The organism is Muricoccus vinaceus (assembly GCF_042433125.1).
GTDB lineage: Bacteria > Pseudomonadota > Alphaproteobacteria > Acetobacterales > Acetobacteraceae > Roseomonas > Roseomonas vinacea.
Genome location: NZ_JBHLVZ010000023.1, coordinates 54,769 through 103,857, shown reverse-complemented (window position 1 = coordinate 103,857; position 49,089 = coordinate 54,769). Strand labels below are relative to the sequence as shown.

The window sequence follows — 49,089 nt, the reverse complement described above, 5'->3', positions numbered from 1 at the left end:
TTTCACCCGCGGCTCTCGCCGCATAGGCTTCACTCAGGTGTCTCAGAAACTGCGGGCGGTACAAGGCCGCCCACTGAGCGCAAGCGATCCCAGGCCTCATGGTCCAGTTGCCGCTCCGCATCCGGCGTCGGCCGGGACAGAAGACGGTGGTGGACGCCGGAGGGGTTGGGGGGAGCCGCGCCGACCGGCCCATCCCTATCCACGCTGAGCCTGCACTTGTGAAGGCATTGGCGCGGGCGTTCCGATGCCAGAAGATGCTGGATGAGGCGGAGTACGCTTCGATCACGAAAATGGCTAAAGCTGAGCGCCCGGACTGCGGCTGCATGAGGTGGCTGCTGCCACTCACACTGCTGGCACGGATCTGTTCGAAGTGCTCCTCAATGGGATTGGCAGGCTCTATCCTACCCTGCCAGGCCTGATGGAACCGCTCCCTTCAGCGTGGCTGAAGCCGTGGCTGGCCGCCCGCCATTCGGCCGAATGATGCTTGATCGAGACACGGAGGTAGCTTGGCACCCCTTTCCCGCACCTTCTTTGCGCGTCCTGCAGCCGATGTCGCGAAGGACCTGATCGGGGCCACCCTGTTGGTCGACGATGTCGGAGGATTGATCGTCGAAACCGAAGCGTACGATCAGAAGGACCCAGCGTCCCATAGCTACGTTGGGCGGACGGCCCGGAATGCCTCGATGTTTGGTCCGCCTGGTCACGCCTACATCTACCGATCCTACGGGTTGCACTGGTGCATCAATTTCGTTTGCGGGGCCGAGCCCCTTGGCAGCGCGGTGCTCATCAGGGCACTGGAACCAGCCACCGGGATCGAGGTCATGAGGCAGCGGAGGGGGAACGTCCTGCCGCGGCTACTCTGTAGTGGCCCCGGGCGCCTTAGCCAGGCTCTGGGTGTGACGGGCACCTTGGATGGTCAACCTTTGGACCGGGCACCCTTCTCCGTCCTTTCCCGCACGGCCGAGACGCCAGTGGTCAGGGGGCCGCGCATCGGGATCACGCGGGGGATAGAGGCGCCGTGGCGCTTTGGCCTGGCCGGATCAGCTTACTTGAGTCGGCGCTTTCAGTAGCAGCCCCGGCCATGCTTCATGGACGAGGCGCAGCCAGCCCCGGCTCGTGGGCGAGCGGTGTCCGAGGTGCATCGGCGCTCGCCCGCGCGCTGATGCGGCACCCTTCATCAATCGGCAGTGATCCGCGCGGTGCGTATGACCCCTGTCCACTTGGTGATCTCGCTGCGGAGGTGAGTGGCAACGTTCTCTGGCCCGGCGGTGAAAGGCTCAAGGCCAAGTTCGGAAAATCGGCCGCTAAGGTGCGGAAGCGCTTCCTGCGCCGCGGTGTCCAGTCGCTCGACGACCGAGCGAGGGGTGGCGGCCGGCACGAAGAGTGCTGTCCATACTCCCATCTCAAAGGTGGGCACCGTCTCGGCGACGGCAGGTATGGCGGGCAAGCTCGGGAGGCGCCGTGCCGACGTGACACCCAAAGGCACGAGGCGGCCCTCCCGCGCGTGAGGGAGAGAGGATGGTAAGGTGTCGAACATCAGGTCGACCTGTCCCGCGAGCAGAGCGGTTGCGGCCGGGGCCGTGCTGCGGAACGGCACGTGCAGAAGATCCACGCCGGCGAGCGACTTGAACAGCTCGCCAGCGAGATGGCTGGAGGTGCCGTTGCCGCCTGAGCCATAGGTCAGCACACCGGGCTGCGCCTTGGCCCGCGTGATCAAGGTGGCGACGTCCGGTATGCCCTTGGATGGGTGGGCGACCAGGAGGTTCGGACTGGTGGCGACACCGGAAACCGGTGCGAAGTCAGCCACCGGATCGTAGGTCAGGCTGCGATAAAGGCCGACATTCATGGCGTGGGTGCTGATCGTCCCCATCAGAACCGTATAGCCGTCCGGGGCGCTACGGGCGGCCGCTTCTGTTCCGATGATCCCGGCGGCACCAGCGCGGTTGTCGACTGTCACCGGCTGGCCGAGAGTGATGGAGAGGCGCTCCGCTAAGAGGCGAGCCGCGATGTCGGTGAACCCGCCAGGGGCGAACGCTACGATCATTCGGATCGGGCGCGCGGGCCATGACTGTGCCCACGCCCAATTCGGCAGAGGCGCCAGAAGCCCTGCTCCGGCGGTCACCGACAGCGCCCGACGTCTGATCACCATGGCAGCATTCCTCCCCACGCCGCCTCCGCGGCGCGGCAAGAGGACGCCATGGGGCGCGCCTCAGGGCAAGAGCTGAAGGGTGCATGCGTCGGCCTGCTGAGCCGCTCGGAGGAATTGCTCGTCACGAGTGGGAGCAGATGGCGCGCCCGCGGACCCAGCAGGTGATGGTTCCCGGCGCCGGGGCCGGCCGCCGGCTCTGGTGAGGTGACCTGCTCGGCCCAGATCAGGCAAGCGCCCGCAACGATGCTCTGAGTCCTTCAACGTCGAGTTCCGGCAAACCCGCCTCAAGATCGGCGTGTGTCCGCTTCCAGATCGGAAGAGCGTCCAGCAGCAGAGCATGTCCGGCTTCCGTCAGCCCCAACCGGCGGCTACGCCGGTCAGCGGGGTGGGCCTCCACTCGCAGCAAGCCGCGCCGTTCGAGTGGCTTCAGCGCGGCGGTGAGCGTGGTGCGATCCATAGCCAGCAACCGCGCCACAGGACCCATGGTGGGCGGCTCCGGTCGGTTCAGTGCCATGAGCAGGGAAAATTGCTGGTTGGTCAGCCCCGCCGGCCGCAACGCCTCATCAAAGCGCCGTGCCAGGGCACGCGCGGCGCGCTGCGCCTGCAGGCACAGGCAGGTATCGCGCACCTCCAGGGTCGTTTCGAAAGGAACGGTTTTTGACACCGGCCAGATGTGTTGATATAAACCTTTTATGTCAAGAGCAGGAGCGGTTCCGGCCAAGCCGGCAAGACGAAGGCCCTCGCCTAACCGGGAAGCACGCTCCATGGCCGCGCTGCCACGCACCACCCCCTTCGCCGGGGTGCCCGACTTTGCCCAGGATTCGTGCGGGACCTGCGCCCGCACTGCTTTCGAGGAGGTCGGCCAGCCCTACGAAGTGGACCTCATCCGCGACAGCAAGACCGCCGGGCACCGCCGCCTGCAGCCTTTCGGATAGGCGCCGACCCGCCGGGAGGAGGAGGTCTAAATGTTCGAGTCCGGAGCGATCATCCTGCGCACCGCCGCGCGCGGCGGTGAACTGATCCCAGCCGATCCCCGCGCACGCATCAAGGCGAGCCACTGGCTGGTCTCCGCCCTCGACACGGTGGAGCCGGCGGTTGTGGAATGCACCATCAACAAGATGTCCGAGGCCAGCCGGTCCTGGTTTGCCGAACGTCGCCCGGTCGTCCTCGGCTCCATCGAGGAGCGGCCGGCGGAGCGCCAGGCGCGGCTCCGCGACCGGCCATGGCTCGAAGGCAAGGCCGTCACCGTCGGGAACCTGATGATGATTTCGGTGCTGGGCGGCCTGCGCGGCACCGGCCTGCTGGATCGCTTTCCCACCCCAGCCGCCTGTGTCGCGCGTGGGGAGGGGCGGTCGGCCTACCGCAAGGCCATGGCCGACCACCTCACCGCCTTCGAACAGCCCGCTGCGGCCTGACCCCTACAGTCCCCACAAAGCGAGGAGCACAACGGTGGTGAATCCCCACGGCACGCCGGTCTGGTACGAGTACCTCGCCCAGGATATCGACCGGGCAGAGCGTTTCTTCACCGGCGTGATCGGCTGGCAGGTGACGAACAGCGGCACGCCGGGGATCGACTACCGCATCCTCTCGGCGCCCGACGGCGCTGCAATCGGTGGCCTGATAACGTTCTCGCAGGGCGCGCCGACCCGACCCGGCTGGCTCGCCTACTTCGGCGTGGACGACGTGGACGCCAGCGTGGCTGCGGTCCAGGCCGCCGGCGGCGCCGTCCACATGTCGCCGATGACACTGGATGGCATTGGCCGGATGGCTTTGGTGGGCGATCCGCAGGGCGCCCCCTTCTACCTCATGCGCGGGGCCAGCGAGGCGCGCTCGACGAGCTTTCAGGGGCCGGCCAGTGCCTCGCCCGGCCACATGGTGTGGAACGAGCTCCTCGCCTCGGATCAGGATGCCGCGATGGGTTTCTACGGCCCGCTCTTCGGCTGGCGCCACGAGGGTGCGATGCCAATGGGCGCGCTCGGCGACTACAAGTTCATCCATGCCGGCCCTGCCGGCCTCGGCGCCTCCATGAACACCCCGGCCGGCGAGACGCCCGGCTGGCGCTTCTATGTTTTCGTCACTGAGGTCGACAGCGCAATCGATCGCCTTACCGCAGCCGGCGGGTGCGTGCTCCAAGGGCCCGATCGGATCCCTGGTGGCGACTACGCCGTGGTGGCGGAGGACCCGTTCGGTGCTCGCTTCGGGTTCGTCGGAGCGCGGCACGAGGGAGCTGCGGCATGACGCACATCACCCCCTGCCTCTGGTTCGACGGCGCGGCCGAGGAAGCCGCACGTTTCTACGCCGCGATCTTCCCGGACTCATCGGTCGACGCCATCACCCGAGCACCCTCCGACTATCCAGCCGGTCGGCAAGGCGACGTCCTCACCGTCGAGTTCACCGTGTTGGGCACCCGCTTCCTCGGTCTCAACGGCGGACCCGTCTATCCCTTCACCGAAGCGGTGTCCTTCCAGGTCCACACGGCCGACCAGGCGGAAACCGATCGCTACTGGGACGCGATCGTCGGCAATGGTGGCAGCGAGAGCCAGTGCGGCTGGTGCAAGGACCGCTGGGGCCTCTCCTGGCAGATCGTGCCGCGCCAACTCACCGAGGCGCTGGCCAATCCCGATCCTGCCGCCGCCAAGCGGGCGTTCGAGGCCATGATGACCATGGTCAAGATCGACGTAGCACGCATCGAGGCCGCGCTCGTAACCGGACCGACATCATCCCCCGGCCTTTCGCCGCCATAACAACAGCCGGCGATGGGTCGAGGGCTGGCTAGCCTCGTGCGAGACCTGAGGATGCAGTTCATCAAGGGTTGAAAGGTACAAGGCCTGGCCTGTGGTAGGGCTCGTGGCCTGGATGACAGCCGGTGGCGTGGGGTTCTCGACTTCACCTACTTGCTGAACCGCAGCCGGCTGAAAGCCTCACTCCGGCGGGCAGACAGCGACACGGTGGGTGATGTTTGGAAGCGTCACCGACACAAACGAGGACCTGTCGCGCCATGGAGCCGCTGCGGGATCCGAAGTGGTCACGGCGGGAGACCAGCCACGCAGGCGGAACCGCGCCCGCATTCAACGCGCCGGCCTACGCGCCGGCATACGTGTCGAGCACCAAGCGAATGGCGCTACGATTTGCCTGAGGTCCCTCATTCGGTAGAAAGCGGGCATGGACAACAGCATGTCGGCCAAGCCCTACAGCAAGCTCAAAGGTGACCCTTACCGAGCTTATGAGGAACTGCCGGAGAAGGTGCGCCGAGCCCTGCAGGAAGCTTTGGTAGACTGGTGTCCCCTGCGCGCCCGCGAATGGCATCTTCATCTGCTGCGCCGGGAGCGGCTGCGGCCAGCACAGGCAGCCTCCTTCCTCGTCGAGGCAATTCGTGGAGAGGATCACGCCGAAGTGGCGGCTTTCGCAAGGAGCTGGCCAGATGGTGTCCAAGCCTACCCTCACCTGGCCGCCGACGCGACGCTCCAGCGTTATGCTGGGACGGACGGCATCCCCGCAGCCAAGCCCGTTCTTGTCGCCCCGACGCAAACGCAGTCCAAGGCGTGGGCTAAGCAACCGGCAAGCCGCGGCTCCTGGCGAGGGAGGCGGGGCAGCAGCTAGTCGATCCTCATGCGCCTTCGCAGTGGCGCAGCAATGCATGGACACGCCTCGCACCTTCCGGACTCATCGATCCAGAAGAGGACGGTGGTTGCGAGGCAGATGGCGGACATGAAGGTGTGGGCGCATCGATCGTAGCGCATGGCGATGCGGCGCCAGCGCTTGAGGCGGCCGAACATGTTCTCGATGCGGTGGTGCTGCCGACAGGAGGACCTTGTCGTAGGGAATTGGGATCTTCCGGCTCTTGCTTGAGGGTGTGCAGGGCGCGATGCCGCGCTCGGCAAGCGCGTGACGGACGCGGCTGCTGTCATATCCTTTGTGGCCCGGCAGTTCCTTGGCCTGCGGCAGGTTGGGCAACATCAGGGCTGCGCCCCGGGGTCACTTATTTGCCCTTCCGAGAGGAGCAGGACCACGGGGCGCCCCTGACCCTCGCACACGGCGTGCAGCTTGGAGTTCAGGCCACCCTTGCTGCGCCCGAGACAGCGGGAGCATCCCCTTTTGATGAGACTGGCCGCCGTGCGGTGCGCTTCGAGGTGGGGGGCGTCGATCATCAGGCGCTCGGGCTCACCTGCTCGGTCCGCGAGTCCGGCAAAGATGCGGTTGAGCACGGCAAGGCGATTCCATCGCACGGGAGCGGTTGTACAGGGTCTGTGCGGCCCGCACTCGGCAGGCGCGTCGCGCCAGCACAGGCCATTGCGGGATGAGATGAGGAATGTCGCTGACCACCCGCTGGTCATCCACTTGCGGCGCCCCGTGCGAAAGCGGGAAGTCGGGCGCGATCTGCCGAATTTGCGCCCTCGTGAGCCAGAACAGGTCAGCCATGGCAGCACCTCTGGCCGCCATGGAATCAGCCATCCAGATCAGGCTCTAATCCTTATCAACCGGGTCTGAACCTGGGTGCCCTGATGATGACCATGACGCGCCGAGAGTTAACGAAGGAGTTCAGGCGAGAGGTGACAGGCCTGCTGCGCCTTCGATACTGGATCCGAACTGTGGGCAAGGTCGGTAAGCTGGATCAGCTACTTCAACGCCGGATGTCCCCGTTGCATTCAATGATCTCGGATTGAATTGGAGTTTTGGTAACAACCTGAGCGTGTCGCATGGCCTTCAAATAAACGTCCCGAAGCAGGCTTCGAGCTTTCGGACAGCAAAACACCGGTGTCGGAAAACTTTCCACAAGAATCTCTGGTGGCTAACCAACCAATGCTAGTTCCTTGAAAGCGCAAAAAAAGCATCGGCGGCCTGATTTTTGCTATTTCACCTTGTGGAACAATCGGCCTATAGCCGGTGTAACGCCTACTGAAGGACCTTTACCATGCGCAAGCTGCTCCTGGCCGCCACGGCCATCGCCACTGTGGCGCTCACATCCCAGGTTCAAGCCGCGCCTGTGACCGTCGACCCCGGCGTGCTCAGCTCACAAGGCGACATCAATGCCGTCTTCGTATTCCGGGATGCGGCTGATGCGAGCCAGCTCGTCCGGCAGGGCTCCTCGGGCGTGCTGTTCAACAACCAGGTCGATGCCATCGGCTCGACTGTTTCCGCCGGCAGCGGCAATGGGGTGGTCACCTTCACGCTGAACAACCTGACGACGGGAACTTCTTTCTCCACCGGCGTCGCTGACACGGGCCCTGGCGGCGATAGCTTCTACCATGCTGTCTATTCCAGTGACTTCTCGACCTTCGGCGTCGGAGCGCTTTCGGCGGTGGCCGCCGCCGCAGTCGCGAACCTGTCCGGCGCTGTGACCTTTGTTGGCTTCGAGGATCTGCGCGACGGCGACTACGACTACAACGACCTCATTTTCGCCTTCTCCCCCGTCGTCGCGACCCAGACCCCGGTACCTGAGCCGGCCTCCCTGGCGCTGTTCGGCATGGGCCTGCTTGGGATGAGCCTGGCCCGCCGGCGCAAGTCCGCTTCCTCCGGGCGCTGAGCCAAACCCGAGCCCTGGAGGCCGTGCGCCAGGGCTGTGGTGAGGAATGATCGTCCAAAGCTAGAAAGGCCGGGCGCTTGCGCACCGGCCTTTTTTGCTTCCGTCCACGTCGGTGGAACGCAGCCTTCAGTGGCGAAGCCGATGATATTGCCCGCATGCCTCATGCGTCGTCAGGCCGTCTTCGGCATCCTGCGTCGCTCATCGGCAATAACGCTTTGCGCTTGCTGCAACGTCCGGCCTGTGCGGTAAGCGGCGTTGTTGGCAACAAAGGCGACGTCCTCGTCACAGTCCAGGGCGTGCTGAGGTGGTCCCTTATCGTCAGACAGTCTGGCGGCTGGGTAGGCCCTGGTTTCCCTCAGACCGCCAATCCCTCCATCTCGCTCGCCCCACATGTCTCGTCGGACGTCCGCCCGGCCAGGATGGAATGGGGACGTTCGGCGTTGTGGTGGCCGATCCAGCTGCTGAGCTTGGCCCGCAACTCCAAGCCGGGCCCCAAGGCATGCAGGCAGGCGCACGCGTATCTCGTATCTCAGCCGCGCCAGAGCCCCTCGATGAACATGTTATCCCTGCAGCCGCCATGGTGTTCGACACCCGCCAGGACAGCATCGCCCGTGTCGCCCAGTCCACCACAGCGACCAAGTACGGGAAGCCCTGCGCACGGGTGTGTAGGTCAGATCGACCCACCAGACTTGGTTTGGCCGATCGGTAACCAGATCCCGCAGCGGGTAGGCAAGGCGGGATACGGCACTGCAGCCCGCAGCCGCTGACAGATCGATGCCAGTCCTAATCCTGGCCAACAGCCGTCGAACTCGCTTGCGGCCGACCACGTGATCCTCGCGCCGAAGATGGCACACCATCCGCAAGAACCCGTACCAGGGCGTCTCCAGGAACCACAGATCGATCGGCCGGATCACTCCCAGGCCCCAGCGGCGTTTCGCGTGCGGGCCGGTGAAGAAGCCGGAGCGGCTGCTCAAGATCAACTCGCACTGCCGCACGATCGACAGCGGAAGGTGATCGGGCTCGATCATCTGCCTTCATCGTCCGGGGCTCATGCTCGACGTGTCTTGGCCAGGAAAACCCGCTCCACCACCCTCTGCCCGGTCTTGCGTGCAGCTTCTCGACCTCCGCCTCACTCGACCTCGCGTCCTCCTTGGTCGCTGATTTGCCCGGGAACACCCCGGCCACAGCCTACACTGCCTGGCGCTTCCGCCCGCGCACCATCCTCGGGTGGATGCCGTGCTTGGGTCGCAGTCGCGCCGTCATCCAGCTCGCCACGCATCGCTTCCAACGCCACCTTCGCCTTGAACTTCGCTGAAGACCGCGTCCGCTTCCCCGTCGTCGGATCCGCCCTTCTCAGAGTGGATCGAGCTGATCCACCTATCCGATGTCCGGGCACCGCCTCAGCCAGTCCTGCCCACAGGTGACCGAAGGGCGGCTCAGGCTGTTTACGCGTGGCTTCCAATGGCGTCCGGCACCGGCCGGAGCACCGCATCGATGGCTTGCATCAACAAAGGCGGGCTGGCCAGGACGGGGATCGAGAGCTTGTTCCCCAACTCCGGCTGCAGATGCGCAAGTGAGGCCTGGGCGAGCACCAGAACATCGGAATGACCGGCGAGCTCCGCCGCGGCATCGCGAACGATCGCGTCGTGCTGTGCCCGGTTTCCTGCCATGAGGGCGGCATAAGCCTCGGACCTCACCGCTGGCGTGATGGCCACGGCGCGTCCCTGCCCGGCTGCATGGGCGCGCAGCAGGGCGCTGCTGGGTTCCACGGTGCTGGACGCGGTGCAGATCAGGCCAATGCGCGCCCCGCGGCGAACGGCCTCGGCCGCCATCGGGTCGTCGATCTTGAGCACGGGCTGCTGCACCAGGCGCCGGGCGATGTCGACCGCGGGCGAGGTGGACGAACAGGTCACCACGATCAGGTCCGCCCCGGCCTCGGCCGCCAGCACGATCTGGGAAACCACCCGACGGTGCACGAGGGCTTGTGGGGCACCCCTCAGCAGGTCTTGCAGCAAGCTCTCATTCAGGATGTGGAAGGCATCCACCTCAGGGTGCGAAGTCCGCATCCGGTCGCGGAAGTGTTCCACGAGGAAGCCCACCGTGTGAACGAAGCCGATGCGTTTTGCCACGCCGTCCTCCTGTATGGATGATTTTTTCCATTCTTTCATATTTGGAAAATATGCGCCATAACCGCAGGACAGAACGGGGGGGAAGATGCAGATTTCCGCAGGCAAGCTCTGGTCGATGCGCCGGCTGTCGAATTCCCAGGGCTTCTTCACCATGATCGCGGTGGACCAGCGCCCCGGCGTGGAGCAACTCGTCGCCGAGCGCCATGGCTCGCCGGATTGGGAGGAGATCGGCAAGATCAAGCGCCTACTGATCGAGGAGCTTTCGCCCTTCGCCTCCGCCATGCTGCTCGATCCGCAATATGCCTTCCCTTACGCTCATCTCGCGGTGGATCCGGCGCGCGGGCTGCTGATCACGCTGGAGCAATTCGCCTGCGAGGAGGGGCCGGGAGGGCGCAGGACGTTGATCTACCCGGGGTGGTCCGTATCCAAGATCAAGCGCCTTGGCGCGGACGGCGTGAAGCTGATGCTCTGGTACCGGCCTGACGCGGCGCCGGACGTGCTGGCGCACCAGTACGCGCTGGTGGAGCAGGTCGGGCGCGAATGCCGGGAGCACGACATCGCCTTCCTGCTGGAACCCCTGGTCTACCCGCTCGGCGGCAGCGCCGCCGGCGACTCCTACCATGAGGATGCGGGCAAGCGACCGGAGATGGTGCTCGCCACCGTGGAGGAGTTCCGCAAGGAGCGCTACGGCATCGACATCTTCAAGCTTGAGACCCCCGTCGCCGCCAAGGTCATCGTCGATCCCGACGACGGCAGCGCGGAGGCGGCGCAAACGCAGGACTGGTTCAACCGGATTGATGCCATGCTGGACCGGCCTTGGGTCATGCTCTCGGCCGGCGCGGCGATGGAGCCCTTCCGCCGCATTCTGACCTACGCCTTCCGGGCAGGGGCCAGCGGCTATCTGGCGGGTCGCGCGATCTGGTGGCCCGCCGCGCTGGAATACCCGGACTGGGACAGCTTCCGCACCCGCGTGCGCGATCACGGGCTGCCCTATGTGTCGCTGGTCCAGTCCCTCCTGGCGCAGCATGGCCGGCCCTGGATGTCCAAGCCGGCGTTCTCCGGGGGGCTCCTCATGAAAGATGGCGGGCCTGGCTTCCTGCAGAACTACCAGGGCTGAGCCAGCAGGGCTTCCACCTCCGGGCGGGAAGGGACGCCCGCCCGCCCGCCCGGCCGGGCGCATTTCAGCGTGGCGGCCGCCACGGCGAAGCGGGCAGCCTGCGCGATGCCCGCACCCTCGGCCAGTGCCAGCGCATAGGCGCCGTGAAAGACGTCGCCGGCTCCCAGCGTGTCCACGACGGCCACGCGTGGCGGGGTGAGGTGGCGCACCGCATCGCCCTCCAGCCACAGGTAGCCCTGCGGCCCGATGGTGACGCCCAGGGTGGTCCGGGGCAGGCGTGAGCGCAGGGCACGCAGGCCCGCCTCCGGCTCCGGCTGGCCCGAATGGTGGCGCAGCGCCGGCTCCGAGAAGACCACGTGCCCGGCATGGTCGATCAGCGCCGAGGCTTCGGGCAGGGGGCCGAGATCGGCGTCCAGCACCGCGGGGATGCCGTGCTCCCCCGCGATCGCCAGCGCCCGCGCCGCGCCCAGCGGCCAGCCCATGTCCACCAGGATCGCGCCGCAACCTGCTAGAGCATCAGCGCCGATCCAGGCTGGCTCCACCTGCAGGCCGTGGCCGGGGAAGTTCAGGATCAGCCGCTCCCCCGCCGGGTCCACCGCCACGGCGGACCAGGCGGATTGGGCGCCCTCCAACTCCGCCACGCCGGCGGCATCCACGCCGTAGCGCAGCAACTCCGCACGGATCAGCCGCCCCGTGTCGTCCGCGCCGACGCGGCCGAACAGCCTCGCGGTGCCGGACAACCCGACGATCGCGACGGCCGCGGTTGCCGCGGGGCCGCCACCCGCCTCGGCAACGGCACTGGCATAGAGCTTCGTCGCCTCCGCCGGGAGGAACGGCACGGACAGGATTCGGTCATGCACCGTCATTCCGACGCAGGCGACGGAAGCCATGCGGATCAGGCATCCGCCAAGGGCAGAAGGTCCACGCCGGTGTAGCGCTTGAAGGCTTCGGCCAGCCGCCCGTCCGACTTGGCCTTGTCGATGAAGCCGTTCACGGCGCGCAGCAGGTCGTCGCTGCCGTGGCGCATGCCGATGCCGATCATCTGCGTGCCGAGCGAAAGCTTCTTCTCGTAGTTGCGGCCGGGCTGGAGGCGGTTGGTCTGCGCGGGAATGAGAAAGCCCGTCGCGGTCGCCTCCACCTGGCGGGACATCAGCGCCTGGATGGTGCTGGCGTCGTTGTCGTAGCGCATCATGACGGCGCCGGGCGCGCGCTCCACCACGATCGGATCCTGGATCGCGCCGCGCACAACCGAGACGCGCTTGCCACGGAGATCCTCGAAACTGCGGATCGCCGTGTCGCGCGGGGCCATGATGATGCTCTCCTGGGCACAATAGGGCTTGGAGAACAGGATCTGCTCGGCGCGTTGGGGCGTGATGGTCAGGGTGGCCATCACCAGATCGGCCTTGCCGGCGAGAATAAAGGGAATCCGGTTCTGGCTGGTGACGGGCACCAGTTCCATCGGCACGCCCAGATCCTGGGCCAGCATGCGCCCCACCGCGATGTCGTAGCCGTCCGGCTGCATGGCCGTGTCGAGCATGCCCCAGGGCGGGTTGTTGGTATCCATCGCGATCAGGAGCTTGCCGCGCCGGCGGATCGCCTCGGTGGTCACGACGCCTGACTGGGCTCGTGCGCCACGCGCGGCGAAGGGCAGCGCCGGCGCGAGGGCGAGGAGGCTGCGGCGGTTGATCATGGTGTTCTCCCTTGGATGTTCTTATTCGCGGACGCTGATGGCCCGCACGAACTGCATGAACTCCGGCGTGCGCGGCCGCGCGAAGATCTCGGCGGGCGGGCCCTGCTCATGGACCCGGCCCGCATGCATGAAGATGACGCGGCTGGCGGCGCGCCGCGCGAAGCTCATCTCATGCGTGACCAGCAGCATGGTCATGCGGCGCGCGGCGAGGTCCTGCACCACCTCCAGCACTTCCCCCACCATTTCGGGATCGAGGGCGGAGGTGATTTCGTCGCAGAGCAGAACCTTCGGCTCAAGCCCGAGTGCCCGTGCGATGGCCACACGCTGCTGCTGGCCGCCGGAAAGGGCCGAGGGATAAGCGTCGGCGCGGGGTGCGAGGCCGACGCGGTCGAGCAGGGTCTGGGCCATGGCCTGCGCCTCCGCCTTGCCACGTCCGAGCACGACGGTCTGGGGCAGCGCCACGTTCTCCCGCGCGGTGAGGTGCGGGAAGAGGTTGAAGCTCTGGAACACCATGCCGACGTCCTGGCGCAGAGCGCGCAGGGCCTTCGGCGCGCGGCTGACGGCGTGGCCGGCAACCGTGATGCTGCCGCCGTCGATCGTCTCAAGCCCGTTGATGCAGCGGAGCAGGGTGCTCTTGCCCGAGCCGCTGCGGCCGATGATCGCGACCACCTCCCCGGCCGCGATGTCCAGCGAAACGCCGTCGAGAACGGTCTGGCTGCCGTAGCGCTTATGCAGCGACTGGACTTGGACGATCGACATGCAGCCTCTTCTCCAGCCGTCGGCTGAGCAGGGTCAGGGGGAAGCAAAGGATGAAGTAGATGGCGGCCGCGACGAGATAAACGCTGATCGGCTGAAAGGTCAGGTTGTTCACGAACTGCGAGGCCTGGGTCAGCTCCTGGAACCCGATGATCGAGGCGAGCGAGGTGTTCTTCACCACCTGCACCATAAAGCCCACGGTGGGCGGGATGGCGATGCGCATGGACTGCGGCACGATGACGTGGCGGAACTGCTCGACGCGTGTGAAGCCGAGCGCGGCGGAGGCCTGCCACTGGCCCTGCGGCACCGCCTCGATGGCACCGCGCCAGATCTCCCCGAAATAGGCTCCGGCATAGCAGGAGAGCGCGACGGTGACGGCGAAATAGGCGTTCTGGCCATAGCCGGTCAGCGCCAGGCCGAAAAACACGAGGAACAGCAGCATCAGCAGCGGCGTGCACTGGAACAGCAGGATCCATGCGCGGGCGAAGTCGTTCGCCAGGCGGTTGCCGGACACCCGCATGAAGGCCAGCACCAGCCCCAGGGCGCCGCCGCCGAGGTACGCGATGAGCGACAGCGCCACGGTCCAGCGCGCGGCCCCGAGCATGAAGAGGAACTCGGGTGTCCCGAAGCTTCGCATCACACCTTTCCCCGACGGGAGAACCACGCCTGGTCGAGCCAGGCGAAAAGGAGCTTCAGCGCGAAGGCGATGGCAAGGTAGATCAGCGTGACGATGATGTAGACCTCGAAGGGCCGGAAGGTCTCGGTTTCCAGCACATGCCCGATCGCCGTCAGCTCCTCCGCGGAAACGGTGGAGACAACGCTCGATCCCAGCATGACCAGGACGAACTGGCTGCCGAGCGCCGGCGCCGCGACACGCAGCGCGGGGAACAGGACGATGTGGCGGATGATGTCGGTGGTGGAGAAGGCGAGTGCCCGCGCGGCCTCGATCTGCCCCCGCGGAATGGCCATGATTCCCGAGCGGATGATCTCGGTGGTATAGGCCGCGCAGTTCACGGACATGCCGATCAGCGCGGCCTCCACCGGGTCGAGTGCGATGCCGGCCGAGGGAAGGCCGAAATAGATGAGAAAGAGCTGGATCAGGAAAGGCGTGTTGCGGATGCACTCCACATAGGTGCCGATCGCCAGCCCTGCCCATCGCCCGCCGAACACGCGCAGCACGGCGAAGAGCGTGCCGAAGGCGAGGCCGGCCAGCATGGCGGCGACCGAGAGCTGGACCGTCAGCCACGCGCCTTTCACGAGCAGGTCGAGGCTCGCGAGGACAGCACCGAACTGGAACGTGTAAGCCATTCTTTCCGGGTTTCCTTCCCGCCGGCACGCTAGCCGGATGAAGAAGAAGTTTCAACTTTCCATTCCTGGAAAATTAGTTCCAAATCTCCCGACCGGGGTGACAGGATGACAGTGGACGCGGGACAGAGAGGCCTGCTGGACGAGCTGCAGCGGCGGCATGCGGGGCTCAGCCCACGGCTGCGGCAGGCGGCGCGCCATATTCTCGACCACCCCAACCAGGCCGCGCTGAGCACCGTGACGGAGCTGAGCACGGCCGCGGGCGTGCAGCCCTCCGCGCTGATCCGGCTCGCCCAGGCCATCGGTTTCTCCGGCTTCTCCGAGATGCAGAAGGTGCTGCAATCCGCCCTGGCCGCCGCCTCGCCGAGCTACGGGGAGCGGGTGCACCAGCTTCGCGCGGCGGGAGCGGAAACGGGCGCGATGGGGCTGCTGCGGCAGGCCGGCGCGCTCAACCAGCTTTCCCTCCAGAACCTGCTGGACACGGTGGACCCAGCCGCGCTGGACCGGGCCATCGCGCTCCTGGTGAAAGCGCCCTTGGTGCATGTGGTCGGGCAGCGGCGGTCGCATCCCGTGGCAGGCTACATCGCCTATGGGCTGACCCGATCGGGCAAGGTGGCGCGCTTGATGGCCGGCGCAGCGGGCATGCTGCGGGACGAGGCGGAGACGATGCGGCCGGGTGACGCGCTGGTCGTCATCAGCCTGCATCCCTATTCGGCCGATGCCGTGGAAACGGCGGCCTGGGCCGCGTCGCACGGCGTGTCCGTGGTGGCGCTCTCCGATGGTCCCTTGAGCCCCCTGCTCGCTTCCGCCTCGGTGGCGCTCGACGTCAGGGACGCGGAACTCTTCGGGTTCCGCGCCCTGGTGGCGCAGATGTGCCTGGCGCAGGTCCTGGTGCTCGGCGTCCTGCAGGCGGGTCAGCCGGGGCAGGGGTGACGCTTCTCCCGTATCGGCCCTGGGTGCCAGCCCTGGCACCGGCTTGCGAGAGGTTGCGGTTCCGCCCCAAGCTGGCCGCCTGGGCCGGCACGGTCCGGGAGGAAACAAGGATTGAGGAACGGGACCGGAACCGGCCGCCGCGCCGTGCTGGCGCTTGGAGCCGCAGCACTCCCCGCAGGCCGCGGCCGGGTCCAGCCGTCCCCCGCCTGGAAGCCCCCGAGGCCGGTCCGCCTGGTGGTCGGCTTCCCACCCGGCGGCTTCACGGACATCCTGGCCCGCGTCCTTGCACCGCTGCTGGGGGCGCGGCTGGATCAGTCCGTCGTGGTGGAGAACCGGGGCGGGGCCGCCGGCATCATCGGCGCCGAGGCGGTGGCGCGGGCCGCGCCGGACGGCACCACGCTCCTGATGGGACATTCCACGGCCAACGCGATCGTGGCGAACCTTGCCCAGCGCCTCTCCTACGATCCGCGCACCGCCTTCGCGCCCATCACCCTCATCGCCGCCCAGCCCCACGCGCTGCTGGTCAACGCGGCGGCACCCCATGGGGACATCGGTGCCTTCCTGGCCGCCGCCAGGCAGGCGCCGGGGCGGATGACCTACGCTTCCTCCGGCGTCGCCTCGGTGCAGCACGTGGCCGGGGAGATGCTGCGCGCGGCAACCGGCATCGACGTCGTGCACGTCCCCTATCGCGGCACCGGCCCTGCCCTGGCGGACCTTGCCGGCGGGCAGGTGGATTTCGTGATCGACGGTCTGGCCGGCGCGGCGCCGCTGATGGGGGCGGGGCGCATCCGCGCCCTTGCGGTCAGCACCGCCCGGCGCGTGCCGCGCCTGCCCGACCTGCCCACCCTGGCCGAGGCCGGCGCGCCGGGCTTCGAGATCCGGTCCTGGTTCGGCCTCTTCGCACCGGCCGGGCTGTCCGAGGCGGCGGTGGAGAGCCTCCACGCCGCGGCCACGGGCGCCCTGGCACGGCCCGAGATGCAGCGGGTGCTGGAGGACGCCTCGGCCGAGGCGGGCGGCATGCCGCCACCCGCCTTCGCCGACTTCGTCCGGGGGGAAATCGCCCGCTACCGCGACGTGGCCGCCCGCATGCGCATCGCCGTGGAATAAGGGTTTGGCCATGGACGTGACCCGCCGCCGCCTGCTGGCCCTGCCCCTCGCGGCACCGGCCTTGATTCCGGGGCCGGGGCAGGCCCAGGCATCCTGGGCGCCGGTCCGTCCGGTCCGCATGATCGTGCCCTTCGCGGCCGGTGGGCCGACGGATATCATCGCCCGGCTGCTGCAAGAACCCTTGGCGGTGGGGCTGGGCCAGCCGGTCGTCGTCGAGAACCGGCCGGGGGCGGGCGGCAACATCGGCATCCAGGCCGTGGCGCGCGCGGCACCGGACGGGCACACGCTGCTGTTCTGCTCCTCCGCCTTCGCGGCGAACCCGGCGCTGCAGCCGGCGGACCGGCCAGCCATCTACGACCCGCTGCGGGACTTCGCTCCCATCACCGTCGCCGTCACCTCGCCCAACGCCATCGTCGCGCATCCCGGCGCCGGCATCGCAGGCCTTGCGGCCATGGTGGCGCGTGCGCGGGCAGAGCCCGGGCGGCTCGACTATTCCAGCCCGGGCAGCGGCACCGGCCCGCACCTGACGGCGGAGATGTTCCGGCGCGCGGTCGGGGTTGAGCTGACCCACGTGCCCTTCAACGGGGGCGCGCCCGGGATCCAGGCCGTGCTGGCGGGCACGGTGCCGCTCGGGTTCTCGGCCATGCCGGCGGCGCAGACGCATATCCGCGCGGGTGCCCTGATCGGCCTCGCCACCACCGGCCCGTCTCGCTGGCCCGACCTGCCGGACATGCCGACCGTGGACGAGGCCGTGCTGCCGGGCTTCCAGGCCGAAACCTGGCAATCCATGCTCGCGCCCGCCGGGACACCCGCCGCCGCGACCGCGCGGATCGCGGAGGTGGTCGCGGCGGTGCTGCGCGGGGCTGCCTCGGAGCAGCGCCTGCGGGGCATCGGCTTCCGCCCGGTGGCGAGCACGCCCACCGCCTTTGCCGCGCAACTCGCGACCGAGGTGCCCGCCCTTGCGGCGCTGGTGCGCGAGGCCGGCATCCGCGCCGATTGAAGGAAGCGAAGCCCTGAAGATCCTCGACATCCGCGAGACGGCCGTTCCCGTCCGCTCCTCCATGCGCAATGCCGCCTTCGACTTCGGCGAGATGACGACCTCGGTCGTGGCCGTGGTCACGGACCGGGTGGCAGAGGGGCGGCCGGTCGTCGGCTATGCCTTCAACGGAACCGGCCGCTACGCCTGCGGCGCGACCATGCGCGAGCGCTTCATTCCACGCCTTCTGGCCGAGGCACCGGACGCCCTGCTGGATGCGGAGGGCGTCATCGACCCCGAGCGCTGCCTGCCCGTGATGAACCGGCGGGAGAAGCCGGGCGGCGATGCCGAGCGTGCCTGGGCGATCGGCACGATCGAGACGGCGCTTTGGGATGCCGCCGCCAAGGTGCGGGGGGTGCCGCTGTGGTCGCTGCTCGCCCGCCGCTACGGCCCGGGCAGTCCCGGGGAGCGCGTCCGCTGCTATGTCGGCGGAGGCTGGTACAAGCCGGGCCAGACCGTCGCGGACTTGCAGGACGAAATGCGCCGGCATCGCGATTCCGGCTATGTGGAGCTCAAGACAAAGGTGGGCGGCCTGTCGATCGAAGAGGACCGCCGGCGGATCGAGGGCGTGCTCGCCATCGTGGGCGATGGGCGGAACCTCGCGGTGGACGCCAACGGCGCCTTCGACCGCGAGCGCGCGCTCGCCTATGCCGCCATGCTCGCGCCCTATGGCCTGCGCTGGTTCGAGGAGCCGGTGCATCCGCTGGACCTCGCGCTCTATGCCGAGGTGTGCGGCGCCTATGCGCCCCCGATCGGCACCGGGGAGAACCTCTACTCGCTGCAGGACCTGACCAACATGGTCCGTTTCGGGGGATTGCGCCCGGACCGGGACATTCTTCAAGTGGACCCGCCCCAGGCCTTCGGCATCGCGACCTTCGTGCGCATCGTCGCCATGGCGGAGGCGGCGGGTTTCTCCCGGGCGCAGATCTTCCCCCACGGCGGCAACCAGATGTCGCTGGCGGTGGTGGGCGGCCTCGGGCTCGGCGGGTGCGAGTCCTATCCCGGCGTGTTCGGTGCCTTCGCCGGCTATGCCGATGACGCGCGGCTGGAGGAGGGCTGGCTGCGCCTCCCGGACCGGCCCGGCATCGGCTTCGAGGGGCAATCGGAACTCTACGCCGTCATGAAGGACGTTGGCGGCTGAGGCCGGTGACTCCATGAGGAGGGAAACAATGCCGGGAATGCGACCCCTGCTGGCGTGTCTCGCCCTGACCCTGCTGCTTGCCCCGCCGGTGGCCCGGGCACAGGAGGGGCCTTATCCCAGCCGTCCCATCCGCGTGCTGGTGGGCTTCGCGCCCGGTGGCGGCACCGATGTCACCACCCGCGCCATGGCACCGCGTCTGGCTCAGGCGTTGGGGCAGCCCGTGGTGGTGGAGAACCGTCCCGGCGCCGGTGGCAACCTGGCCAGCGAGGTTGTGGCCCGTGCCGCCCCGGACGGCTACACGCTGCTGATGGGCACGATCGCCGCGCTGGCGGTGAATCCGAGCCTTTACAGCAATCTTCCCTTCAATCCCCTGGTGGACCTCGCGCCGGTGAGCCTGGCGGTGACCACGCACGACCTGCTGGTGGTGCATCCTTCCTTGCCCGTGCGCTCCGTGCCGGAGCTGATCGCCCTGGCGCGCAAGGACCCGGACAGCCTGGCCTGCGGCTCCTCCGGTGTCGGGACCGCCGGCCACCTGTCCTGCGCCCTGTTCAACCTGTCCACGGGGGTGAGGCTGTCGCACGTGCCCTATCGCGGCGGCGGCGCCCTGATCAACGACCTCATCAGTGGCCAGGTGCCGGTCTCCTTCGCAAGCGTCACGACGGTGCGGCAATATGTGGAGAACGGAACCCTGCATGGCCTTGCCGTGACCTCCGGCCACCGTTCGCCGCAGCTGCCGGATGTGCCGACGGTCGCGGAAGCCGGCGTGCCGAACTACGAATCGAGCAACTGGTACGGCATGGTCGCGCCGGCCCGCACGCCGCCGGCGGTGATCGCCCGCTTGAACGCCGCCATGCGGGAAACCCTGGCTGACCCGGCCATCGCCACGTTGCTGAGGCAGCAAGGCCTTGAACCCGCGGCAAGCAGCCCCGAGGAATTCACGGCCTTCATGCGGGCGGAGACCGGCAAATGGGGGCAGGTGATGCGCGCCGCCGGCGCCTCGGCCCATTGATCCGCGCCACGCCGCGCGCGGCCGCGGCGAGCGGGGCTGGGGAAAGGATGCGTCCCGCGGGGCTCAAGGGCTTGCACCGGAGGTGGGGGAAGCGCCGAGCTCCAGGGGAGCGGCCACTCACTCAACTCGTGCCTCACCTCGCGCTTCCCGAGAAGCGGCCAACGGTGAAGTCTTTGGGTGTGAGCGGACATCCCGGCCGGAGTCCACCCTGTGATCCGGTCGACGAACCATGGCCACGGCCAAGTTGACCATGCGGGCGCGCACGGCCAACCTCCACCACACGGGAAAACGCGAAAGCGCCCTGGGGAGGCATCATGACGGACGCAAACCTGTCCGACACGCATGTGGCGTTGCGTGATGCGGCGCGTCGCTTCGCGGAGTCCAAGATAGCGCCCCTGGCCTGCGCGCTCGACGAGGAAGAGCGCTTTCCTTCGGAGCTGTATTCCGAACTCGCTTCGCTCGGACTTTTCGGGATCACCGTGCCCGAGGCGCTGGGCGGAGCAGGCGCCGACGTGCTGGCTTACGGGCTGGTCATGGAGGAAATTTCGCGCGGCTATGCCTCCGTGGCGGATCAGGTCGGGCTTGTGGAACTGCTGGGCACGTTGCTCACGCAGCACGGAGCCCCCGCGCAGCAGCAAGCCTACCTCCGGCCGCTGCTTTGTGCCGAGCGGCGCTGCGCCTATGCGTTGACCGAGGCCGAGGCCGGCTCCGATCTCGCGGGGCTGAGGACAACCGCGCGCCGGGACGGGGATGGCTGGGTGCTGGATGGCGCGAAGCTGTGGATTCACAATGCCCCGGTGGCGGATTTCGCGGCCGTGCTGGCGCGCACCGATCCGGAGGCGGGACACCGCGGCATGTCGATCCTGCTGGTGGATCTTGACCGCCCAGGCGTCACGCGGGACCGCAAGGAGCGCAAGATGGGCCAGCGCGCGTCACCGGTGGGCGGACTGCGCTTCGATGCCGTTCGGCTGCCGGCGGATGCGCTGCTGGGGCCGGAAGGCCGCGGCTTCCACATGATGATGTCCGTGCTGGACAAGGGACGGATCGGCATCGCGGCGCTCGCGGTCGGCATCCTGGCGGCGGCCCTGGAGGACAGCATCGCCTATGCGAAGCAGCGGCGGCAGTTCGGCCAGGCGATCGCGGACTTCCAGGCCGTGCAATGGATGATCGCCGACATGGCGAAGGACGCGCATGCCGCGCGGCTCATGGTTCATCACGCGGCCCGGATCCTGGATGCCGGTGGCCGCGCGACGCTGGAGGCGAGCATGGCGAAGTGCTTCGCCTCCGACGCGGCGGTGGCGCGCACGGCGGATGCGGTGCAGATCCATGGCGGCAGCGGGTACATCCGCGGCGTGCGGGTGGAGCGTTTGTTCCGGGATGCCAAGATCACGCAGATCTACGAGGGAACGAACCAGGTGCAGCGGATGATCATGGCACGGACGCTGCTCGCATGAGCGCGCGCCCTGCGGCTCTCGTCACCGGCGCAAGGCGCGGCATCGGGCGCGCGACCTGCGCGGCCCTGGCGGCGAAGGGCTTTGACGTGGTGGGCACGGACATCTCCGATGAGGGCGCGCAGGAGACGGCCGCGGCGGTGGAGGCGGCCGGCGGGCGTTTCGCTTTCGAGCAGGCCGATGTCGCGGCGCTGGGCGGACACGAGGCCCTCCTGGATGCGGCCTGGAGCGCCTTCGGCGGGCTGGAATGCCTGGTGAACAACGCAGGCGTGGGCGCGATGCGGCGTGGCGACCTGCTGGAGGTGACGCCCGAATCCTGGGACCGCGCCTTCGGCGTGAACGCGCGCGCCGGGTTCTTCCTGTCCCAGGCGGTGGCGCGACGGATGCTCGGGGCCGCCGCGCCGGTCCGCGGCGCACGCAGCATCGTTTTTGTCTCCTCCGCCAATGCCACGCTGGCTTCGCCCGAGCGTGGCGAATACGCGGCGTCCAAGGCAGCGGTCTCGATGGTCGCGCGCGTCTTTGCCCTGCAGCTCGCGGAGGAGGGTATCGCCGTGCACGAGATCCGCCCCGGCGTGATCCGCACCGACATGACGGCGCCCGTCGCCGCCGCCTACGAGGCGCGCATCGCAGCCGGCCTGTCCCCCATCCGCCGCTGGGGCGAGGCCGGGGATGTGGGCCGCACCATCGCCCTGCTGGCCGCGGGCGACCTTCCCTTCACCACGGGCGAGGCCTTCCACGTGGATGGCGGCCTGCATCTCGGGCGGCTGTGATGCCGGATGACCGCTTGCACTATGAGGAGATCGCGGAAGGGCTGAGCTGGGAAACCCCGGGCATCACGGTGACCGAATCCCACATCCTGGCCTTTGCCGGCCTGACCGGCGATTTCTACGACCTGCACGTGGATGACGACTATGCGCGCGCCCTCGGCTATCCCGGGAAGGTGGCGCATGGGCTGCTGGGGCTGGCGCTGGCGGATGGTCTGAAGAACCGCTCCTCCCTGCGCCTGGCGGCGATCGTCTCGCTCGGCTGGCGCTGGAGCTTCACCGGGCCGATCCTGCCGGGGGACCGGATCAGCGCCACCATCCGCGTCACCGCCAGGCGCGAGACGCGGCGACCGGAGCGCGGCATCGTCACGCTGGACTTCGACATGCGCAACCAGCGCGGCGAGACGGTGCAGCGGGGCGAGAACGACATGATGGTGCATCGGCGCGCCGGTTGACGGCGGGGCGTCAGCCTTCCCAGCCCGCGATGCCCAGCCAGGCGGCGGCCAGCCGCGCCTGCCCCTCATGCATGGAACGCCCGGTGACGGTGGCGCAGCCGGCGGCGCGGGCGGCGGCGATCAGGGGCGTCACCTCCGGGTTGGGGATCACGTCGGCGACCACTTGCGGCGGGCGGAGGCGCGAGGCGTCGAAGGGGAGGGGGTCGCCCTTCCGCAATCCCAGGGGGGTGGCGTTCACCACGATGTCCAGGCCCTCAGGGTTGGGTTGGCCCCCGGCCACGGAAAGGCCGGGATGGGCTTCGGAGAGCGCCTGGGCCAGAGCCGAGGCGCGGCCGGGCGCCGCGTCGTGCAGCAGCAGCCGTGCCGCGCCCGCGCCTGCCAGGGCATGGGCGATGGCGCGGCCGGCGGCGCCGCAGCCCACCTGCAGGATGGCGGCGCCGCGCACGGGATGGCCGGCGCGCTCCAGCCCGTCGCGGAAGCCTTCCCCATCGAACATCTCGCCCTCCCAGCCGCCCTCGGGGCGGCGGCGGACGGTGTTGACGGTGCCGGTGCGCCGGGCGGTGGGGCCGAGCGTATCCAGCAGGGGAACCACCGCCTCCTTGTGCGGCATGGTGATCACCAGTCCGTCCAGGTTGCGCAGCCGGGTCAGCCCGCCCCAGGCGGCGGGAAGTTCCCCGGCCGGCACCTCGAAGGCGACGAAGGCCGCGTCCATGCCGAGCCGGGCGAAGCGCTCGTTGAACAGGGCGGGGGAGCGGAGCGGCGCCACGGGATCCCCGATGATGGCCATCAGGCGGGTGCGGCCCGTGATCGTCACGCGCGGGGCGCCCGGCCGGCCAGCACCGCCTCGATCAGCCGCTGGACGGGCAGGGCGGAGCGGGCGTTGTTGGAGGGCTCGCGGCCCGCCTCGATCGCGTCCAGCATCTCCGTGATCAGGGCGCGGTGCGGGCCGTGGTCGAAGGCCATGGGATCGGCGCCGCCGCCGCCCGAACCCTCCTCGCCCAGAACCGTGGGCGGCGCACCATCCGCGCCGTGCAGCTCCAGCCGGTGGGCGAGCAGCAGGGCGGAGCCGCCCGTGCCCGCGATCTCGATCCGTTCGGGAAAGCCGGGGCGGGCGACGGTGGTGGCGTCCAGCACGCCGATCGCGCCGTTCTCGAAGCGGAGCGCGGCCGCGGCGACGTCCTCCGTGTCGATGTTCCGCAAGGGGGAGGTGAGGGCGAAGCCGGCCACGTCCCGCACCGGGCCCATGAGGTGCATCAGCAGGTCGATCGTGTGGATGGCCTGGGTGAGCAGCACGCCGCCGCCGTCGCGCGCCATGGTGCCGCGCCCGGGCTGGGCGAAATAGGCGTCGTCGCGCCACCAGCGGATGGAGGCGGAGGCGGAGAGGGGCGTTCCGAGCGCGCCGCGGTCCAACGCTTCCTTGAGGTGCAGCGCGGCGGGGCGGAAGCGGTGTTGCAGGCAGACGCCGCAGCGCAGGCCCGCGGCCTCGGCCGCCGCGGCCAGGGCCTCGCCGCGCGCAACCGTCAGTTCGAGCGGCTTCTCGACAAGGAGGTGCTTGCCGCGGGCGATGGCCTGCTGCGCGACCGCAAGATGCGCGCCGGGAGGGGCGAGGATGAGGACGAGGTCCAGGCCCGGGGCGCCCAGCAACCCTTCGAGTTCGGCGAAGGCCGGTGCGCCCCAGCGTGCCGTGAAGGCTTCCCGCCGGGCGGCGGAGGGGGCGTGGCCCCCGATGATCCGGACGCGGCCGGCGCTTTCCAGGTCCTGCAGGCTCAGCATGTGCGGCGTGACGGCCATGCCGAGGCCGACGAGGCCCACCCCGATGGGCATTCTGTTCCTGTCCTCCCCCGTGCAGCTTGCCGCTTCACAGGCGCGCCGGCCGCGACCTATCGTGTCGGGATACGGGTGTTCCCCGTGTTCACAACGATCCGGCGAAACTGTCGGGCACCCCTGAGGAATTGTCCATGACCGTGATGTCCCTCTCCCGCCGCGACCTCGCGCGGCTGCTCGGCGCCTCGGCGGCGGTGCTTCCGCTCCTGCCAGGCGGGCGGGCGCTGGCGCAATCGCGGCGCGACACGCTGGTGCTCGGCATCGACATCAGCGACACCGTTACCCTGGATCCGGTTCGCCAGGCCCAGTACACGCCGCCGCTGACCCTGGCCGCCTGCTATGACACCCTGATGACGCTGGAGGCGAACGACCTCGTCAACCCGAAGCCCTCGCTGGCCACGAAGTGGGAAAGGCGGCCGGGCGGCGACGGGTGGCGCTTCACGCTGCGCCAGGGGGTCAAGTTCGTCTCCGGCGCGACGATGACGGCGGAGGACGTGAAGTTCTCCTTCGACCGGCTGATCAACATGAAGGACCAGACGCAGCAATACATCAAGGCGGTGGAACGGGTTGAGGTGGTGGACGCCAACACCGTGGACTTTGTCCTGAACTCGCCCAATGCGCCGATCCTTTCGATCCTGTGCAACCCCGGATGCGCGATCCTGGAGAAGGCGGTGCTGCTGCAGCATGGCGGCGTGCAGGGCGTGGAGGCGAAGGACCAGGACAAGGCGACGGACTGGCTGAACGGGAATTCCGCCGGCACCGGTCCCTATCGCCTCACACGCTGGGAGCGGAACGGGCAGATCCTGTTGCAGCGCAACCCGAACCACTGGCGCGGCGCGCCGGCCTTCGAGCGCGTGGTGATCCGCCATCTCTCCGACAGCGCGGCGCAGCTTCTGGCGGTGCGGCGCGGCGACGTGCACGCCGCCTTCAACCTCATCCCCGAGCAGATCGCGACGCTGAGGTCCGATCCCAACCTGCGCGTGGACCGGCTGCCGAGCCTCGATCACGTGTACATGGCGCTGACGCAGAACCCGGCCGCCAACCCGGCCCTCGCGAAGAAGGAGGTGCGGCACGCGATCGGCCATGCCATCGACTATGACGGCATCCTGAACAACCTGCTCGGCGGCGCCGCGCTGCGGGCGGCACACTTCCTGCCGATCGGGGTGAACGGCAGCACGGAGGCCGTGGCCCGCGAGGTCGGCTTCAGCCAGGACCTGAACAAGGCGAGGCAACTCCTCCAGGCCGCCGGGCTGGCGGAGGGCTTCGAGATGGAGATTGCCTATGGCCAGGCCGCCGTCGCCGGCATCTCCTACCAGGTTCTCGGGCAGAAGCTGCAGTCGGACCTCGCACGCGTGGGCATCCGGGTGCGCCTGAATCCGATGGACCAGGTGAACCTGCGCACCGTCTACACCCAGGGCCGCATGGCTGGCGGCGTGCTTACCTTCTGGAACCCGCCGGCCGTGTCCAACGACCTCTGGGCCAGCGCGGTGGTGGAGCGCGTGGCGCGCCGTGTCGGCTGGGACGTGCCGGCCGAGATGACGGCGCTGACCAAGCGCGCCGCCGAGGAGCAGGACCTGGCGAAGGCCGCCGATCTCTGGGTGGAATGGCAGCGCAAGGCCGTCGACCAGGCGAACCACTTCATCCTGTTCCAGCCGATCTACCAGATCGCGGTGCGCAACACCGTGAAGGACTTCCCGCTCACCGCCGCGGGTTGGCAACTCGATACCGGAAAGGTGACGCTGGCCTGAAGCGAAGGCGGGGAGGGGCGCCTCCCCGCCGCATCGCTATCGCCGGAGGCGGGCCAGCCGGTGCGCGGCCTCCGCGTTCACGGCACCCTCCGGCATCTGCCCCGCCGCCAGGGCCGCCACCTGGCGCACCGTGTCCATGGCTTGGTGCTCCGCCGCCTCCGGAGTCAATCCGGCCAGATGAGGCGTGGCGATCACGTCGGGGCGGGAGGCAAGGCGGGGCGAGGGCATCTGGTCCGCGGCGCGGCCGACATCCATCGCCGCGCCGGCGAGATGGCCGGAGTCCAGCGCCGCCTCCAGCGCCGCCTCGTCCACCAGCTCCCCGCGGGACAGGTTGATGAAGAAGGCGCCGCGGCGCATGGCGGCGAAGGCCCTCGCATCCATGAGGTTCGCGGTTTCCGGCGAGGCGATGGCGAGGCAGACGACGAAGTCGGCCGACAGCGCCTCCCCGAAGCCCGCGGCCTGCACGCCCGGATCCTCCGGCGGCGCATAGGGGTCATAGGCCAGGACGCGCATGCCCAGGGCGCGCGCGGTCACGGCCATGCGGCGGGCGATGCGGCCGTAGCCGATCAAGCCCAGCGTGGAGGCGGAAAGCTGCACGCCGGTGCTGGGGGAGGGGATCTCGCCCCGGTGATAGGCGCTGGCCGCGCGGGTGACGCCGCGCGCGAGGTCCACCATCATGCCGATGCCCAGCTCCGCCACGGAATCCGTGAAGCCCGGCGTCGCGCGGGTGACGAGGATGCCCTGGGCCGAGGCGGCGGGCACGTCGATCGTGCTGATGTCCACCGCGCAGCGCAGAAAGGCGACGAGGTCCGGCGAGGTGGCGAAGGTGGCGGCCGTGCCCGGGCTGCCGCGATAGGCGATGATGGCCTGGCACCCGGCCGCCGCCTGGGCCAGTTCGGCGTCCCGCAGCTCGCGGTCCGCGGTGTTGCGGACCACCTCCGCGTGCTCCCGCAGCGCGGCCAGGGCGCGATCCCCGAAATAGCCGGGGAAGGTTTCGATGGAGTGGGACAGGAAGACCTTCATCGGGCGAACTCCGCGGGGCGCTTCTCGTTGAAGGCGCGAATGCCCTCCAGGTGGTCCCCTGCCGAGAAGCAGAGCACGTTCATCTCGTTCTCATAAGCCAGGCCGGCGGAAAGGGGGGCCTCCCATGCCATCCGCATCGCCGCCTTCACCGATTGCACCGCCACGGGCGAGAGGGCGGCGAGCTTGCGGGCGATCTCCCGCGCCCGGTCCAGCAGCGCGGGTTGCGCGACAACCTCTTCCACGATGCCCAGCCGCAACGCCTCGGCCGCGTCGATCGGCTCCCCCAGCATCAGCAGGCGTGCCGCCTGTCCCTGGCCGATGAGGCGCGGCAGGAGCTGCGAGGCGCCGCCTCCGCCGACCCAGCCGCGCTGCACCTCCGGAAAGCCCAGGCGCGTGGTCTCGGAGGCGATGCGCAGGTCGGCCGAGAGCGCCGCCTCCGCGCCGCCGCCCAGGGTCCAGCCCTGCAGCGCCGCCACCACGGGCTTGCGGATGTTGCGGATGGCCGTGGCATATTCCACGCGGTTGCGGAAATGCCATGCGGAGGGGTAGGCGGCCAGCGCGTTGAGGTCGCTTCCGGCGCAGAAGGCACGCTCCCCTTCGCCCCGGATCAGGATGGCCCGGACCCTGTCCTCCGCGTCCAGGGCGCGGGCATGGTCCAGCAGTCGCCCGGCCATCGCGGGGGTCACCGCGTTGTGCTTGGCGGGGCGGTCCAGCACCAGCTCGGCCACCCCGTCCTCGATCCGCAAACGCACGTCGCCGTCCATGGCGCTTCCTCCTGTCTTGATCGCATCTGTCCAGCAGGCGCAGAGTGAGCGCAACAAGGAGGATCTGTCCGCGTGCCGCGATACATCGCGACGCGACTGCTTGCGGCGGCCGCGATGGCCCTGCTGGCGAGCCTGGTCGTGTTCCTCATCTCCGCGCTGGTTCCCGGCGATCCCGTGCTGGCGCAGCTCGGCGATATCCTGGCCAGCAACCCCGCGACGGTGGCCGAGTGGCGGGCCAAATGGGGTCTCGACCTGCCCCTGTGGGAGCGCTACGGCCTCTTCCTGAACGGGCTGGTGCATGGCGACCTCGGCATCTCCATCGCCACGCGGCGGCCGGTGCTGGAGGACATCGCCCAGTACGCGCCGGCCACGGTGGAGCTGGCGACGGTCTCCTTCCTGCTCACGCTGATCGTCGGCATCCCGCTCGGCATCGCGGCGGCCGTCTGGCGGGACAGCTGGGTGGATTCGCTGGCCCGCGCGGTGTCGCTGCTGGGTGTCTCGGCGCCGACCTTCTGGCTCGCCTTCATCATGCTGGCCATCTTCTATGGCGGGCTGGAATGGGCGCCCGGACCGGGCCGGATGGACCCCATCGCCTTCCCGCCCGAAGGCCCCACCGGCTTGTTCCTGGTGGACACGCTGCTCGCGCGGGACTGGGAGAGCTTCTGGGACAGCGCGGCCCATCTGGTCCTGCCCTCGATCGTGCTGGCCGCCGCGACCATCGGGCTGATCACCCGGACGACGCGTGCGGCGATGCTGGACAGCCTGGGGCAGGACTATGTGCGGGTGTCGCGCGCAAAGGGTCTGAAGGAGCGGGCGATCGTGCTGCGCCACGCCCTGCCCAACGCGCTGGTGCCCGTGGTGACGCTGGGCGGACTGGCCTTCGCCAACCTGCTGGCCGGCGCCGTGATGACGGAAACGGTCTTCGCCTGGCCGGGCCTCGGCCGCTACACCTTCCGCTCGGCGGCGGCGCTGGATTTTCCGGCCATCATGGGAATCACCCTGGTCGTTTCCGCGACATACCTGCTGGTGAACCTTCTGGTGGACCTGTCCTACGCGGCGCTCGACCCGAGGGTGCGGCGTTGAGCACGGGCACCGTTCCGCCTCTTGCCCTGCCTGCGGACATGCCCGTGCCGCGGCCGCGCTGGCGCCGCCGGTTGCGCCGCTACGGGCCGGCATGGCTGGGCGGGGGCGTTGTGCTGCTCTGGGTGCTGGTCGCGCTGCTGGCACCCTGGATCTCGCCCTATCCGCCGGATGCGCAGGACGTGGTGAACCGGCTGCAGCCGCCGGGCGCGGCGCACTGGCTCGGCACGGACGTGCTGGGACGGGACGTCTTCTCGCGGCTGCTGCACGGCGCGCGGCTGTCGCTGCTGGCGGGCTTCACCGTCGTGCTGCTGGGCGCCGCCATCGGCACCACGGTCGGGATCGTCGCGGCCTGGGCCCGCGGCATCTGGGACGAAGCCCTGATGCGCCTGACCGACCTGGTGCTCTGCTTCCCTCCCATCATTCTCGCTTTGGCCATTGCCGCGGCCCTGGGCATCGGCACGCAGAACACCATCCTGGCGATGCTGGTGGTGTGGTGGCCGAAGTTCGCGCGGCTCGGGCGTGCTCTGGCCCTGGTGCAGCGCGGGCAGGAATACGTGGAGGCCGCGACGGTTCTGGGGCTGAAGCCCAGACGCATCCTGGCCCGGCACATCCTGCCGAACACGCTGGGGCCGCTGGCGGTGCTGGTGACGCTCGATCTCGGCAACGCCATCCTCACCTTCGCCGGCCTGTCCTTCCTGGGCCTCGGCGTCGTGCCGCCCACGCCGGAATGGGGATCGATGGTCGCCGAAGGGCGCGAACTGGTGGAGCAGTGGTGGATCGCCGCCTTTCCCGGCTTTGCCATCCTCACCGTCGTCGTCGGCTTCAACTTCTGTGGCGACGGGCTGCGCGACTGGCTGGATCCCAGGGCGAGGTCGCGGTGATGGACGGTTCCCTGCCGAAGCGGGAGGACAGGGCCGGCACCGCCGCCCCGGTGCTCGAGGTCGAGAACCTCCGCACCGTCTTCCTGACCGATGCCGGAGCGGTGCGCGCGGTGGACGGCGTTTCCTTCGCGGTGGGCCCCGGCGAGACGCTGGGCATCGTCGGCGAGAGCGGATCGGGCAAGAGCGTCACGGCCCTGTCGCTCATGCGGCTGCTGGAGGAGCCGGCGCGCATCATCGGCGGCACGATCCGCTTTCAGGGCCGCGACGTGCTGGCCATGAGCGGCGCCGAGCTGCGGGACTGGCGCGGCGACCGGGCCGCCATGGTGTTCCAGGACCCGATGACCGGCCTGAACCCGGTGATCCGCATCCTGCGGCAGGTGACGGAGCACATGATCTCCCATGGCCGCCAGACGCCCGCCAAGGCGCGGGTGCGGGCCGTGGAGCTGCTGCGCCGCATGGGCGTCGCGGCGCCGGAGCGGGCGGCGGCCTCCTTTCCGCACCAGTTCTCCGGCGGGATGCGGCAGCGCGTGATGCTGGCCATCGGCGTGGCCAACGACCCCGTCCTTCTCATCGCGGACGAGCCGACCACGGCGCTGGACGTGACGATCCAGGCACAGATCCTGGACCTGCTGCAGAACCTGAACGCAGAGTTCGGGACGGCCATCATCCTGATCAGCCACGATCTCGGCGTGATCGGCACCGTCTGCCGCCGCGTCGCGGTGATGTATGCCGGGGAGGTGGTGGAGGAGGCGGAGACGGAGGCCGTGCTGGCCGATCCGCGCCATCCCTACTCCTGGGCGCTGGTGAACGCCGTGCCGCGGCTGGACAGCCCGCCGGGCACCCGGCTGACCAGCATCGAGGGCGCGCCGCCGGACGCGCTGAACCCGCCGCCGGCCTGCCGCTTCCTCGCGCGCTGTCCCTTCGCCGTCTCGCGCTGCGGTCAGGAGCATCCGCCGCTGATGGAGGTGGCGCCCGGCCGCCGCGCGCGTTGCTGGGTCACGGCCGACGGGCGCAGCCTTCCGCCGGCCCCCGTCGCGGCGGAAGCCGCCCGGCGCGAGCTTTCGGAGGACACGCGCCCGCTGCTGGAGGCGGTGGGGCTGGTGAAGCATTTCGCCGGCGCGCGCCGCTCCTTCTTCGGGGGGCGTGCCGTGGTGCACGTGGTGAACGGCGTGGACCTGCGCCTGTCGCGCGGGGAAAGCCTGGGAATCGTCGGCGAGAGCGGCTGCGGCAAGTCCACCCTGGCGCGGCTGGTGACCCGTTTGCACGAACCCACCTCCGGCCGCCTGCATTTCGAGGGGCAGGACATCACCCATGCCTCCCCGGCCGAGATGCGGCCGTTGCGGCCACGGCTGCAGATGGTGTTCCAGGACCCCTATGCCTCGCTGAACCCGCGCATGCGCGTGCGTGACACCCTGGCGGAGCCGCTGATGGCGCATGGGCGTGCCGCCAGCCGCGCGGAAGCGGATCGCCGCGTGCTGGACCTGATGGGCACGGTGGGGCTGAAGCCCGAATGGGCCGAGCGCTTTCCGCATGAGTTTTCCGGGGGGCAGCGGCAGCGCATCTCGATCGCGCGGGCGCTCGCGCTGGACCCGGCGCTCGTGGTGGCGGACGAGCCGGTTTCGGCGCTCGACGTGAACGTGCAGGCACAGGTCCTGAACCTGATGCTCGACCTGCGGCAGCGCCTCGGCCTGTCCTACCTGTTCATCGCGCATGACCTGGCCGTGGTGCGCGCCTTCTGCGACCGGGTGGCCGTGATGTATCTCGGGCGCATCGTGGAGGAGGGACCGGCCATCGCGCTCTTTGCGCGGCCGCTGCATCCCTACACCGTCGCCCTGACCAGCGCGGTGCCGGAGCCCGGGCGGGAGCGGGTGATCCTGGGCGGCGAGCCGCCCTCCACGCTCACGCTCCCCACGGGCTGTGTGTTTCGTGGCCGCTGCCCGATCGCGCAGTCGGTCTGCGAGCAGGTGCCACCCCTGGTGGAGATCGAGGCGGGGCGGCGTGTGGCCTGCCACTTTCCGGGAGCCTTTGCCCGTCCGGGAAGGCAGGGGGCATGAGCCTCGCAAGCCCCTTCGCCTCCGGGCCGTGCCGCCTGGCCCTCGGAGGCAATGCTGCATCGGACAGGAAGGGATGGCAGGTCGTGGAAGCACCTTTCCCGGCCTGTTCCGGTCCTGAGAGCGAACGGACATGAGACAGATCACCGCCACCCAGGCCGCAGCCCTTCTGCGCGATGGGGACACCTTGCTGATCGGCGGCTCGGGCGGCGGGCATGCCGTGCCGGACGCACTGCTGGCGGCGGTGGGGGAGCGCTTCCGCACCACTGGCATGCCGTGCGGCATCACCGCCGTGCACCCGGTTGGACTGGGCGACGGAAGGACGCGCGGTGCCGGCCACCTGGCGCAGAAGGGCCTCCTGAAGCGTGTGGCCTCGGGCACCTTCGTCAACTCGCCAGGCATTGCGCGCCTGGCGCTGGACGAGGAGATCGAGGCCTACACCATGCCGCAGGGTGCCATGTCGCAGCTCATGCGGGAGATGGCGGCCGGGCGGCCGGGCCTGCTGACGAAGATCGGGCTGCACACCTTCGTGGACCCCCGCCTGGGCGGCGCGCGGCAGAGCGCCCGCGCGAAGGAGGATCTGATCGAGGTCGTGCAGTTCCGGGGCGAGGAATTTCTTTTCTACAAGCCGTATCACGTGAACGTCGCCTTTCTGCGCGGCTCCGCGGCGGACGAGGATGGCAACCTTTCGATGGAACACGAGGCCGTTACGCTGGAGATGCTGAGCATGGCGCAGGCCACGCGCCGCATGGGCGGGATCGTGGTTGCCCAAGTCCGGCGCATCGTGCCCGGAGGTTCCCTCCACCCGAAGATGGTGAAGGTTCCGGGTATCCTGGTGGACGCCGTCGTGGTCGATGCGGATCAGTGGCAGACCTATGAGACCCAGGACAGCCCTGCCTATTCCGGCCACCTGCGCGTGGCGCTGGAGGACATTCCCCGCCTGCCGCCTGGGCCCCGCCGCATCGTTGCCCGGCGTGGGGCGCTGGAGCTGTTCGAGGGCGCGATCTGCAACCTCGGCTCCGGCATTTCGACCGGCATCGCCAATGTGGCGGCCGAGGAGGGGGTCCTGCACCGGATCTGCCTGACGAACGAGCAGGGGAACATCGGCGGCGCGCCGGCCAGCGGCAACGAGGCGGGTGCCGCGATAAGCCCCGACGCGCAGGTGGACCAGCCCTATCAGTTCGACTTCTACGATGGCGGCGGCCTCGACCTCGCCTTTCTCTCCTTCGCGGAGTTCGACGCGCAAGGCAACGTGAACGTCTCCCGCTTCGGTGGGCGCATCGTCGGTCCCGGCGGGTTCATCAACATCAGCCAGGGCGCGGGATCGGTGGTGTTCGGCGGCACGCTGACCGCGGGCGGGGTGCCCAAGGCGGTGGAGCGCGTGGAGCAGGTGACCTATTCCGGCCCTTATGCGCGAAGCCGCGGTCAACGGGTCCTTTACGTGACGGAGCGCGCCGTGTTCCAGCTTGGCGAAGCCGGGCCGGAACTGGTGGAGATCGCGCCGGGTGCCGATATCGAAGCGGATGTGATCGCCGCCATGGGTTTTCGCCCGCGCGTTTCGCCGGGATTGCGGCGCATGGACGCAGGGCTTTTCGCCGATGGGCCGATGGGTCTGGCCACCCGCCTGGCCGAACGCCCGCCGCGCCCCGCGCTGAACCGGCTGGCCATGGCGCAGGCCGCGGAATGACGGGCTGCAGGACATGCCTTTCGGTCGGGGAGGTGGCGGAGTACCGCAAGTGCATTTCCCTGGCCGACATCGCGGCCTTCGCCGAGCTGAGCGGCGACCATGATCCGCTGCACGTCGATGCGGATTTTGCCGCTCGCACGAGCTTTGGCGGCATCATCGCGCATGGCGCCCTGGTGATGGGGCTGCTCTCCACCACCGCCTCGATGATCTCCCGCCGTTCCGTGGAACGCGGCAGCCCTGGCACGCCGGTTTCCGCCGGCTATGACCGCGTCCGCTTCATCCGCCCGGTTTTTGCGGGCGACATGCTGATCGCCCGCTACTTGGTGAAAGAGGTGGACGACATGCGTGGCCGATGCCAGGCGGCAGTTGAGGTGATCAACGGCAGGGGCGAGACCTGCTTGGCCGGCACGCACATCATGGCCTGGGTGAAGGCGCCGGGTTAAGCCGGCTGTCACCAGCGCGCGGCCGCGTTTACCCAGGCGTTCCGGCAAAAGGGCGTAGGGCTGCCGGAGAGCACTGGCGGCTTGCGCATGCAGCGGCCGATGGGCCGGAGGGCGCTCCGCCGGTGGTGGCCGGTGCCCGACACGAGCAACCACTCCACGGCCGCAGGGCGCACCCGGCCGGCAGCCCGCCAGGTCGGGCAAGGCTGCGGCGCCATGGCGGCTCGCGCCAGGGGATGGCCCCGGGCAGGGCTGGCCCCACCGTGTACGTGGCGGTGGGCCACGAACCCATCGGGGCGCCCCTGGCTGCCAGACCTGTCTCGGGGGCGGATCTTCCGCGGCCATGAGGCGCCGCCGGGCCGCCTGCATGTCGCCCCCGATCCAGGGGGCGGCCGCACCCGCAGGCTAGGCAGGCGTGAGGATGCGCCTGGATGACGCTCAGCTCTCTCCCGTCATCTTGTCCTGCGTTTTTGTCTCGAAATCGGTGGCGTCGTGGCGCTCGTGCAGCTGGCTCGCGGGGTCGCCGGTGACACGATTGACCATCCGCCCCCGCCGGACCGCCGGCCGCTCGCCGATCATGTCCGCCCAGCGTTGCACATGCCTGTACTCCTGCACGGAAAGGAACTCGGCCGCCTCGTAAAGCCAGCCCTTCACCAGGGCGCCGTACCAGGCCCAGACGGCAATGTCGGCGATCGTGTAATCACCGCCCGCCAGGTACTCGGTCTGCGCGAGACGCTGGTCGAGCACGCTGAGCTGACGCTTCGCCTCCATGGCGAACCGGTCGATCGGGTACTCCATCTTGGTGGGGGCATAGGCGTAGAAATGGCCGAAGCCGCCACCGAGGTAGGGCGCGCTGCCCATCTGCCAGAACAGCCAGGACAGGCATTCGGCCCGCGCTCCCGGCTCGGTCGGCAGGAAAGCGCCGAACTTCTCTGCCAGATGCATCAGGATCGCCCCGGACTCGAAAACCCTGACCGGCTCAGGGCCACTGCGGTCCAGCAGGGCCGGAATCTTGGAGTTGGGGTTAACCTCCACGAAGCCGCTGCCGAACTGGTCGCCCTCGCTGATCCGGATCAGCCAGGCATCGTACTCCGCGCCCGTGTGACCGAGTGCGAGCAGTTCCTCGAGCATGACCGTGACCTTGACCCCATTCGGCGTGGCCAGGGAGTAGAGCTGAAGTGGGTGGCGCCCCACCGGCAGCTCCTTCTCGTGCGTGGATCCTGCGACGGGCCGGTTGATGCTTGCAAAGCGACCGCCGCTGGCCCTGTTCCAGGTCCAGACCTTCGGCGGAGTGTAGTCGGACGAGGTGCTCATGTTCCGGGCTCCGATTGACCTGTGTGCGGCCGAGCATACACGCCAAGCCCGCTGATGCCGCCAGGGGTGGCAATCGCGTGGGGCCTCGAACCGGTGCCGGAGATTTGACGCGTCCGTCCTGGGACTTCGTGAGGCCGGCGAGGGTGGCCACCGTCCTGTCCCCGGCGCCGGACGGGATGGCCGTGTGTGGCAGAAGCGAGCACGTCGTTCAGCGATCCTGAACTCAAGCCTGTGAAGCTATCGGGAAACACGCCGGTCACTTCGGCCCGGGGCAGGCGAGCCGGTGCCGCAAGTGGTTGCGGACCCGGCCGACGCGCGGGCGCCGTGATCCCTCTGCCATCATTCCAAACCAACTGCAGCGCCGGTGGAACCCACCCGCATCGCCCGCGTTGCCGCTCGAATTGGCTCGGGAAACGATGGCCCAGATATTCTCGGCGCGAGCAGACACCCGGCTTCGTCTCGCGGTCATCATCGGCCTGGCGATCGCTGTCCTGGCCGGGGCGGCGGGCTTCGCGCATGTGCGCTCCGGCGCGGCCTGGGCCATTGGGCGCCCGGCGCCGCAACCGATTCCGTTCAGCCACGCCGTGCATGCGGGCGGCCTCGAGCTTGACTGCCGCTTCTGCCACTCGGGGGTGGAGCGCCGGGCGGATGCGGGGATGCCGAGCGCCGGCACCTGCCTCGGATGCCATGACCGCGTCTGGAACGTCACTGCCCAGTTCGTTCCGTTGCGCGCGGCCCTCGCGCGCGGGACCGCGGTGGAATGGGCCTCCGTCAGCCGCCTTCCGGATCATGTGCGCTTCGACCACGCCGCTCACACGGTGGCCGGGGTGGGCTGCGAGAGCTGCCACGGCAAGGTGGAGGAGATGCCGCGCACCGTACGGGCGGAGACGCTTTCGATGGGATTCTGCCTCGATTGCCACCGCGACCCAGGCTCCCGGCAGGTCACGGCGGCCTCGGCGATGCGGCCCCATGGCCTGCAAGCCCGCAGGCACCTGCATTACGGTGTCGAGGTTTCGCCGCTCACCCGCTGCTCCACCTGCCACCGATGAGCGCGCCCACCCTTCCCCGGCACGGCCCGGACCCCTCGCCCGAGCCCGCGCAGCCGGCAGCGCTCCTCGCCGCCCCGCACGGCACCGTCGAGCGGCGCGACGCGCTGAAGCTCATGGGAGCCTCCTTCGCCCTCGCCGCCCTGGGCGGCTGCGACGAGGCACCGGAACACGGCCACCCCCTGCACGCCCCCGCCCGCGCCTCGGACAACGCCGCCTCGGCCGAGTACGCGACGATCCTCGAGCTGGACGGGCTGGCGCGCGGCGTGCTGGTCCGGACCCGCGGCGGCCACGCCGTGAAGGTAGAGGGCAACCCCCGCCACCCCGCCAGCCTCGGCGCGACCGACATCTTCGCCGAGGCCGCCGTGCTCTCTCTGCACGACCCGCACCGCTCCCGCAGCATCCGCCGGGGTGGCCGGCCCGTGCCGCCGGCGGCGCTGGAGGCGGCTCTGGCCAGCCTGCGCAGCGAAGTGACGGCGCGTGCGGGACAAGGACTGCGTATCCTCACCGGTCCCGTTTCCTCCCCCACCCTGGCCTGGGCGATCAGCGAGGTGCTGGCGGAGTTTCCGGGCGCCCGGTGGCACCAGCACGACCCGCTCGCCGACGACGCGGCCCTGGAAGGCGCGATGCGCGCCTTCGGCCAGCCCGTCGCCACCGTGCCGGACATGGCGCGGGCGCGGGCGGTGCTCTGCCTCGGCGCGGATCCGCTGGGCGGCATGGCCGGCCATCTCCGCCATGCCCGGGACTGGGCCTCGGCGCGCGCGGCCGGGCGCCCGCCGCGGCTTATCGTCGCGGAAAGCGCGCCGAGCCTGTCCGGCGCGCGCGCCGACCACCGCATCCCGCTGCACCCGGCCGGGATGGAACCCTTCGCGCGCGCCGTCGCCGCGGCCCTGGGGGCGGCGCCCCCCACGGGCGACGAGACCCACCCCGACGCGCCCGGAGCGGCCTCGGCCCTGCTCGCCGCCGGTCCCGACGCCGTGGTGCTGGCCGGGCGTGGGGCAAGCGCCGCCGTGCACGCGCTGGCCCACGCGATGAACGCCCGGCTCGGCAGCACCGCCTGCCGGCAGCTTCCCCATCCGCTGACGCGCCCCGAGCCCATGGCCGCCTCCCTCGCCGATTTGGCGGCCGGAATGCGGGCGGGGGAGGTGAGCCACCTGCTCATCCTCGGCGCCAACCCGGCCTATGACGCGCCGGCCGCCCTCGGCTTCGAGGCCGCGCTCCGGCGGCTGCCCTTCTCGCTGCATCTCGGCTTCCGGCAGGACGAAACGGCCCGCCTGTGCACCTGGCACGTGCCACTGCCGCACCCGCTGGAGGCCTGGGGCGACTCCCGCGCCTTCGACGGCACCCCCGCCATCCGCCAGCCCGCCACCGCCTCCCTGTCGGACCAGGCGCGGTGCGAGGTCGAGCTTTTGGCGGCGGTGCGCGGCACCCCCGTCACCGCCCGCGCGGCGGTGGAGGCGACGTGGCGCGCGGCCTGGGCCGGCCAGGACTTCGACGCGCGCTGGGCCGGGGCCCTGGAGGGCGGCGTCGCCGGCGAGGCCCCCGCGCCCCTCTCCCTTCCGCTCCGGGAGGATTGGGACCGCCCCTCCCCATCCCCGCCGGCAGGCCTCGCGGCCGTTTTCGCGCCGGACCCGGGAACCCGCGGCGGCGCGGAGGCGCACGAGGCCTGGCTTCAGGAAATGCCACGCCCGCTGACCAAGATCACCTGGGGCAATGCCGCGCTGATGGCCCCCTCCACCCTGGCCGCGCTCGGGCTCCAGCCCGGCGACGAGGTGGAGCTGGAGCTGGACGGGCGCCGCCTCCTTGCCCCCTGCTGGCCGCTGCCGGGCCATGCGCCGGATTGCGTCACCCTGCCGCTGGGCGGCGGCCGGCGCGCGGGCGGGCCGGTGGGGGAGCGGCGGGGCTTCGACGCCTACGCGCTCCGCCCCGCCGACGGTGCCTGGCACGCGCCGGGCCTCGCGCTCCGGCCCACCGGGCGCCGGGCGCCGCCCGTCACCACGGATTCCCATCACCGCGTCGACGCCGCGGAAGCCCTCCGCAGCGTCCCGCCCGGCGGCGCCCTGCCGCAGCCCGGGCGCGATGCCTCGCTGCACCGGGACTGGCCCTATCCCGGCCACGCCTGGGGCATGGCGATCGACCTCGACGCCTGCATCGGCTGCAACGCCTGCGCCGTGGCCTGCCAGGCAGAGAACAACGTGCCCGTGGTCGGCCCGCTCGCCGTCAGCCAGGGGCGGGAGATGCACTGGCTGCGCGTGGACCGCTACCACCACGGCGCCGAGGAGAACCCGGCGGCCAGCTTCCAGCCCGTGCCCTGCATGCATTGCGAGCAGGCCCCCTGCGAGCCCGTCTGCCCCGTCAACGCCACCCTGCACGACCACGAGGGGCTGAACGTGATGGTGCACGCGCGCTGCATCGGCACGCGCACCTGCTCCAACAACTGCCCCTACAAGGTGCGGCGCTTCAACTGGTCCGATCACCGCCGCCTGCTGGACACGCCCGCCCGCAACCCCGAGGTGTCGCTGCGCCCGCGGGGCGTGATGGAGAAGTGCACCTACTGCACGCACCGCATCTCCTCCGCGCGCAGCAACGCGGCGAACGAGGGCCGCGCGCTGCGCGACGGCGAGGTCGAGACCGCCTGCCAGCGCGCCTGCCCGACCCGCGCCATCACCTTCGGCGACATCAACGACCCGGACAGCGCCGTATCGCGCGCCAAGGACAGCGGGCGGCACTACGCCATGCTCGGGCAGCTCGGCACGCGCCCGCGCACGACCTATCTCGCCCGCGTCGCGGAGGACGAGGCGTGAGCGACGCCACCGCGCCCATCGCCGAGGCCGCGCTGCGGCCGGGGGCCTGGAGCTTCCGCCTCTCGGTGCTGCTCTGCGCCATCGGCGTGGTGGTGCTGGCGATCTCGGTCGCGGCGGTGCTGGTGGCCGGGGTCGGCGTGTGGGGCAACAACATCCCGCATGTCTGGGGCTTCGACCTGATCGCCTATGCCTGGTGGATCGGCATCGCCAACGCGGCCAGCCTCTTCGCCGCCATCCTGGTGCTGCGCAAGCACGGGCTGCGGACGGCCGTGAACCGCTTCGCCGAGGCCGCGGCGCTGGCCGCCATCCTCGCCGCCGCCTTCTACCCGATCCTGCACCTGGGCCGCGCCGAGCTGTTCTACTGGACCTTCCCCTACCCCGCCCACACCGGCCTCTGGCCGCAGTTCGGCAGCCCGCTGGTGTGGGATTTCTGGGGCATCATGTCCCACATCATCGTCACCTCCCTGTTCTGGTTCATCGGCCTCATCCCGGACCTCGCGACCATGCGCGACCGCGCGGCGCAGCAGGGGAGGGTGGGGGCGGCGCGCGCCTACGGGCTGTTCGCGCTGGGCTGGCGCGGCTCGGTCGCGCACTGGCACCGCCACCAGGCGGCCTACCGCCTCGTCGCGGCCATGGTGCTGCCGCTGCTGCTCTGGGCGCAGACCGTGGTGGCGCTGGAATTCGCGACCACGCTGGTGCCCGCCTGGCATCAGGCGCGGCTCCCGCTGCACGTGGTGGTCACCGGGCTGCCCTCCGGCCTCGGCGTCGTGCTGGCGCTGGCCGCGGTGCTGCGGCACGCCCTGTCGCTCGAGCGCTTCGTGGACGAGGCCGACATGGATCTCCTCGGCCGCCTTCTCGCCTGCGCGGGGCTGGCCTCCGGCCTCGCCTATGCGCACGAGCTTCTGGTGGGCTTCGTGGAGGAGGACAGCGTCACCAGGGCTGCCCTCGCCGCCCGCGTGCTGGGCGCCGGCGCGCCGGCCTACTGGGGCGCGGTGCTGCTTTCCGCCGCCCTGCCGCAACTCCTCTGGAGCGACCGGCTGCGGCGCAGCACCCTCGCCGTGGTGCCGCTCGGCGTGCTGGCCGCGGCCGGGGTCTGGCTGGACCGCTGGTCCCTGGTGGTGGACGGGCTTCTGCGCGACCACCTCGCCGCCACCGGCCCGGGCTACGCGCCGAGCCCCGCCGAATGGGGGCTGCTGGGCGGCACGGTGTCGCTCTTCGCGCTCGTGCTGCTGCTGTTCGGCCGCCTGGTTCCCGCGGTCTCCATGTTCGAGACGCGGCACGAGGAGAGCGAGGCCGAGGCGGCGGAGGAGGAGCGGTGAACCAACCCCCGCCCTTCGGCCTGATGGCCGAGTTCACCGAGGCGGATGCCATGACCGCCGCCGTCCGCGCCGCCCGCGCCGCCGGCTGGCGCCGCATGGAGGCCTATTCGCCCTTCCCGGTGCCGGAGGCGGCCGAGGCGATGGGCGTGCGGGCCGCGCCGGTCGGCCTGATCGCGATTGGCGCGGCGGCCGTCGGGGCGGCCCTTTCGGCGGGCGCGGCCTGGTACATCTCCGTGCACCTTTACCCCGTCAACGTGGGCGGGCGGCCGCCGAACGCCTGGCCGGCCTTCCTGCCGACCACCTATCTCGTCGCGGTGCTCTGGGCCTGCGCGGCCGCCCTGATCGGCATGCTGGCGCTGAACGGACTTCCCCGGCTGAACCACCCCGCCTTCTTCGCGCGCGGCTTCCACCGGGCGAGCGAGGACCGCTTCTTCCTGTTCCTGTCCGCCGAGGATCCGCTGTTCGACGCAATGGCGAGCGCCCGCTTCCTGCGCGGCCTGGCACCGCTCCGCGTCTCGGAGGTGCGGGCCTCGTGACCCCGTCCAGGGCGCAGCAGGGCCGGGAAGGCCGCAACCTCCCCCGTGCCGCCCGGCGCGCCGGACCGGCCGGCACGCTTTGCGCCGCCCTTCTCCTTCTCGCCGCCTGCGACGGCTGGCCGACGAGTCCCAAGCCCCCGGCGCCGCTGCCCCCGCCGGACGGCGCGGTGGCCCAAGGCACGGCCGGGCGCACCAGGGCGCTGGCCGCGCCGGGCCCGCCGGTGGACGCTTCCCTGCTGGCCGAGGGCGCGTCGCGCTACGCCATCTTCTGCACCCCCTGCCACGGGCCGCGCGGCCTGGGCGACGGCGTCGTGGTCTCGCGCGGGCATCCCCCCGTCGCGCCGCTTCCGGCCGATCCCGCCCGCAGCATGGCGGCCATCGCGGAGAACCGCCTCGGCGCCCACCCGCTGTCGGACCGGCTTGACCCCCGCCAGCGCTGGGCGGTGGCGCGGCACGTGGAGGCGCTGATGCGCGAGGCCCCGTGACGGCGCTGGCGGAGGCCTGGCTGCTCGGCTTCCTGCTCGCCGCCACGCTCGGCGCGGGGGCCCTCGCGGTGTTCTCGGCCGGCATCCTGCTGCAGGAGCGCTGGGTCGAGCCCTTGCGGCCGGTTCTCGGGGCGGCGGCGGGAGCGGCATGGCTGCTGATCCCCTTCGCCCTGCCCCTGCTGCCGGTCCTGGACAGGCTCTATCCCTGGACGGACGGCGCGAAGGCCATCGCGGTGCCGGCGGCGGGCGCCGCGATCCTCGCGCTCTGGGCCCTGCTGGGGCGGCTGCTGGCGCGCCCGGCGCCGACGCGGTGGCGGGCGGGGGCGGCGTTGCTGCTGGTCGCGCTTTCCGCCGCGATCGGCTTCGAGGACTGGGCCCTTTCCCGCGACCCCGGCTGGGTGGGAAGCCTGCACGGCATCGCGCTGATGGTGGGCGGCGCGGCGGCTGTCCTGTCCCTCGCGGTTCTGGGCCGTGGCGAGCCGAAGGACCTGACGGCCCGCACCGGGCTGGAACGGGCGCTGCTCACCCTCGGCATCTTCGCGCTCTGGCTCTGGTTCGTGCAGTTCCTCACGGTCTGGGCTGCCGACCTGCCGGCGGAAGCGGCCTGGTACCTGCGCCGGCAGGAGGGCGGCTGGTTCTGGCTCAAGGCGGCGGTGGCGGTGCCGGCCCTGCTGGGCGCCATCGCCCTGTCCGCCCTGCCGCAGTGGCGCCCCTGGCGGATGCGCCTGGTCTGCGCGCTGCTGGTCGTCCAGCACGCCGCGCTGGTGCTGTGGACGGTGCGCCCGGACGCGCCCCTGGCCCCGGGCGCGGCGCTTGGGCAGCCGAGCGCCGTCGCGGACGTGATCGTGATCGGGCTGCTGGGCATTGTGCTGCTGCTGGCCGGCCGCGCGGCGCGCCGCCGCGCGGAGAATCCTGTATGATCCTCCATGTTTCGGGCCTGGTGGAGGAGCGCGCATGAACCGGACCGACCTTGTCCCCTTCTGCGGCCTGCCGCCACTGCCGGGCGATCTCGCCTGGAACCTCCAGCCGCTGCTGCTGGGCGTGATGCTGGCCGGTCTGGCGGCGGGCTGGCGGATCGCGGGGGACCGCCGCCTTTTCCTGGCGGGGTGGGCCGTGCTCGCGGCGATGCTGCTCTCGCCGCTCTGCGGCCTCGCGGTGGCGCTCTTCTCGGCGCGCGTGGGGCAGCATCTGGGGGTCATGCTGCTGGCGGCACCGCTGATCGCCGCCAGCCTCCGGCCGCGCGCGGCGGCGCCGCGGGAGCTGGCGCTCGCGGCCACCGCCTTCGGCGCGGCGCTGTGGTTCTGGCACCTGCCGGCTCCCTATCGCTGGACCTTCGTTTCCGACGGAGCCTGGTGGGCCATGCACGCCTCCCTCCTGGGCACGGCCGTCTGGTTCTGGCAGGGCGTGCTGCGCGCCGTGCGGGCCGACGCGGCGCTGCTTTCGGGCCTGGCGACGGCGTCGCAGATGGGGGCGCTGGGCGCCTTCCTCACCTTCGCGCCCCGCCCGCTCTTCGCGCCGCACGCGCTGACGACGCTGCCCTGGGGTTTGACGCCGCTGGAGGACCAGCAGCTCGGCGGGCTGCTGATGTGGGTGCCGGGCGGGGTGGCCTTCGCCGCGCTGGCGCTCTGGGCGCTGTCGCGCCCGCTGTTCGCCGATGCCGCGCCGGACCAGGGCCCGGCGTGAGGCGGCTTCTTCCACTCCTGGCGCTCGCCGGCTGCGCCGGCGCGCAGAACCCGCTCGACGCCTACGGCATCCAGGCCGGGCGGATCGCGTCGCTGACGCATGTGCTGTTCTGGGGCAGCGGAGCCATCTTCCTTCTCACCATGGGGTTCCTGGCGCTGGCCATCCTCGCGCCGCCGCGGTGGCGCGCGGCCATGGGGTCGCGCCGCTTCCTCCTGGCCGCGGGGGTCGCCTTCCCGGTGACGGTGCTGACGGCGCTGCTGGGCTACTCGCTCGGCGTGTCCCGCGCCCTCACCGAGCCGCTGTCCGAGGCGCCGCTCCGGGTCGAGATCATCGGGCGGCAATACTGGTGGGAGGTGCGCTACCCCGACCTCGGCGAGGGCGCGGTCACCGCCAACGCGCTGCACCTGCCGGTCGGGCGGGAGGTGGAGCTGAACCTTTCCTCCGCCGATGTGATCCACAGCGTCTGGGTGCCGAACCTGCACGGCAAGCTCGACATGATCCCGGGCCGCGTGAACCGCCAGCGCCTGCGGGCCGACCGCGTGGGCACGCTGCGCGGCCAGTGCACGGAGTTCTGCGGCACCCAGCACGCGCTGATGGCCTTCGACGTGGTGTTGCAGGAGCCCGCGGAGTTCGAGGCCTGGATCGCCCGGCAGCGCGCCCCCGTGCCCGCGCCGGAGACGGAGGAGCACCGCCGCGGCATGGAGGTCTTCGGCGAGGCCGGCTGCGGCGCCTGCCACGCCGTGCGCGGCACGCCCTGGGCCGCGCGGATCGCGCCGGACCTGTCGCGCGTCGGCTCGCGCGACACCCTGGCCGCGGGGGCGCTGCCCAACACCCTCGGCAACCTGGCCGGCTGGATCGCGGCGCCGCAGGACATCAAACCCGGCAACGCCATGCCCGCCTATGCCCGCGCCCTGGAGGGCCCCGACCTGCTCGCCCTCGCCTCCTGGCTGGAATCCCTGCGTTGAGCGAAGCATCCGCCCCTCTGCCCCATTCCCTCCCGAGGCCGCCGGAGGAACTGGGCCGGCTGGAGCACGCCTGGGCTTTCCCGCGCGGCTTCCGCGTGGTCACCGAGATCAACAACAACCTCATCGGCCCGCTCTTCATCGCGACGGCGCTGATGTTCCTGCTGCTGGCGGGGCTGCTGGGCGTGCTGATCCGCCTGCAGCTCGCCTTTCCCGGCCTCACCCTCGTCAACGCCGACACCTACAACCAGGTCTTCACCACCCATGGCGTGGTGATGATGTTCCTTTTCGCCGTGCCGGTGGTGGAGGCGGTGGGGATCGCGCTGCTGCCGGCCATGCTGGGCGCGCGGGAAATGCCGACGCCCCGGCTGGGGGCCTATGCCTACTGGATCTACCTGATCGGCGGCTCCGCCTTCTTCGCCTCGCTGTTCTTCGGCGCGGCGCCGGACGGCGGCTGGTTCATGTACCCGCCGCTGACGGGCAAGGCGGCCTCGCCCGGCATCAACACGGACATGTACCTGCTGGGCATCGGCTTCATCGAGATCTCCGCCATCGCCGGCGCGATCGAGCTGATCACGGGAATCCTGCGCTGCCGGGCGCCGGGGATGACGCTGGGGCGGATGCCGATCTTCGCCTGGGCCATGCTCGTCTTCGCGGGCATGGTGATCTTCGCCTTTCCCGCGGTGATCGTGGCCTCGACCCTGCTCGAGATGGAGCGCGCCTTCGACTGGCCCTTCTTCATCCCCGAGCGTGGCGGCGATCCGATGCTCTGGCAGCACCTGTTCTGGTTCTTCGGGCACCCGGAGGTCTACATCATCTTCCTGCCGGCGGCCGGCATGGTCTCGATGATCGTGCCGGCCATGGCCCGCGCGCCGCTGGTGGGCCACTCCCTGGTGGTGCTGGCGCTGGTGGGGACGGCCTTCCTCTCCTTCGGCCTCTGGGTCCACCACATGTACGCCACCGGCATTCCGGGGCTGAGCCTGGCCTTCTTCGCCTCGGCGGGCTTCGCGGTCTCGGTGCCGTCCGGGTTGCAGGTCTTCGCCTGGATCGCGACCTTCGCCTCCGGCAAGCGGGTCCGCATCGCCACGCCGACGCTCTTCGTGCTCGGCTTCCTCTTCATCTTCACCCTGGGCGGGCTGACGGGGGTGATGGTGTCCGTCACGCCCTTCGACTGGCAGGCGCACGACACCTACTTCATCGTCGCCCACCTCCATTACGTGCTGATCGGCGGCATGGTCTTCCCGATCCTGGCGGCCCTCTACTACTGGGCGCCCTGCATCGGCACGCCGCTCTCGGAACGCCTGGGGAAGTGGGTCTTCTGGCTCACCTTCCTCGGCACCAACGTGACCTTCTTCCCCATGCACATCTCCGGCTTCCTCGGCATGCCCCGGCGCATCTACACCTATCCCGCGGGCATGGGGCTGGAGATCTGGAACCTCGTCTCCACCATCGGGGCACTGATGGTGCTGGCCGGGGGCGTCGTGCTGTTCGTGGACCTCGCGCGCAACTTCCGCGTCCAGGCCGGCGGCGACAACGCCTGGGACGCCGGCACGATGGAATGGCTGCCCAACTACAACTACGGCCCCCGCAGCCTGCCGGCGGTGGACGGGCGCTACCCGCTCTGGCGCAAGCCCAACCTCGCCGCGGAGGTGGAAGCGGGCGCGCACTACCTGCCCGGCACCCTCACCGGCCTGCGCGAGGGGCTGGTGGTCAGCCCCGCCGAGGGCATCCCGCAATACGTCGCGGTGCTGCCCGGGCCGGGCTGGGCGCACATCGTCGCCGCGATCGGCACGGCCGGCTTCTTCCTGGTGCTGACGGTGGAGTGGCTGGTGCCCGCCGCCGCCTTCGCCGCCCTGGCCGTCGCGGCCTTCCTCTACTGGCTCTGGACGGGCACCGACCTCGGCCCGATCGGCGAGGGGCGCGGCGACATCGGCGGCGGCCTCGTGCTGCCGACCTACGTGACCGGGCCCATGGCGGTCTCCTGGTGGGCGATGGTCGGCCTGATGCTGGTCCTGGGCACCTGCTACGCCTGCTTCGTTGGCAGCTACCTGTTTCTCTGGCTGGTGAACGGCGACCGGATGTGGCCGCCCGCCGGCCTCGGCTCGCCGTTGCCGGGATGGGGCGGGCTGGCCTTCGTGCTCTACGCCCTCGCGGCGGGAACGATGCTGGCGGCGAGCGGCGCGCTGCGCCGGCACGGCGCGCTGCCCCCATGGGCCATGCCGCTCGCGCTGGTTCTGCTCGTGGCGGGCTACGCGGCCGACCTCGCGGCACTGCTCGGCTCGGGCCTGCAGCCGACCCAGCACGCCCACTCCGCCATCACCTACGCCATCCTGGCGTGGCACGGCGCGATCGTCGCGGTCGCGCTGCTGATGGCCGCCTATACCCAGGCGCGGTCCTGGGCGGGGATGATCGACGGCACGCGGCGGCTGACCTTCGACAACACCATGCTGTTCTGGCTCTACACGGCCGGGCAGGGGGCGGTGGGGCTGGTGCTGCTGCACGGCTTCCCGCGCCTGCTGTGAGTGCGCTGGCCGCCTCCGCCGCGCGCGCGGTGATCTGGCCGGCAGCCGGGCTGCTGGTCTGGGCCGCGCATTTCGCCGGCATCTACGCGGTGCACGCCCATGCCTGCGAGCGCGGCCTCGCGGCGCGAAGCCTGCTCGGCCTGCCCTGGGTCGCGACCCTCGTGATGGCGCTCACCGCCCTCGCGCTGGTGGCGCTCGCGACGCTGTTCGCGCTCGCGCGCCCGGTGCGAACCACGTTCGGCGACAAGGACACCGAACCCGACTTCACGCGCTGGTTCGGGGCCGCCGCCTGCATCGTCGCGGGCTTCGCCGTGTTGTTCGAGGCGGTGCCCGCGCTGGTGCTGCCCGCCTGCTGGCAGGCTGGCGGCTGAGCGCCGGCCGGCCCGGACCCTGTCACCCACGGGGACGGATGCGGGGTTCCTCCCGCGGGCCGGCCTCCTTCGGGCCGAGCGGCAATCCTGCCGGAACCGGCGGCAGACGGCTTGCACCCAGGGTGAAAAGAAAGGCGGCCGCATCCCGCGCCTCGGTTTCCGTGAGCCCGAGATTGGGCATGGCGCTTCCCGGCGAGAGCGCCTGGGGATCGCGCAGCCAGGCGACGAGAACATCCGGAGAGTTGGGGAACCGCCCGGCGATATAGCCCCGCCGCGCCCATTCGTTCAGCGGCGGCCCGGCCCAGGAATTCGCGCCACGGATGCCCGGGATGACATGGCAGGCGCCACAGCCATACCCATGCACCGCCGCGCGGCCACGCTCCGCGTCCCCTTCGCCGACGCGAAGCTGCGCGGGAGGGTCGCCGTCACAGGCGGCAAGAAGGGTGGCAAGGAGAAGAAGGTGCGCTCGGATACGTCACCTCCCGCCGCGATGGCACATGGCGATCCCCAGATCCCGGAACGGGCAGGATTGCGGAAGGTTTGACATGGCCGGGGAAGTTCCGGGGTGAAGGGGAACCTGTGCCGCGGCCACCCCCGCAGGGCGCCGCGTGGCAGGCCAAGGGCGAAGCCGAGCGCCGGTGGACTCACGGCGACACCGCGGTGCCCGGAGGTGGCGCCGCCCCGCGCGTGATCGTGCCCGCCCGGCTGGTTCCGAAGGGCCGAACCGTGCTGTTCTCCCGGCTCCATGGCCGCAGCAACCGCTGGCCATGATGAGGCTCGGAGAATGGGCGTGAGTTGGTCAGCGGCGCAGTACACGCGGTTCGAGGATGAGCGGACACGCCCGGTGCGGGACCTGCTCGCCAGGCTGGCCGATCGGCCGGTGGCCTCGGCCATGGATCTCGGCTGCGGGCCCGGCAACTCCACGGATCTGCTGCGGACGCGCTTTCCCGGGGCGGCGGTTTCGGGTCTGGACAGTTCGGCGGACATGCTGGCGGAGGCGCGGCGGCGCTTGCCGGACGTGACCTTCGTGCCCGGCGACATCGCTGCCTGGCAAGGGAGCGGGCGATATGACGTGATACTGGCCAATGCCTCGCTGCAATGGATCCCGGACCACGGCGCCCTGCTGCCGGCGTTGCTGGAGCGGCTGGCGCCGGGCGGGCAACTCGCCGTGCAGATGCCGGACAACCTCGACGAGCCCGCGCATCGGTTGATGCGGGAGGTGGCGGCGGCGGGGCCCTGGGCGGCGAAGTTGGCATCGGCCGGGGCGGCCCGGGCACCGCGCCGCGGGGCTGGATGGTATTTCGCCCTGCTGCGGGAGCTGGGCGCGGAGGTGGATGTCTGGATCACCACCTATCACCATCCTCTCGCCGGCGGTGCGGCCGCCGTTGTGGACTGGTTCAGGGGAAGCGGGCTGCGACCCTTTCTCGACCCCCTGGACGAGGCCGAGCGCGCGGAGTTCCTCGGACGCTACGAGGCCGAGGTCGCCAGGGCCTACCCCGCGCTGGCGGACGGCACGGTGTTGCTGCCCTTTCCCCGCCTCTTCTTCGTCGCGGCGCGCCCCTGAAGAACTGAAGCCGGGGCAAGGAAGACCGCGCAGGGCAATCGAGATCCGGGCCGGGGAACACATGGGGGATTGCATGAGGCGCGTCAGGCTGAAGCGATGGCTGCCTTGACGCAGCGGTGTGGACCCGGATTTCGCCCGGCTTCTTTGATGCGATGCTGAACGCTGCCCGGTGCGGCCTGGCAGGCTTCCGGGGCAGGCTTCCGGGGCGGGTGAATGCGGGGCCCGAACCTGGCCGCCCGCTGGCCGATGGTCAGTCCTCCAACGCCGCGCCATCCACCACGGCCTTCCGTCCCCTCGGCTTCCGCGCGGCCGTTTCGCGCCGGACGGCCGGCGTCCCGCCAGACCAGGCCTCCGGCCTCGCCTGTTGCCGGGCCACCAGGGTCAGCTTCGCGATGGCCTCGTCCAGCGCGGTGCGC

At 70.4% G+C, this 49,089-nt stretch carries 48 protein-coding genes and 2 pseudogenes (1 of these 50 only partly in view); 33 read left to right on the top strand and 17 right to left on the bottom strand.

What is annotated here, in order from left to right; translation table 11 throughout:
* The first annotated feature begins 506 nt into the window (after positions 1 to 506).
* On the top strand, positions 507 to 1,070 hold the full coding sequence (locus ACFFIC_RS11370) for a DNA-3-methyladenine glycosylase (RefSeq protein ID WP_377050310.1): 564 nt from the start codon (positions 507 to 509) through the stop codon (positions 1,068 to 1,070).
* A gap of 107 nt (positions 1,071 to 1,177) precedes the next feature.
* Here ACFFIC_RS11370 and ACFFIC_RS11365 read toward each other — a convergent pair whose 3' ends face one another.
* Positions 1,178 to 2,149 (bottom strand): Bug family tripartite tricarboxylate transporter substrate binding protein, encoded by a 972-nt coding sequence (locus tag ACFFIC_RS11365; RefSeq protein WP_377050308.1) that lies wholly within the window; start codon positions 2,147 to 2,149, stop codon positions 1,178 to 1,180.
* 223 nt (positions 2,150 to 2,372) lie between these two features.
* Positions 2,373 to 2,915 carry a MarR family winged helix-turn-helix transcriptional regulator gene (locus tag ACFFIC_RS11360; RefSeq protein WP_377050306.1) on the bottom strand — a complete coding sequence of 181 codons (543 nt, stop codon included), beginning with the start codon at positions 2,913 to 2,915 and terminating at the stop codon, positions 2,373 to 2,375.
* Here ACFFIC_RS11360 and ACFFIC_RS11355 point away from each other — a divergent pair.
* From ACFFIC_RS11355 to ACFFIC_RS11335, 5 genes are all read left to right on the top strand, one after another.
* Entirely contained in the window at positions 2,914 to 3,084 is a 171-nt protein-coding gene (locus tag ACFFIC_RS11355) for a thioredoxin domain-containing protein (RefSeq protein WP_377050304.1), read from the top strand. The two genes, ACFFIC_RS11360 and ACFFIC_RS11355, sit on opposite strands and share 2 nt — an antisense overlap.
* Before the next feature lie 30 nt (positions 3,085 to 3,114).
* Entirely contained in the window at positions 3,115 to 3,564 is a 450-nt protein-coding gene (locus ACFFIC_RS11350; RefSeq protein WP_377050302.1) for a glutathione S-transferase family protein, read from the top strand.
* Positions 3,565 to 3,598: 34 nt separating this feature from the next.
* Positions 3,599 to 4,387 (top strand): VOC family protein, encoded by a 789-nt coding sequence (locus ACFFIC_RS11345; protein WP_377050300.1) that lies wholly within the window; start codon positions 3,599 to 3,601, stop codon positions 4,385 to 4,387.
* Complete coding sequence (locus tag ACFFIC_RS11340) at positions 4,384 to 4,893, top strand: VOC family protein (RefSeq protein ID WP_377050298.1); 510 nt, start codon at positions 4,384 to 4,386, stop codon at positions 4,891 to 4,893. Before ACFFIC_RS11345 ends, ACFFIC_RS11340 begins: the two co-directional genes overlap by 4 nt.
* A 418-nt stretch (positions 4,894 to 5,311) precedes the next feature.
* On the top strand, positions 5,312 to 5,749 hold the full coding sequence (locus ACFFIC_RS11335) for a DUF6525 family protein (protein ID WP_377050296.1): 438 nt from the start codon (positions 5,312 to 5,314) through the stop codon (positions 5,747 to 5,749).
* Positions 5,750 to 5,817: 68 nt separating this feature from the next.
* Here the strand turns inward: ACFFIC_RS11335 and ACFFIC_RS11330 are convergent.
* A pseudogene (locus ACFFIC_RS11330) lies at positions 5,818 to 6,568 on the bottom strand (IS5 family transposase); the annotation flags it as partial.
* A gap of 493 nt (positions 6,569 to 7,061) precedes the next feature.
* On the opposite strand from ACFFIC_RS11330, the gene ACFFIC_RS11325 reads away from it, so the two are divergent.
* A complete protein-coding gene (locus ACFFIC_RS11325) occupies positions 7,062 to 7,673 on the top strand; it encodes a PEP-CTERM sorting domain-containing protein (RefSeq protein WP_377050294.1) in 612 nt (203 codons plus the stop codon).
* A 355-nt stretch (positions 7,674 to 8,028) separates the two neighbouring features.
* On the opposite strand, the pseudogene ACFFIC_RS11320 reads toward ACFFIC_RS11325, so the two are convergent.
* Both ACFFIC_RS11320 and ACFFIC_RS11315 read right to left on the bottom strand, forming a co-directional pair.
* Positions 8,029 to 8,952 (bottom strand): annotated as a pseudogene (locus ACFFIC_RS11320) (IS3 family transposase).
* 166 nt (positions 8,953 to 9,118) lie between these two features.
* Positions 9,119 to 9,955, bottom strand: a complete 837-nt coding sequence (locus ACFFIC_RS11315) for an aspartate/glutamate racemase family protein (protein ID WP_377050292.1) — start codon at positions 9,953 to 9,955, stop codon at positions 9,119 to 9,121.
* Here ACFFIC_RS11315 and ACFFIC_RS11310 point away from each other — a divergent pair.
* The gene (locus ACFFIC_RS11310) at positions 9,918 to 10,919 is read left to right on the top strand and encodes a tagatose 1,6-diphosphate aldolase (protein ID WP_377050290.1); all 1,002 of its coding nucleotides are present in this window, start codon (positions 9,918 to 9,920) and stop codon (positions 10,917 to 10,919) included. The genes ACFFIC_RS11315 and ACFFIC_RS11310 overlap by 38 nt on opposite strands.
* Here the strand turns inward: ACFFIC_RS11310 and ACFFIC_RS11305 are convergent.
* Genes ACFFIC_RS11305 through ACFFIC_RS11285 form a run of 5 tightly spaced genes read right to left on the bottom strand, consistent with a single transcriptional unit; the run spans position 10,907 to position 14,673 of the window.
* Positions 10,907 to 11,809 carry a PfkB family carbohydrate kinase gene (locus ACFFIC_RS11305; protein WP_377050288.1) on the bottom strand — a complete coding sequence of 301 codons (903 nt, stop codon included), beginning with the start codon at positions 11,807 to 11,809 and terminating at the stop codon, positions 10,907 to 10,909. The genes ACFFIC_RS11310 and ACFFIC_RS11305 overlap by 13 nt on opposite strands.
* A 5-nt stretch (positions 11,810 to 11,814) precedes the next feature.
* On the bottom strand, positions 11,815 to 12,609 hold the full coding sequence (locus tag ACFFIC_RS11300; protein WP_377050286.1) for a transporter substrate-binding domain-containing protein: 795 nt from the start codon (positions 12,607 to 12,609) through the stop codon (positions 11,815 to 11,817).
* Positions 12,610 to 12,630: 21 nt separating this feature from the next.
* The gene (locus ACFFIC_RS11295) at positions 12,631 to 13,368 is read right to left on the bottom strand and encodes an amino acid ABC transporter ATP-binding protein (protein ID WP_377050284.1); all 738 of its coding nucleotides are present in this window, start codon (positions 13,366 to 13,368) and stop codon (positions 12,631 to 12,633) included.
* Complete coding sequence (locus tag ACFFIC_RS11290; RefSeq protein ID WP_377050282.1) at positions 13,337 to 14,002, bottom strand: amino acid ABC transporter permease; 666 nt, start codon at positions 14,000 to 14,002, stop codon at positions 13,337 to 13,339. The genes ACFFIC_RS11295 and ACFFIC_RS11290 overlap by 32 nt, the downstream gene beginning before the upstream one ends.
* Positions 14,002 to 14,673: an amino acid ABC transporter permease gene (locus ACFFIC_RS11285; protein ID WP_377050280.1), complete on the bottom strand. Its 672-nt coding sequence runs from the start codon at positions 14,671 to 14,673 to the stop codon at positions 14,002 to 14,004. The genes ACFFIC_RS11290 and ACFFIC_RS11285 overlap by 1 nt, the downstream gene beginning before the upstream one ends.
* 105 nt (positions 14,674 to 14,778) lie before the next feature.
* Between ACFFIC_RS11285 and ACFFIC_RS11280 the strand changes: the two genes are divergently transcribed.
* The 8 genes from ACFFIC_RS11280 to ACFFIC_RS11245 all read left to right on the top strand — a co-directional run bounded on the left by ACFFIC_RS11280 (position 14,779) and on the right by ACFFIC_RS11245 (position 22,566).
* Positions 14,779 to 15,603, top strand: a complete 825-nt coding sequence (locus ACFFIC_RS11280) for a MurR/RpiR family transcriptional regulator (protein WP_377050278.1) — start codon at positions 14,779 to 14,781, stop codon at positions 15,601 to 15,603.
* Between the two features lie 111 nt (positions 15,604 to 15,714).
* Positions 15,715 to 16,710 (top strand): tripartite tricarboxylate transporter substrate binding protein, encoded by a 996-nt coding sequence (locus ACFFIC_RS11275; RefSeq protein ID WP_377050276.1) that lies wholly within the window; start codon positions 15,715 to 15,717, stop codon positions 16,708 to 16,710.
* Positions 16,711 to 16,720: 10 nt separating this feature from the next.
* Complete coding sequence (locus tag ACFFIC_RS11270; RefSeq protein WP_377050274.1) at positions 16,721 to 17,710, top strand: tripartite tricarboxylate transporter substrate-binding protein; 990 nt, start codon at positions 16,721 to 16,723, stop codon at positions 17,708 to 17,710.
* A complete protein-coding gene (locus ACFFIC_RS11265; protein WP_377050272.1) occupies positions 17,670 to 18,887 on the top strand; it encodes an enolase C-terminal domain-like protein in 1,218 nt (405 codons plus the stop codon). Before ACFFIC_RS11270 ends, ACFFIC_RS11265 begins: the two co-directional genes overlap by 41 nt.
* Before the next feature lie 37 nt (positions 18,888 to 18,924).
* Positions 18,925 to 19,896 carry a Bug family tripartite tricarboxylate transporter substrate binding protein gene (locus tag ACFFIC_RS11260; protein WP_377050270.1) on the top strand — a complete coding sequence of 324 codons (972 nt, stop codon included), beginning with the start codon at positions 18,925 to 18,927 and terminating at the stop codon, positions 19,894 to 19,896.
* A gap of 314 nt (positions 19,897 to 20,210) precedes the next feature.
* Positions 20,211 to 21,350, top strand: coding sequence for an acyl-CoA dehydrogenase family protein (locus ACFFIC_RS11255; RefSeq protein ID WP_377050268.1), 1,140 nt, complete (start codon positions 20,211 to 20,213; stop codon positions 21,348 to 21,350).
* The gene (locus tag ACFFIC_RS11250) at positions 21,347 to 22,117 is read left to right on the top strand and encodes a 3-ketoacyl-ACP reductase (RefSeq protein ID WP_377050266.1); all 771 of its coding nucleotides are present in this window, start codon (positions 21,347 to 21,349) and stop codon (positions 22,115 to 22,117) included. Before ACFFIC_RS11255 ends, ACFFIC_RS11250 begins: the two co-directional genes overlap by 4 nt.
* On the top strand, positions 22,117 to 22,566 hold the full coding sequence (locus tag ACFFIC_RS11245) for a MaoC family dehydratase (RefSeq protein WP_377050264.1): 450 nt from the start codon (positions 22,117 to 22,119) through the stop codon (positions 22,564 to 22,566). The genes ACFFIC_RS11250 and ACFFIC_RS11245 overlap by 1 nt, the downstream gene beginning before the upstream one ends.
* A 10-nt stretch (positions 22,567 to 22,576) precedes the next feature.
* Here ACFFIC_RS11245 and ACFFIC_RS11240 read toward each other — a convergent pair whose 3' ends face one another.
* Positions 22,577 to 23,380, bottom strand: a complete 804-nt coding sequence (locus ACFFIC_RS11240; RefSeq protein ID WP_377050262.1) for a shikimate dehydrogenase family protein — start codon at positions 23,378 to 23,380, stop codon at positions 22,577 to 22,579.
* Positions 23,377 to 24,390: a Gfo/Idh/MocA family protein gene (locus tag ACFFIC_RS11235; RefSeq protein WP_377050260.1), complete on the bottom strand. Its 1,014-nt coding sequence runs from the start codon at positions 24,388 to 24,390 to the stop codon at positions 23,377 to 23,379. The genes ACFFIC_RS11240 and ACFFIC_RS11235 overlap by 4 nt, the downstream gene beginning before the upstream one ends.
* 134 nt (positions 24,391 to 24,524) lie before the next feature.
* Here ACFFIC_RS11235 and ACFFIC_RS11230 point away from each other — a divergent pair, with 134 nt between their 5' ends.
* Positions 24,525 to 26,138, top strand: a complete 1,614-nt coding sequence (locus ACFFIC_RS11230) for an ABC transporter substrate-binding protein (protein WP_377050257.1) — start codon at positions 24,525 to 24,527, stop codon at positions 26,136 to 26,138.
* Positions 26,139 to 26,174: 36 nt separating this feature from the next.
* Here ACFFIC_RS11230 and ACFFIC_RS11225 read toward each other — a convergent pair whose 3' ends face one another.
* Both ACFFIC_RS11225 and ACFFIC_RS11220 read right to left on the bottom strand, forming a co-directional pair.
* The gene (locus ACFFIC_RS11225) at positions 26,175 to 27,161 is read right to left on the bottom strand and encodes an NAD(P)-dependent oxidoreductase (RefSeq protein ID WP_377050255.1); all 987 of its coding nucleotides are present in this window, start codon (positions 27,159 to 27,161) and stop codon (positions 26,175 to 26,177) included.
* Positions 27,158 to 27,925 (bottom strand): enoyl-CoA hydratase/isomerase family protein, encoded by a 768-nt coding sequence (locus ACFFIC_RS11220; RefSeq protein ID WP_377050253.1) that lies wholly within the window; start codon positions 27,923 to 27,925, stop codon positions 27,158 to 27,160. Before ACFFIC_RS11220 ends, ACFFIC_RS11225 begins: the two co-directional genes overlap by 4 nt.
* A 72-nt stretch (positions 27,926 to 27,997) precedes the next feature.
* On the opposite strand from ACFFIC_RS11220, the gene ACFFIC_RS11215 reads away from it, so the two are divergent.
* The 5 genes from ACFFIC_RS11215 to ACFFIC_RS11195 all read left to right on the top strand — a co-directional run bounded on the left by ACFFIC_RS11215 (position 27,998) and on the right by ACFFIC_RS11195 (position 34,070).
* Positions 27,998 to 29,008, top strand: a complete 1,011-nt coding sequence (locus ACFFIC_RS11215) for an ABC transporter permease (RefSeq protein ID WP_377050251.1) — start codon at positions 27,998 to 28,000, stop codon at positions 29,006 to 29,008.
* Complete coding sequence (locus ACFFIC_RS11210) at positions 29,005 to 29,889, top strand: ABC transporter permease (RefSeq protein ID WP_377050250.1); 885 nt, start codon at positions 29,005 to 29,007, stop codon at positions 29,887 to 29,889. The genes ACFFIC_RS11215 and ACFFIC_RS11210 overlap by 4 nt, the downstream gene beginning before the upstream one ends.
* Positions 29,889 to 31,943 carry a dipeptide ABC transporter ATP-binding protein gene (locus ACFFIC_RS11205; protein ID WP_377050249.1) on the top strand — a complete coding sequence of 685 codons (2,055 nt, stop codon included), beginning with the start codon at positions 29,889 to 29,891 and terminating at the stop codon, positions 31,941 to 31,943. Before ACFFIC_RS11210 ends, ACFFIC_RS11205 begins: the two co-directional genes overlap by 1 nt.
* A 130-nt stretch (positions 31,944 to 32,073) precedes the next feature.
* Entirely contained in the window at positions 32,074 to 33,627 is a 1,554-nt protein-coding gene (locus tag ACFFIC_RS11200; RefSeq protein WP_377050248.1) for an acyl CoA:acetate/3-ketoacid CoA transferase, read from the top strand.
* On the top strand, positions 33,624 to 34,070 hold the full coding sequence (locus ACFFIC_RS11195) for a MaoC family dehydratase (RefSeq protein ID WP_377050247.1): 447 nt from the start codon (positions 33,624 to 33,626) through the stop codon (positions 34,068 to 34,070). Before ACFFIC_RS11200 ends, ACFFIC_RS11195 begins: the two co-directional genes overlap by 4 nt.
* A gap of 435 nt (positions 34,071 to 34,505) precedes the next feature.
* On the opposite strand, the gene yghU is transcribed toward ACFFIC_RS11195, so the two are convergent.
* Entirely contained in the window at positions 34,506 to 35,381 is an 876-nt protein-coding gene (yghU, locus tag ACFFIC_RS11190; protein WP_377050246.1) for a glutathione-dependent disulfide-bond oxidoreductase, read from the bottom strand.
* A 416-nt stretch (positions 35,382 to 35,797) separates the two neighbouring features.
* Here yghU and ACFFIC_RS11185 point away from each other — a divergent pair, with 416 nt between their 5' ends.
* From ACFFIC_RS11185 to ACFFIC_RS11140, 10 genes are read left to right on the top strand one after another with little or no spacing between them, the layout of a single operon-like run.
* Entirely contained in the window at positions 35,798 to 36,430 is a 633-nt protein-coding gene (locus ACFFIC_RS11185) for a cytochrome c3 family protein (RefSeq protein WP_377050245.1), read from the top strand.
* A complete protein-coding gene (locus ACFFIC_RS11180) occupies positions 36,427 to 39,231 on the top strand; it encodes a 4Fe-4S dicluster domain-containing protein (protein ID WP_377050244.1) in 2,805 nt (934 codons plus the stop codon). The genes ACFFIC_RS11185 and ACFFIC_RS11180 overlap by 4 nt, the downstream gene beginning before the upstream one ends.
* Positions 39,228 to 40,550, top strand: coding sequence for an NrfD/PsrC family molybdoenzyme membrane anchor subunit (gene nrfD, locus ACFFIC_RS11175; RefSeq protein ID WP_377050243.1), 1,323 nt, complete (start codon positions 39,228 to 39,230; stop codon positions 40,548 to 40,550). The genes ACFFIC_RS11180 and nrfD overlap by 4 nt, the downstream gene beginning before the upstream one ends.
* Positions 40,547 to 41,086, top strand: coding sequence for a DUF3341 domain-containing protein (locus ACFFIC_RS11170; protein WP_377050242.1), 540 nt, complete (start codon positions 40,547 to 40,549; stop codon positions 41,084 to 41,086). The genes nrfD and ACFFIC_RS11170 overlap by 4 nt, the downstream gene beginning before the upstream one ends.
* Positions 41,083 to 41,571, top strand: coding sequence for a c-type cytochrome (locus ACFFIC_RS11165; protein ID WP_377050241.1), 489 nt, complete (start codon positions 41,083 to 41,085; stop codon positions 41,569 to 41,571). Before ACFFIC_RS11170 ends, ACFFIC_RS11165 begins: the two co-directional genes overlap by 4 nt.
* Positions 41,568 to 42,491, top strand: a complete 924-nt coding sequence (locus tag ACFFIC_RS11160) for a hypothetical protein (RefSeq protein ID WP_377050240.1) — start codon at positions 41,568 to 41,570, stop codon at positions 42,489 to 42,491. Before ACFFIC_RS11165 ends, ACFFIC_RS11160 begins: the two co-directional genes overlap by 4 nt.
* Before the next feature lie 34 nt (positions 42,492 to 42,525).
* Entirely contained in the window at positions 42,526 to 43,254 is a 729-nt protein-coding gene (locus tag ACFFIC_RS11155; protein ID WP_377050239.1) for a cytochrome c oxidase assembly protein, read from the top strand.
* Positions 43,251 to 44,219: a cytochrome c oxidase subunit II gene (locus tag ACFFIC_RS11150; RefSeq protein WP_377050238.1), complete on the top strand. Its 969-nt coding sequence runs from the start codon at positions 43,251 to 43,253 to the stop codon at positions 44,217 to 44,219. Before ACFFIC_RS11155 ends, ACFFIC_RS11150 begins: the two co-directional genes overlap by 4 nt.
* Complete coding sequence (locus tag ACFFIC_RS11145) at positions 44,216 to 46,738, top strand: cbb3-type cytochrome c oxidase subunit I (RefSeq protein WP_377050237.1); 2,523 nt, start codon at positions 44,216 to 44,218, stop codon at positions 46,736 to 46,738. The genes ACFFIC_RS11150 and ACFFIC_RS11145 overlap by 4 nt, the downstream gene beginning before the upstream one ends.
* Positions 46,735 to 47,109 carry a hypothetical protein gene (locus ACFFIC_RS11140; RefSeq protein WP_377050236.1) on the top strand — a complete coding sequence of 125 codons (375 nt, stop codon included), beginning with the start codon at positions 46,735 to 46,737 and terminating at the stop codon, positions 47,107 to 47,109. The genes ACFFIC_RS11145 and ACFFIC_RS11140 overlap by 4 nt, the downstream gene beginning before the upstream one ends.
* A gap of 22 nt (positions 47,110 to 47,131) precedes the next feature.
* On the opposite strand, the gene ACFFIC_RS11135 is transcribed toward ACFFIC_RS11140, so the two are convergent.
* Positions 47,132 to 47,473 carry a c-type cytochrome gene (locus ACFFIC_RS11135; RefSeq protein ID WP_377050235.1) on the bottom strand — a complete coding sequence of 114 codons (342 nt, stop codon included), beginning with the start codon at positions 47,471 to 47,473 and terminating at the stop codon, positions 47,132 to 47,134.
* A 426-nt stretch (positions 47,474 to 47,899) separates the two neighbouring features.
* On the opposite strand from ACFFIC_RS11135, the gene tam reads away from it, so the two are divergent.
* Positions 47,900 to 48,673 (top strand): trans-aconitate 2-methyltransferase, encoded by a 774-nt coding sequence (tam, locus tag ACFFIC_RS11130; RefSeq protein ID WP_377050234.1) that lies wholly within the window; start codon positions 47,900 to 47,902, stop codon positions 48,671 to 48,673.
* 250 nt (positions 48,674 to 48,923) lie between these two features.
* Here tam and ACFFIC_RS11125 read toward each other — a convergent pair whose 3' ends face one another.
* Positions 48,924 to 49,089, bottom strand: the 3' portion of a protein-coding gene (locus tag ACFFIC_RS11125; RefSeq protein ID WP_377050233.1) for a MarR family winged helix-turn-helix transcriptional regulator. Its footprint extends 371 nt past the window's final position; 166 of the gene's 537 nt are visible here — the last part of the coding sequence; the start codon falls outside the window, past its right edge; it ends in the stop codon at positions 48,924 to 48,926.

Coding starts and splice junctions, on each gene's coding strand:
- ACFFIC_RS11295 (WP_377050284.1), bottom strand. CDS start 13,368: ATGTCGATCGTCCAAGTCCAGTCGCTGCATAAGCGCTACGGCAGCCAG.
- ACFFIC_RS11365 (WP_377050308.1), bottom strand. CDS start 2,149: ATGGTGATCAGACGTCGGGCGCTGTCGGTGACCGCCGGAGCAGGGCTT.
- ACFFIC_RS11340 (WP_377050298.1), top strand. CDS start 4,384: ATGACGCACATCACCCCCTGCCTCTGGTTCGACGGCGCGGCCGAGGAA.
- ACFFIC_RS11255 (WP_377050268.1), top strand. CDS start 20,211: ATGACGGACGCAAACCTGTCCGACACGCATGTGGCGTTGCGTGATGCG.
- ACFFIC_RS11155 (WP_377050239.1), top strand. CDS start 42,526: ATGAACCGGACCGACCTTGTCCCCTTCTGCGGCCTGCCGCCACTGCCG.
- ACFFIC_RS11180 (WP_377050244.1), top strand. CDS start 36,427: ATGAGCGCGCCCACCCTTCCCCGGCACGGCCCGGACCCCTCGCCCGAG.
- ACFFIC_RS11260 (WP_377050270.1), top strand. CDS start 18,925: ATGCGACCCCTGCTGGCGTGTCTCGCCCTGACCCTGCTGCTTGCCCCG.
- ACFFIC_RS11315 (WP_377050292.1), bottom strand. CDS start 9,955: ATGGTGAAGAAGCCCTGGGAATTCGACAGCCGGCGCATCGACCAGAGC.
- ACFFIC_RS11280 (WP_377050278.1), top strand. CDS start 14,779: ATGACAGTGGACGCGGGACAGAGAGGCCTGCTGGACGAGCTGCAGCGG.
- ACFFIC_RS11250 (WP_377050266.1), top strand. CDS start 21,347: ATGAGCGCGCGCCCTGCGGCTCTCGTCACCGGCGCAAGGCGCGGCATC.
- ACFFIC_RS11355 (WP_377050304.1), top strand. CDS start 2,914: ATGGCCGCGCTGCCACGCACCACCCCCTTCGCCGGGGTGCCCGACTTT.
- ACFFIC_RS11285 (WP_377050280.1), bottom strand. CDS start 14,673: ATGGCTTACACGTTCCAGTTCGGTGCTGTCCTCGCGAGCCTCGACCTG.
- yghU (WP_377050246.1), bottom strand. CDS start 35,381: ATGAGCACCTCGTCCGACTACACTCCGCCGAAGGTCTGGACCTGGAAC.
- ACFFIC_RS11325 (WP_377050294.1), top strand. CDS start 7,062: ATGCGCAAGCTGCTCCTGGCCGCCACGGCCATCGCCACTGTGGCGCTC.
- ACFFIC_RS11185 (WP_377050245.1), top strand. CDS start 35,798: ATGGCCCAGATATTCTCGGCGCGAGCAGACACCCGGCTTCGTCTCGCG.
- ACFFIC_RS11335 (WP_377050296.1), top strand. CDS start 5,312: ATGGACAACAGCATGTCGGCCAAGCCCTACAGCAAGCTCAAAGGTGAC.
- ACFFIC_RS11220 (WP_377050253.1), bottom strand. CDS start 27,925: ATGGACGGCGACGTGCGTTTGCGGATCGAGGACGGGGTGGCCGAGCTG.
- ACFFIC_RS11205 (WP_377050249.1), top strand. CDS start 29,889: ATGGACGGTTCCCTGCCGAAGCGGGAGGACAGGGCCGGCACCGCCGCC.
- ACFFIC_RS11305 (WP_377050288.1), bottom strand. CDS start 11,809: ATGGCTTCCGTCGCCTGCGTCGGAATGACGGTGCATGACCGAATCCTG.
- ACFFIC_RS11360 (WP_377050306.1), bottom strand. CDS start 2,915: ATGGAGCGTGCTTCCCGGTTAGGCGAGGGCCTTCGTCTTGCCGGCTTG.
- ACFFIC_RS11195 (WP_377050247.1), top strand. CDS start 33,624: ATGACGGGCTGCAGGACATGCCTTTCGGTCGGGGAGGTGGCGGAGTAC.
- ACFFIC_RS11290 (WP_377050282.1), bottom strand. CDS start 14,002: ATGCGAAGCTTCGGGACACCCGAGTTCCTCTTCATGCTCGGGGCCGCG.
- ACFFIC_RS11245 (WP_377050264.1), top strand. CDS start 22,117: ATGCCGGATGACCGCTTGCACTATGAGGAGATCGCGGAAGGGCTGAGC.
- ACFFIC_RS11200 (WP_377050248.1), top strand. CDS start 32,074: ATGAGACAGATCACCGCCACCCAGGCCGCAGCCCTTCTGCGCGATGGG.
- ACFFIC_RS11300 (WP_377050286.1), bottom strand. CDS start 12,609: ATGATCAACCGCCGCAGCCTCCTCGCCCTCGCGCCGGCGCTGCCCTTC.
- ACFFIC_RS11270 (WP_377050274.1), top strand. CDS start 16,721: ATGGACGTGACCCGCCGCCGCCTGCTGGCCCTGCCCCTCGCGGCACCG.
- ACFFIC_RS11225 (WP_377050255.1), bottom strand. CDS start 27,161: ATGAAGGTCTTCCTGTCCCACTCCATCGAAACCTTCCCCGGCTATTTC.
- ACFFIC_RS11310 (WP_377050290.1), top strand. CDS start 9,918: ATGCGCCGGCTGTCGAATTCCCAGGGCTTCTTCACCATGATCGCGGTG.
- ACFFIC_RS11350 (WP_377050302.1), top strand. CDS start 3,115: ATGTTCGAGTCCGGAGCGATCATCCTGCGCACCGCCGCGCGCGGCGGT.
- ACFFIC_RS11230 (WP_377050257.1), top strand. CDS start 24,525: ATGACCGTGATGTCCCTCTCCCGCCGCGACCTCGCGCGGCTGCTCGGC.
- ACFFIC_RS11235 (WP_377050260.1), bottom strand. CDS start 24,390: ATGCCCATCGGGGTGGGCCTCGTCGGCCTCGGCATGGCCGTCACGCCG.